The following is a 56010-nucleotide window of genomic DNA, read 5'->3' on the forward strand; positions in this document are numbered from 1 at the left end:
ACTTGTATACTTTACTACTTGTATACCGTTTATTTTTTTCGTTTGCATACCTTAGACGAAAAGTGTAGAATAAGGGTAATAAATAGACGAGGTGAATAATATGGCACAGATAGTAACTTGGGGAAATTTTAAAGGTGGCACAGGAAAAACGACCAATAGCACAATGGTTGCTAATGAATTAGCAAATAGGAGGTATCGTACTTTACTAGTCGATATGGACCCACAAGGTAACGCGACGAACTTATTTTTAAAGACGAAAAACTATTTAGATAATGAAGTGACTGTTTTTGATACTACTTTAATGGCTGCTATTCAAGCTGAAGATTTGAGCAAAGCTGTGATAAATATTAAAAACAATCTAGACTTATTAGCATCTAGCGCTGATTTTAGCTTGTTCCCACGCTTTATGGAAAGTGTAACTAACTATAATGAGAGAGTGATGTACTTCAGCTCTTTACTAGAGCCTTTAAAAGATAAATATGATTTTATATTAATCGACATACCACCAACAATTTCATTGATAACAGATTCAGCTCTGTATGCATCTGATTGGTGCGTTATCGTAATGCAAACTCACGAAAGAAGTTTACAGGGCGCCGAAGCATTTCTAAGATATATACAAAATGAAGTTATAGATACATTTCATGCGCCTACACTTGACGTTCTTGGAATATTACCAGTTTTGTTAAAGAATGGTGCTCCTGTTGATGTGTCTACTTTAGAAGCTGCTAAAGAAATTTTTGGGGAGTCTAATATATTTGAAACAACTATTAGAAATATGGAACGCTTAAAACGTTATGATTTAACTGGTATAACAAACGATGATATGCATGATAAAAAAGTCTTAAAAGTGTATAACAATGTGACCGAAGAATTTATCAATCGTTTGGAGGAATAAGATTATGAAGTTAGTGAAATCTAATAAAAATAAAAAGAAGATAGATAGAGGTCCGACGATTGAACCTGAAAAAAAGTTTACTATGGATCAATTACCTAAAAAAGAAGAAAATAATAACGATACTAAAAATTTAACTCCTACTTTTATTTACGAACCTAAACCAACTACATTAAAAATAGACACTAGATTAAGAGACCAGATAAACGCATTATCATTAATTGGCTATGGCGACACGCAAAAAGAAACAATAGAGTTGTTAATTAATAATATTATAGACTCTATGACCGTAGACGAAAAAAGAAAATTTGATTACCAATATCAAGTATTAGAAGATAAAACTATCAAGACGATTACCCACAAAAAATAATTTAAACGCCTTAGAATCGCTGTGTGTGCAGTGGTTTTAATATTAAAATACACAAAAAATAAGCCTAATCTCGATTAAGAGACTAGGCTTTTAAAATACTTATATTCACTTTCGATGTGTTGAATATTTCCAATCTTAGTAATCAACATATCAATCGCATAAAAATAAGCTTGATTGAATCGTTTCATGTCTACACCATTCATTAACACTAATTTTACTTTAAGTTCAGACATTTCGTTTACTAGATTTTCAATTGTCATAAAAGCACCTCCTATATAGAAGATACGCTTTTATGCTAGAACAACTTCAAAATTCATATCATTTTTACTTAAATATTTTTCTAACTTATATTTATTGTCGCTGTCTTGATTAAAGCTAGAAACAATAATCTTAATGCGTCCATCTTCGCCTTTTTCTTCAGTGTGTTTTAAATCATTATCCTTTAAATACTGTTTAATCAATTTATACTTCGGACTATCTACACCATACCAATATGTCTCTACTGCTTGTCGTGGACGTTTGTTTGCTACGTCAGTATTAGTAGTTGGCGTGTCAACTGTGACATTGTAATCAAAGCATTTAAGCATTGCTTGAATAGCTTTATCCATATTGTTTTTTAATGCTTTCATGTCGTTTGGATTTGAAATGAACCCCCATTCAATCAATAGCACTTTTTTATCCCAATTAGAGTTATTAGCAATATATAGCCATGAACCGTCTTTTGCGCCACGGTTAGCAATTCCTAACGCATCAGCGATTGCTTTAGACACTTTTTCTGCCATCGGTTTATCTGAAATATCGCCATATAACACTTCAACGCCCGTTGCGCTTGCACTACCGAACGAATTTAAGTGGTTAGAAATTTGATACCCACTAGGACTATTGTTGATATTAGCAACTGTATTAGCTAGTATACCGTTAACACTTGTACCTCTATCATCTGTCGTATCTTTGCAACCTACTAACTTAATAATCTTATCATTAATTTCTCGTGCTACTGTTGCCTCTTGTAAACCATTTCCAACAGCCCCTGGGTCTGTCCATCTTCCAGCACCACCATGTCCAGCATGACTTGAACCAATTTTTTCTACCATATCATTTCCTCCTATTGCAACGTTATCCCATTCGTACAATTTATATTGTTCAATTAATTTAATAATTTTATCTTCATAATTTGGATCAGTAGCATAACTATAATCGGCAACTGGTTTTAAAATAGCCTTAACAGCTTTTTTATAGTCAGTTTCACCAATCAATTGTTTATAGTTGTTGCGCCTAAAATCGTTTTCTACAAAGAAATTAGCGTGGTCGATAATGCTTTCGCCAATATCATCATACTTCCTAAAATTAGCTTTAACAGTCGTCCATTCACCATTTAAAAACTCTTTTGTATCGACTGCATAAACATCACCATGCCATTCACTATCTGCTTTAATCCCAAATAGATTATTAGCGTTTTTAGCTAATTCACTTTCACCCCAACCACTTTCCAAAATAGCTTGCGATGCTACTAATGATGGTAAAACGCTATGACTTCCCCAACTTTTTATAGAACCATCTTTAATGATGTTTAAAAACTCGTTTTCGTTCACGTTGCACCTCCTAAAATAAAAAGAGCAGTCGATTGACTACTCTAATTCATTTTTGATATTTTTATTTATTTCTGCGACTGATGATTCAATCAACATGTCTAATTCTGCTTCGCTAATAGAAACTCCTTGCTTGTTTAAAAATTCAACAGCTAGTCTTTTAGCTGCGTTAAATTTATCTGGTATATGTTCGTTCCGTGCAATTTGTTCAATCGCATCTACTGCTATTGCAACACTAGCTTCTTTCGCTTGTAACGTAGATAAAACGCCTTTCTTTTTAAAATATCGTGTGACGTTCGTTGCAACCATTCCTAAAAAACCTGTTAAAACAACTGCTAACAAATTAATTAACGCATCTTGTAAACCACTCATTTGCTTACCTCCTTTTATTTGATTGTATTAAGTATTAAATCAACAACAGTATATATAAAACCACCAGAACCAAAAATAGCTAAACAAATTTTTAAAATAGATTGCCATTTTATTTTATCCATTTCATGATTTCTTTCATCTGATTTATTATTTCTACCGATGATTTCATTTAAAATGTTAGAATTTTGTTCACGTAAGTATTTACTACTTTCATCAACTCGTGCCAATCCCTCGCTTAAAGTCACACTCCACGAACGAATATCGGATTTTATTGATTCGATTTCTTTAGCATTTTGTTCGCGTAATTCAATTAATGCTTTATCATGTTGCTCTAATTTTTTCGTATGCATGTCAACTGTTTCTTGTAAATCCATGTTTCACCTCCGAAAATGTAAAATAAAAAAGAATGACTGTTTGGTCATTCTATATTTTTGTTGTAGTTACTTTATGTAATCCGTTATACGCTTTGTAAAGAATAAAACCAGTATTTAAATCTTGAATCATCGTACCGATTGGTAAGTTTTCAGTTTTTGTCTGATTTTTTACTGTTACAATTTGAGGATTATGAACGTCAACTACCGAATCATCAGATACTGCATTACCAATGCTTGGTTCTGAAAACTTAGCGTTATCAGGGCTTTCATTCCCTAAGTTAAATAATTTGAATGACTTGTTAGGTTGATAAGCTGTTAAAACAACACTATCTTTCACATCAAATTTATTGTTTTTAATTTCTAAAACTGATTCTTTGTCATTATTACAAAAAGTAAAAATACCTTTTGGCAGTTAATGATATCGTTCCCTTTAAAATATGTTTCATAACCGTTTGAATTGAACGCTTGACTTGAAGCGTCAATCATAGTATTTGAGAATGATTTAAATACATCTACAAATTGATGTTGAATTGATATTGAACCACCAACTAACGTATTTCTTGAACACATCACTTTTTTAGTTTTAGTTTTTTCATCCCCGCTAAATTTCATAATCACAGAATTTATTCCGTTAAAAAAAATATCATTCCCATAAACGTTGACTTCTTCGCCTTTTAAAGCTGTAAAAAAGACACTAGAATATGTATTTGTTTTTCCGTTCAAAATTTTTATTGAATTACTCATAAAATTCAAATTTGTTCTTATGTCATAATCAGAAGTCGAATCGCTTAAAATCATAACAGTTCCATTCATTAAATCATTATTCAAAATATTTACAGTTTCACAAGATGAAACATATATGCTTTGATCGCCTTTAAACGTACAGTTGACAATTTCTAAATCACTTCGATTACCCGAAATAGCTGTACTGGTTTTTAACGATGCGTTAATTCCATTGCCCTCAAAATAACAATTTTTAATGACGATATTTTTTAATTGAATATTATTGTCTATTGTTGTACCGACAGTTGTAATTCCTCCGCCGACGTTTCCAATAATTTTACAATTATCAATTGTAATGTTTTCACAAACAGGATTATCTTCTTTATTTCGCCAAGCAGGTTCGATGCAAATACCAAATTTTGGAGAAATTCTATTAGAGTTAGAAAAAATAGAATTTCTTACATAAATATTTTTACCCTCTTCAATGGACATCCCTTGTCTGCCGTTTTTATCGCAAGTAACATCGCTTATGATTCCATTTTCAGGATAATATCCACTAGTTTCAGAACCTAATCTTAAAGATCGTTGTAAATTAATTCCATCTCCCCAACAATTAGAAATTTTACCTGTTCCCGAAATGGAAAATTCATTACCTCCTTGAACAGAAATACCGTATCCCCATTCGCCTTGCGTTCCAGTATGACTGTCATTATCTCCCTCGATTTCTCCATCAACAATAATTTTCCAATATTTTTTTCTATGTGCACGAATGATGTTATACGCTTTTTTATCATTAGTGATTGCTTTTAATTTTGCACCACTTTTAATATGAAGTGTAATATTGTCCAGCATTTCAATACCACCTTCATTTTGAAGATAATTACCAACAGTTTGATTGTCAACATGTGCTTTAATCATACTTACACCATTGTTTACTACAACAGTATTTATACCATTTTTGTTAGCATATTTAATCGCTTTATTTATAGCAAGTGTATCATCAGTTTTTCCATCGCATTTTGCACCAAACCACTCAACATTAACATAATTACTTTCAAACTCATTTTTCATTTTACTGATAATCGTATCATCATGTTCACGAAATTCTTCAAACGAACCAGCTTCTGCTTTTTTTAGAACGTCATTCTGAACAATCAAATCTTTGATTTCGTCTACTTTTGCGTTAGATTCTTTTATATCGTCGTTAAATTCATCTAAACCATTTTTGAATATATCTTGTGCTTTCTCAAACTCATCAACATAAAATTGTAACTGTGGCATTTTATTGTCAATAGGTGATTTTTTCATCCTAAAAGAGAAATTGCCTAAATCATAAGATTTATTGCTAAAATCAATGGTTAAAGACGCTTTAACATCACCAGCATAGCCTAAAACTCGTTCAGGAATGATAAAATGTGCAACGCCTAATTTTTCACTGTCAACAACTAAAGGATAAATTTGTACTTCAGCATTTTTATCGTTTAAAAACTCTAATAAGATTCGTGGCTTACCATCTGTTAAATCAAACGGTTTATCACAAAGGTATTCAGTGAAATCGAAATTAAATTGATAACTGTTTTCGTCGTGCGACCAAACAACGCTACTTGTTTCAATCGTGCTTTTAAAATATGGATTTAAATTTAGTTTCATATTTTTTTCTTTATTCAATATTTATCACTCCTTAAAATATAAAAAATCCTTAACTGGTCTTTCACCACTTCGTTCTGGTGCGTCATTTACCATAAAACCATTGATACAAGTTGATATAGAGCCTCCGCCGTCCATTAGATAGGCAAAGTCAACATTATGTTCGATTAATATGTCGCAACATTCTTCAATCGTTAATCCTCGCTGATTATTACTTCTTCCCTCGACTGTTAAAAAACCAATTTGACCATCAGAATACTGATAAATAATTTGCTGTGGGTTCGGATTACCTTTATGCGGATAATCTTCATCAAATTTATGAATAACGTTTTCTTTGTTTGCAATTATTGGAAAGAATCCAACAAGACTAAAATCAATATTTTTTTCTTTTAATGGATCACTTGTATAACCTAATTTACCTTCTTTATAAATTAAGTAAGTTCTTCCGTAAATATTTGATTGACCTTTAAAAATTTGTTCTCCTTGAACATTTATCCCTCTTAATTCATTAGTGTTAACATCAAAAGTAGATGCGTTGACAGCTAAGAACACGTCATTTCGATTAGCAAATGAGCTTGTTTTTTCGCTAATTCCATTAAAATCATCTTTAGCAAAACCTCTAGCCAAAGACTTGCTTTTAGGCTCTGTCATGTAATACCTTGTATTATTTTTCTTCGACATGCTAAAAGAAACCTTTGGCTCTACACTAAAGGGTAGGAACACTGATTAATAAACACGTTTTTTGCAGCAGACACACCGACAATTTGAATTTCTCCATTCTGCCAAACAGCAATTTGAGCCACTTCTTTAGCATCAGAACTCATCTGTGCGTTTGAAAACGCCATTCTCGCTTCTGGTGCAAAACTTCGTGGTATTTTAGCAAATGTTTTTTCTTCGATTTCTTTTGTTTCATTCAACACACATCCACTGAAATAAACTTGCTTACCTATAACTCTAAATTTTAGCGGGTATAAATCATGTGCTTTAAAGTCCCCAACCAATTCCATGCTCATCCAGCCGCTGTCTTTAACTTCGTGGCGTTTGATTTCTTCTAACATTTTATTTTCTGCATCAGAAATTTGATTGTTAACTGTTTGTTGGAATGTTTCATTTGATTTTTTTTGGTCAGCCGTAAAATCAGAAAAATCTTTTTTTAATGAATCTATTTGCTCATCTGTTTCTTTTTTATAGTCGTTAACATCTACTTTTAATCCATCAAAACTAGCACTTAATTCTCTATTTTTTTCTAAAAGTGGCGATAAATCTTTACTACCAACGATTTCACCAGAAACATTTTTAAGTTCTTCTAAATCGTAAATATAGCTACCGCCTTTAATACCTCTGCATGAACCAGGAATTACATGATAAACAAAGTTGGCAGTGCTATCTCTTTTACCATCTTTTTCAAAAGAAAAGAATGCATCTATTTTTCCTGTTTTTGAGTAAAAAGGTGCAGTTATTGTATATTCAACAGTTGAATTATTATTAGTTATCTTCGCTAAATCTCTTGCGATGACTTGCCCATCACTTACAGCATTAAAAAAAACAACGTAATCAGAAACTTTCATTTCTGAACCGTTGCTTGTAATCTTAGCTATAATTCTTTGTGTTTTGTTGTCATCTTGTCTGATTTTAATAACACCAACAGCATTATCTTCTGTTGTGCTTAATTGTATGTTGTAATCTGTCAAATTTATACCTCCTAAAAATTAATATATTTTCTTGGGTTGATAAAGTCGTCGTTTCCGTTCGGCCAGAAATTTTTCATAAATTGAAAATGTAGATGCGGACCAGTTACTGGACCAGTTGCCCCCTCAACACCTATTTTTTGCCCTTTAGATACTTTCTGACCGTTCGTAACACCGATACTAGATAAATGCGCATACCCAGTGTAAAGTCCGTCAGAGTGCTTAATAACGACGTAATTGCCGTACCAATCATAATATTGTCCACTTGCTTGAACAACTGTTCCATCATTACTAGCAAAAATATCAGCACGACCACCGTTTGAAGCTAAATCAATAGCATTGTGAAACTCACTACCTCCGCCTAACGGGCTTGTACGCCAACCAAATTCACTTGTTACAATGTAATTTGCCATTGGTTTGCCGTATTTTTTTACACCTTGCCAACTTGCTATAGCAGACATTTGATGTTTGAACGGGTCAGAATAATCTTGAACGCCGTTTACACTACCACTCAACGCTGCAGGGTCGAACATTGCCCAAGTAGCAGCGGCAGTCCCTTTTAACATAACTCTCGCAATCATACCTGGACGCGTTTCAGCCATATAAGCATTACCTTTGGCTTGCTTATCGGCAGGAGACGTATAATAAGGGTACATTGCATCGTACCAAGCCAAAGCACCACTAGTTTGAGATTCAGAGTGAACCCACGCAGCAGTTCTACGACATTCTTCTTGTGCACTTGAACCGTTCGTGTAGAAGTGATTTAAGAATGACGTACTAGGGTTATATCCCTCACCGCTTTCATAAGCCCAAAAGAAAACTGGCGAAACGCCTTGCGAACGTATAATCTCATTTAACTGATTAAACGACGCCCGACTATTCAACCCCCACGCTTGAATACGTGGGAAACCAAGATAACTGTTGAACATCTTTTCGTAATCGACATCGAATTCATCAGTGATCATATTTTTAGCATAGTCTTCACGTGTTCCGATGTTACCACTACCACTACCACCGCCAGAGCCGCCACCCTTTCCAGGGAATACTTGTTCGCCGTTTAAAAATAAACCCCCAGTAGCATTTATTTTTATCTGATTAGCGGTTTCTCCACCTTTACCAGATAAGCCAATTGAAGTTCCGGCAGTAGCCAAAATGATACCATCTGTGTCACCTGTTCCATGTGTGATAATTAAATCACTGCCTAATTTTTTAAATTTTTCGGGGTTTGGCACGTAAATACCAGACATTTTACCAGTTTGAATTTTAAAAATTCTCCCTCATCGTTTAAAACGATCGCTAATGCTTTTGATGAAGTATCGCTACCTTGTTCACTGAAGCCAGGGAAACCAACCGCAGAATTACCTATTTTACCTATTGAACTTTTAGTGTTAAAAAACTCTAGTCCATCTTTGGTATTCTGAAGAATTTTACCAGATTCTTTATCGCCTAAGATAAGCATTCCATCGCCAAGCGTTAAAATACCATTTATATCCCAAGCAGTAGCAAATTTATCAGTCGCAAACTTACCTTTAATAAATCCGATACCTTTATTATTAGCGACTAAAAAATTATCTGATTCATCAATGTTAGGACCGTTCATCCATACTGTTTGAACTGGTGCTCTTGACGTTCCTGTGCCTAAATCTGACGGAGACATTAGAAAGACGTTTCCGCCCTCCTCGCCAGCACCTCTAATCACGTCTGATTGCCATTTAGATATTTTAGTTGCATCGTAATAAGATGTTTTCTTTTCCTCAATCTCTTTTTACTATTAATCTGTTTAGCGTTAGCTTTTGAAACGCTCTGTGTGATGTTTCACCTAAACTACATTCAAGCCGTCCAGTTAATCTATCAAGCGTAGTTCTGAATACTCTTGTTTCATAGTGATAACCTTTTTCAAAGTGATGGATGCTTACTGTGTTACCAATCGCGTCACCGTTTAATACGGTTGTTTTAAATTGAATCAGCGGTCTAGACAACACTTGTAACTGTGCATATGTCTTTTTAAGTAACTCTTTCGGGTCTTCTTCGTCTTCAAAAATAACCACAGTTTCACGTTTTCTCATAGTTCCGTCTTTTTGCGGTATACCGTAGATTTGCGTGAGTTCAGGATTTTCTAAATAGATTTGACCTAGCGGTTTATCTAACGGGTCACCTTTTGACTTACTCCATTCAATATCCGCAAACTCAATACGTCGCCCATACGTTGCGTCACCTTGTTCCGTTTCGCCGACTTCTTCACCTTTACCACGACCGATTACGCTAGTATATAAGTTAGTTCTATCAATCGTTTTAACGATTTCTAACACATCATCACCATACGTAAATCGTTTGCCAGTATTTTCACCAATTCGTTTATAAATGTTTATCCATTTTTCATGAATACCGTCAGAATTCAACGAACACCTAAATTCAATTTCGCACCCAAACGTTTGCAATGTTTTAAGCGATTCTCGTATCGAGGTATAATAAAAAGACCCGCTAACAGTGTTTAAACCACTGTCAACGTGTCTTATTTGCCATTCTGTGCCACTCAATAATCGTCTTGCAACTGAAACAATTGATTCTTTCTGTGGGCGTATCTCTTTTACTATGTACCCGTCAAGTTCGTTATATGCGAAGTCTGAACCTACAATAGATAATTTATTGTTATTATCTGCATTTGTTAGTATTCGATATAACGAGAACTCGTTTTCTTTTTCTTCAACAGCCATAAAAGATGATTCTTCAATCACTTTGTCATAAGCAACTGTTACTTTAAGCGTGTTTTTCATCAAATCGTCTTGTCTGTCAGATATTTCTTTTTCTTGAATACACTCGATTAAATTATTCTTAGTGACAATCTTGCTTGATTGCTGATTATCATCGAAAAAATAAACTGTCACAAACTACACCCCTAAACGTTACTTCAACAGTGCCATTATTAGTAGTGATTTTACTTCCTTGTCTTAACTCGAAGTTTTCAAAGTCACTACTCAATTCAAGGATATTCGTTCGTTCTTTGCCGTTTAAAAATATTTGACCCTTTTCAAAGTCAAATAGCAGAACGTCGTCACGTTTAGCAACATCTTGAAACAGTCTAATTTTTTCTACACCGTTTGAAATGATTAAAGGTGTGTTTGTATCTAACTCAACTTTAATCGTGCTAGGATACGTTTTAATCGGTGTTTCAATACCTATGAAATCATTCGTAGTAAATACTTTCGTCGTACGCTTAATCGGGTTTTGACAGTATATTTGAAAGCTACTTACAATACTTGTCGTTTCGCCTGGCACTTCACTACTAGCGTAGTATCTACCTTGATAGATAACGTCTAACTCGTCATTAAACCACAAAGCGACATCTTCAGTAGAAAATAAAAAGTTAATCAATTTCCGATACTCTAATAAAAGAGCTTGCGGATCTCGATTAACTAATTTATATTTCACTGTTATGATGCGTGGAGGAAGTTTGTAGCTATATACGTGCGAACCAATCATTTTACTGTCTGTTTGCAAATCAATATTTAACATCTCACGACCATCAACAGATAGCGTTCTATATCCGTCAATCAACTCTTCTAAAAAAACGCCGTTATAATTCATTGCAGACGTTGGCAATTCTTCATGACGTCTACATCGTTGTATCGTTGTATCTATAAATTTATACATGTCTTCCTCCTTTCTATGTTTGTAAGTTTAAATCAGTTTCAGCTTGCATAACTGCGCCAATATCTTCAACAAATGCACTGAACACGCGACCGCCCATGCTTAATTTAATTTCGGCGGGTTGTGCACTGTTTTTAAGTGTCAATTCATTGTTTGATGATAAGTTCATATCGTTCATTGAATTTATTTTCTTATCTAAATCACTAAAGTTTGCACCAATCTCAAAATCTTGATTAAATGCAGTATTTGCAAAGAATTTTGTCATATCGTTAACATTATCTTGAACTTTACTAAAGCCAGTGTCTAAACCTGCGTTTAAACTATCCATGATTGCTTTACCAGCTGGGATTAACAACTTACGGTCATAACTGATTGGTCCTTTATGCTCACGAATCCAGTCAGCAATACCACCGACAAATTCTTTACCTGCTTCCCAAGTTTGCTGTAATCCATTAATAAAACTATCAATAATAGCTTTACCAGCTGCGAATAAATCGACATCACCAATCGCTTCAATAGCATTTTTTATGCCATCAAAGATATCTTTTGTCCATTGAAGACCTTTATCCCAAGCGTTTTTAAGACCATTCGCTGCGCTATCTGCTAAATTAGATACAGTGTTTTTTATGTTATTCCACACTTCACTAGCTAAATCTTTAATGTAATTCCATACGTTCGAAATAACTTCTTTTTGCAATTCAAATGAAAATTTAACGTATTCCACAATTGCTTTGACCAATCCAGTTATAACGTCTTTAATACCGTTCCAAATGGCACTAGCACCTTGTTTGATGCTATCCCAAATCAATTGCAAGTCATTTCCTAAATTAGTAAAATCACCTGTAATTAAATCAATTACAATTAAAACCGGACCCATAATCACCGCTTTAATCAGTTCCCATGCACCACTAGCAATAGTCTTAATACCATCCCAAACTTGCGACAACGAAATAGATAGTCCGTTCCACAGATTCATAAAGATATCAATAAATGGGCTTATGATGTTCATGATAACTTTTGTAACAGCAGTCCAAACCTCGCTAGCTTTTTCAACAATGCCGTTCCATAGATTACTCATAGTTTCTTTCATCTTGTCCCAAACATTAACAATTGCATCTACTGCATCAGATATAAACGATTTTATAGCATCCCAAATCTTAATAACTGCATTTCTGAAATCTTCGTTTGTTTTCCATAAATAAACAATCGTAGCAACCAAAGTGATAATCGCTGCGACAAGCGCAACATATGGATTAGCAGCCATAACAGCATTGAACACTCTTTGGACTGCGGCGGCTGTTTTAGTCACTTTGCTAACTGTTCCCATCATGACGGAATACGTTACCCACCAACCAACTAATGCGGTAATTAGTGGTAGAAAAGGTTTTATGACACCTAAAAAGTCTACAAACATTTTTATCATCGGCGGAATTACTGCATTGATTGTTCCAAATGCTTGATTCACAACGTTTTTAACCTTATCTAAATTGTCAGCTATCGAACCAAGACCAGCACCTTTTAATCCCTCATCTAGCGCTCTAATAGTTTTCTCGACACCTTTGATGACAGCGGATTTAATATTTTCAAATGATGTTTTAATACCCTGACTATTCTTTTTCGCTAAATCGGCAAAACCACCTACGCCGTCATTCAATTTAATCAAACGATCGTTAAACTCTGTAAAAGTTATTTCTCCGCCTTTTAACGCATCGTATAACTCGTTAACAGAATTAACCCCTCTGTCTTTAAATGACTTCGCTACTTTATCCATAGCAATCGGCATTGTCTCCTGGACTGACTTAAATGACTGCATATCGACTTCGCCACGACCAAGCATTTGTCGGTATTGCTCCATACCACGAGCGGCATCAGCAGTAGAGGCACCACTTGCCAAGAATGCGTTGTTCAATGCTATAGCTGTGTCTGTACCTTTGTCCAAGCTACCTGTAGAAATAGCTAACTGTTGCGTATTTGCTACAATATCGTCTAATCTTGTCGGCAGTCCATCGATACCTTCCGTTAGTTTGTTCATCGACTTATCGACTTCTTGCGTTGAATAGCCTAACGCTTGCATGACTGTGGGGTATTTGTTCAACGTGTCAAAACGATTAATAGCACCACCCAATGAGCCAGTAACCATATTTACCGCACTGTCTACTAACTTGAATACCCCAACGCCTTTTGCGATGTCGCCAATTGACACGCCAGCTTTTCTAGATTTTTCATCCAACCCACCAAGCGAACTATCGGCGTCTTTCATTGCTTTTGTAAAACCTTTATCCGTTGCAGATAGTATGGCTTCTACACTATATGTTTCCATATTTACCTCCTTTCTTTTAGGAGTTTGCTTCTAATAATAATTTTCTTAACGTGGTATCTTCTTCTATTTTTTCAACTGGCTTAATGCCTAATATTTCTTGTTCTCGTCCCTCATAATCGAAGAAGTCTTTAAACGTATTGAACTTAGATTTAACATTCTTGCCACTTCCTGTAGTAGCTTGTACTTCTTGATTCTTAAAGGCTTGTAAACTGATAAAATACTCTTTATCCAATCGCCTTAATTGACTAGCTTTTGCTCTTAAACTAAATTCTTTAAGCGTCATGCGTTCGATTGTTAACATGTCATTAATGCCAAAAAAACGCATAGCATTAATTACTATACGGTCATATGTTTCTTCTGATGTTTCGGTTATTTTAATTTCTTCTTGAACTCTTTCATCGCTAACTTTCCCGCGTTTGATTCAGACAACTCTTTCAGCACTTTATCGAATAATTTTTCGATGTCCTCGCAATCATCAACGTAGTCGTCAATATCAGATTGAGTTAGCTTGTCTTTTTCTGTTCTACTAGCTAAATATAAGACTTTGGATAGCGTACTAATGTTACCACTCTGCAATTCTGGGATAACTCTAGCAGCTAAACCTAAACCAAATTTCATACCCTCGCGTTCCACTGGCATTTCTTTATCCACTTCACGAACGAACTTTACGCCAAATTTAAACTCATAAGTTTTTCCGTTAATTTCTAACTCCACTTAATTACCTCCATTCACAAAAAGAAAGGCTTACTCGCCTTTCTTCACTGTGTCCTCGAATTCATATTGTGTAACTTTTTCTTGTTCTGCTGTTAACGTAGCTAAACCATCTTTTCCGATGCCATTAAACGCAAAGTTCATAGATACTTCTACAGCTCCATCTACTGGTGCTGACGGTTCGAAACTTGTTACATATCCTTGATAATAAGTTGCTGCGAATTTTCCAGATTCGTCTTTCTCAATCTTATCAATTTCCCAAAACTCGAATAACTGACGTTCTAATGTTGCTTTGCGTAATTCTTTAATACGTTTGTCGCCGTCTGCCATCAACGACGTAGCAGATGGATCATACGTCGGTTCTTTTGGCACTTGAATATTACCGTCTTTTGTTTCTACTGTGTCAGTATCTACAGAAATTGGAATACTATGTTCTGTTTGAAAAGCTAGTTTCCAAGCGGCTTCTTCGCCTTGTTTTGCTAATTCTCTAAAAAGTAAGACGACATTTTTACCTTGTTTAACTGTTAAATTTGCCAATTAATTCACTCCTTATAATAAAGAAAACTCCAATTCAACAATCGCTCGTTTTAGCGTTGTGTTTGTGGAGTTATCTGTTAGCATTCTGCGTTGGCTTGCCATTGGTCTAAATGCCACTGGTACGCCATACGCTGCATTTATTTCATTTGCTTGATTAAATATCTGTTCAGCAATGTAAGAGACTTCTGCACGCTTCTTAGCAAGTCCCCACACATTTATTGTGATGTTTACATTGCCTTTTATGTTACTTTTATTAGGTATTGGATTGACTTCAGTATCTTCAAAATCAATAAAAGGATAGCCAACTTCTTTCATCGGTCTATCCTCATATACCTTATATCCTAATTTTTGACATCGTTTAAATAACTCGTCGTAAATTGCTTGGTCTACTGATTTCATTAGTTCACCAACTTCTTCATGTCATCAAGGAAAATACGTTTCTGTGAATCGTACGATGGTTTTACAAAAGGTTGAGCAGACATAAAACGCGTGCCGTATTCTAGATAAGCAGCGTATTCTGTTTTAGGTGATACGACACCAGTTAAACCATTTCTACTGATTTTTTCTTCTATTGAACTTCTGGTTTCGCCAGTAGGCTCAATTTTTTTCAACTTGCCACCTTTAACTTTTATATAATGACCTTTAAAATTAGCATTACGCTTCATTTTACGTTTCATTTCTATCGTGTTTTCTTCTACAACTTTTTTAACCAAATCCATCGTTACATTTTCTTTAAGTTTATCAGATAACGTATTAACACCAGTTATCATAACCGCTCTATGTTTCGCCATGATATTCCTCCACAATTAAACTGTTTCTATACTGTGGTTTCGTATCTTTCACAAGCTGCCAATTCTTACTATCAAACTCAACATAATCAAATTTAGGTATTTCATAATGTGGCATAACTCGAATGACTTTACGACCCTCTTTAACACTGCCAAATAGCACGACAGAACGTTCTGCACCTAAGTCCGTTACATTTACATTAGCAACTGTTTTAACATCGTCAGAACGCACATATTCGCTTGTGTCAGTGTCATAAAACTCTTTGCCTAATTCCACAAACGTTACTTCATTCATGAATCTCATATAAATCGAAACACCCCTTTTAGTGGGTCGTCCTCTAACGCTTTCTTACGTTTGAATTCTGTTATTTCGTCCTTAAACTCGTCGAAATCAGAATCAGGAAACGAGAAACTAAGACCTTCTTCTGAATACGACTTCATTCCCTCGTTAGAAAGCCTATTGAACCGTTTAACAGACACATCAGCGATAATATAGTTAAATTTACTAGGTATATCGTCTGCGGTGTCTACGGTCAATAAAACAGCTAATCGTTGAGTGGTTAGTTTTTCAATGACTTTTAACTTTTCTTCGAGTGAACCATTGATAAGCGTTTGAATATCATCAAACATCTAATCACCGCCTATTATTTTTCGGTTTCGGTAACAGTAGGAGCCTTAACAGTTAATTTAACCACTTTTGTTTCATCGTATAAGTAAGCAGCGTAATGATTATCAGACGTGATTACTGTTGTTTTTGCGTACAATATCGCGGTCTGTTTCAACTTGAACGCCACGTTTAGTAACAAGTTTTAATGCTGGTTGATTAGCTACTACTTTAAATAGTAACGCTTCGCCTTTTTTAAGTTTTTTAGAGCGAATAACTTCAGCGCCTAATAAAACTCCATAAGTGCCAGATACGATTCTGTTAGCTCCTAATTCAGTACCGTTTAACCATTCTTTGCCAGCTGATAAACGTAATTTACTTGCATCTAATGGGTTCATCACTAAAACGTAACCTTGCGCATCTTCATCGTTGAATACGTCTAACGCATTAGATAAACCATCTACAGTTGTTTCAATAGTAGCTGTTTGGCTAGTTCCTTTTGCAGCCGCTAATAAATCATCATCAACTTTGTTAGCTAAAGCTAATCCTAATTGTTTATTTGATTCCCCAACTGGATCACCATATCCACTTAATACTGCTTCATCTGTAATTTCTGTACCTTTCGCAGCTTTTTTCACTTCAACTTCTTTAGTAGATGTTCCGATTTTATCTAAAGGAATTGATTCACCCTCTGCAACGTCTTTCGCATCGCCGATGTAAGTGAACGCTGGGAATGTTAATTTACTTCCTGGTCGTCCTGTCAAAGTAGTATCTACTTGTGCTAACGGTGTAAAACGTAAAGCATTTTTTAATTCATAAGATACGATAGGTGCTAACACCTCTGGATTTACTAAATCTGCAATTTTTGTCGTCATATTCTAATGACCTCCTGTAATTTTATTGAATTCTTCTGGATTATTTCTTGCTAACTCTGCTTTTTCTGAATAAGTCATAGCGTTAAATTGTTCTACTGTAACTGTTTGTGTATTGCCTGCAACTTTCTTCGGAGTTTTACCAGTGTTGCGTGCTATTTCCCACTGTTCTTGTAAGTTATTTACATAAGCGGTTAATGCTTCAACACCTTTTTTAGTGCTTTCTGCGTCCTCTGAAACAAAATAAGACACAATATCATCAGTAATCGGAATCTTCTGTTCAGATAGCATTTTTCTTGCTTCTTTTTCCATTTCTCTGATATTTTCTTTTTTCTCGTATTCAGCAATACGTTTTTCTAATTGTTTTTTTCATGTAATGCTTTTTGTTCAGCGTTCATTTTGGCAAGTTTTTCTGCTTCTTGTTTCTTAGCTTCTAAATCTTTCTGCCATTTAGCGAACTTTTTATCTACAATTGCGTTAACGTCTTCATCTGTGTATTTAGCTTGTTGAGTTGTTTCTTTTGAAGGGCTAGCTTCCTTCTTTTCTTCAACTTCCTCAACTGCTACTTCTTGTACTTCTGTTTCTTCCATTATTGATAGCTCCTTCCATATCTTTTATCGTGGTTAAATGCTTGCACGTTATCCATTTGCTTTTAACGTCTTCAATGCTTGGACAAAATAAAAAAGCAGTCGCTAGACTACTTTAAAGTTCGTTATCTTTAATTTATAAATATATTCGTCCATCTTTTGTTTCTACATAATCATTCTCAAAATCATTGTCCTTAATCACTTGATGTAATACTTTGCCGACACGGTTAATCATGTCCTCGTCTTGTTCCTCAAACCCTGCTTCATAAAATATAGCGTGAGTTAACTCGTGAAAAAACGTATCTTCTTTACGTTCATCGCTCATGTCCTCCACAAGTTCAATTTGAGTGTTTAGATAGTCGCATGAACCTTGATAATTACGTTCGCCGTCAATGTCGATAAAAGGCTTAGTCACGACATCATATGTTATCGCTCCGACTTGGACAGTGTCGGGGATGGTAGAATTATTTTTATAATCAAGCGTTTCTTCTGAATCGTCACAACCGAATAAAGTTACTTTACTCATACTTCCCCTCCTAAAATCTCTTTTATACTATTCAACTTTTCTTCTGCTTCTTTTAGTCGTTCGTATTCTGCGACAGGTATTGAAATCATGTCATCTTTTTCTTCGTCTATACCCATTAAATAATCAACTGTTACGTTACCGAGGTCTGCAATAGTCTTTAATCTATCTGGAGTAGGAACGGCTTTATTTTTCTCCCATCTTGAAACATTACTTTTATCAGCTACAGGTGTAAAAAGCATTCCAAACCCTTCTAAACTTAATCCATTTAATAACCTAATACTTTTTATCTTATCTCCTAAAGTATCTTTCACTAGTATCCCCTCCTCAATACTGCAAATCTTTAATCTCTCTATCACTTATCGGTGCAGTCGTACATCGGCAATTCGGATGCATTGGTGAAGCATTCTTTCCAGCCTCTAATTTAGATACGTCGTGAATACTTCCGTCCAATGATTTACAAATCGAACAAGCAGTAGGCTCTGATATAAACTCGTATTTTTTAACGCCGTATTCTTTAAATGATTGCTCTTGCAGTTCAGTTTGGATTCGTGCAGATTCTGTTTTGATTAGTCGATACGCTTGTGATTGAGTAACATCGAATGTTTTCCTTAACTCTCTAGCAACTACACGTGGGTTATGTCCACCGACCAACTGCTTAGTAATCAACTTCTCTAACTCTAGTTTTAACTCTGTCTGATAGCTCCATATACGCTCACTGAAAGATGTGTTTTTAAACGTTCCGTTCACGACAGCTTCTACGATCTTCTTGTAATCACCGAATATTGTTTCGCCTAAAATACCAGCTTGAAATTCTAACTCTTTGTAACCCTCGATTGACAATTCTTTACGTAGGAATTTATCTAACTCATCAAACGTTGAAATCATTTCTAAACCAATGTTAGCTTTTAATAATTCAAGTCGTGACATCCTCATTTTTAAGTTGTATAACTTCAGTTCATAGTTTGCTCTATCTGAAAAGTCTCTACGTTGAACATAATCTTTCGCCTTACGTTGAAACGCTTCTACGTCCATCTTGTCGGCTCTCATACGTGCTTCAACTGTTGAGATATTCTCACGCTTAGCATATCGTTCTAATTCTGCGTTGATTTGTTTCTGTATATCGTCACGTAGCAACTGCATGCGTTTATTTACTTCTCTAACGAGTTCTTTATCTTTCAGTATGTTCTGATTCATCTTACGTTCGGACCAGTAACGTGTGTTTTAGTCATTTACACCGACACCTCGTTTATCTCCATTTACCCAAATTGTTTATCGCAATTACATTCGCTGTATTAAACGTTATTTGAGTTCTCCACTCCAATTCTTTAAACGTCATGAAGTAGCCTTTTTGTGCGAGTTCGATATTTCTCTTTAGTTCTTCTTCTGTTGCAATTACTTTTATTGACTTGTTATCAATCGTGATTATTTCTATCACTTTTTCCATTGCTAAACCTCCTCGACTACTTCTTTTGCTGGTGTAATGTCAAACGATTCATTATCCATTTTTTCTTTATTCTCTGTTTCTATCCTGTCAATCTCTGCTCGAACGTCTGGCACGATTGACAATGCAGATAATGCCGTTTCTTCACTTGTCACGTTTAGTAACATTGTGGCTGTTTCTGCTTCTTCTTTAAGATTTTTAGGTTGGTTACGTGCAAAGTGAAATTCTAGCTCTTTCCATTTGTCACTTTCAGATTCTGGAAAATTAGTTTGGACACTAAAAAACAAGCTATAACGAGTTCTAAGCGCACTCTCGAACTTTCGTTGGAAAGATAACGCTAGATTACTCATAGCTTGTAATTTATAGGCTAATGCAGTACCAGAAGTTGACGCCCCGAATTTCTCGTCTGAAATATCTGCTACCATTGATGTTTTAAAAATTAATCGTTCGATACGATCCAAATAGTTTTCTGTCATTTGGTCACTATCGGGTTTATCTAAGAATTTAACGACGGCTTTCTCTGAACCCTCACCACTTGCGTTAATCGTTCTTGTATCTCTCATAGTCGTCATTGTTTGTTCGTCAATAGGTAATCCAAGCATTAACATATAACTATCACTAAAATATTCCACGTCATTCGCTTTCTCTGACAATGCTTTATTGTAGTTATTAATCAACGAACGTGTGCCCTCGAATATTCCAATACGTTCTTCATTAAAGTAAAACTCGTACACTGGTAAATCATCATATATGTTTTCTGTTTCTTCGATGTAACCAATCTTATCCGTTCCATCTTGCGTTTTAAACGTATACTCACATTCTTTCGTGTAAACAGCACCAGATAATACGCCATCATCATCTACGCTATAACTCACCGCAAACAATCGTTCTTGCGCTACTGTGTCGTCATAAACAATGAACATATTTTCTGGACTAACATAAGTAACTCGTGTCTGCGTTTCTTCATCTTGATACATCAATTCATAAGCACGACCATAAACGCATGCTAGTTTAGCTAACTCATGTTCAGTGTCCTCAATGTCATTTGTGCTTTCGAACAACTCAACCTTTTCTGCTATTGGTTTATCGGGATGTGATTTTTTTACTGGTATACCGTTAAAATATCCCGTAAACGTGTCTACGATATATTTAGGAAACCCAACAGCCAATCTAACATCTGGCTTGTACTGTGCTTTTGCTTGTTGCTTGTAAATTTGCATGTAACCTTTATACATATTCATTAATTCTTGGTAACGCGGTAACTCTGCTTGGTGTTTTTGTATAAATTCTTTTACAACGTCTGAAGTGATTTCTTTATCCTTATCGAACGTCATAATTTTCGGTGGTTTAAAATATTCCAATTACAATCCTCCTTTGAAAAATTGTACTTTAATCTGTCCTTTGCCGTTTATTGCTTCTACGGCGTATCTAGTTGCATCTATAACGTGGTTATATGAATCAATCGGTCTATTAGTATATTCGTTTGTCTTGCTGTCTTTAAGCCAGGTATAGTTTTCTAACTCCTCAATCAACTTCACACAACGTTCATCAACCACAAAATCATATTGCTGCAGGAAGTTAATCCCTTGAATGATTGAATCGGGACCCTTTTTAGCTGGTTTAATTCGTTCAATACCATTTCTACGCATTTCCTCAATAGATTTCTTTTCAGCAGAATCAGCAGTGATAACTTCTTTTGAATAGCCTAAAGTTTTAATCGTTTCTGCTAACTCGTTGTTCAACATCCCTTTTTTAACGTATTCCTCAATGAAATAAATCGTTTTGTTGTCTTCATCTATTTTTAAGTGAATAAAAGCAGACGGGTCATTAACGAAACCAAAATCGACGCCAAAATATGACGGTAGATGAGATAGTTCATCTTATTCAATAATCTACGTTCATACTTAGGGAAAATAAGCTTATCTAACGTAGCAAACTCGCCAAGTGCATATATTTTGTAGTAAGCCTCATTACGTTGTGCTAAAAGTTCTATATTTTGCTTTGTACGTTCATCTAAGAAACGATTGTGTTTATATGTCGTTTGATAAACTTTTGCGTCTGGTTGCTTATTAATGAAGAAATACGAATAAACCCAATTCACTTTAGAAACTGGGTTAAACATCATGTATATTTGTTTGTCTTTATGCTTTTTCTCACGAGTTCTAAGTGTTAACTGTGTGTAATCATCAAGTGTGAATTCTGTCGCTTCTTCCATCACAACGTCCGAAACACCTTTAATAGACTTAATCTTTTCAGGGTTGTCCATCCCTTTAAAAATAAACTGTGCTTTATTAGGTAGTTCAATACGTCTGTCAGTCATGTTAACTTTGCAATGCTCTAATATCTGGAACGACGACAAACATTCTAAAACATCTTGAAAAATAGATTCTTTAATCGTTGACGCTACTTTTCTAAGCCACAGAACACGTCTAGGATGCTCCCAATTCTGCAATGACTTAAGCACGACCTTTTGTACTACGCCGTGCGATTTACCACTACTAGCACCGCCATAATGAACTTCAGTAGGGTAGGAGTAATCAAACAAGCAATCGTATATATAATCATTAAATACTGTTTCGGGTTTTGGTATAGATATATTAATCGTCATCTTTATCACCAATCACAATATTAATGTCAGTGTTTTTAAGTCCACATCACGTTTTTCGGTGAACACGCCATTTATCTTATAAAAATGTTCTAGCGCTTGATTACGTTCTTTAGAACTAGCTGAATGTTGATGCAATTCTTCAGATAACACTTCTTGTGTTTCTGGATCAAGTTCTCTAGATACATAAATTTGCGGTTCACCTCTTGCAATTGACGATGTAATAGCCAACGCTTCTTCCATTGTTAAATGTTTTTCTGTTTGGATTTGTTTTAACTTTTCTTTGATATATTCCGATACACTTCCACCTTTATCCACCAGTTTTTCTTTTGCATTCTTAGCATAGTTTTCTGTATAGCCTGCCCTTATCGCTGATTGATATGCGTTGCCTGTGATGATGTACTCATCAGCAAACGCTTGTTGTCGTTGATTTAACTCACTCACTTTCCATCACCACCTTTCTACCAGCTAACTTTAATCGCATTCGGAAACTTATCACTATCTTCTACTGTGTAACCTGCTTTGTTTAATTCTTCTGCGATTTGTTCTTTCAATTCACCTGAATCAATTACCACAAATTTATCGCCTTTGCCTAGAACATTTTCTTTGTACTGATTTTTAATCGTTTCGTTAATCTGTTTTAACTTCTCGTCTAACACTTCTTTTTTAAAATCGCTGTTCAATTCTTCTAACGTTGTTAAACCCATTGCTATTCCTCCTTGTTATAATGTGACACGCACCAGTCTAAAAGCTCATCTGCTTTTGTTTTTGTGTAATTTTCGCCATACGCTAATAAAGTAATTTGTTCTTCATCAAAATCTTCTACAATATCAATTAAAAATACTGGTTCTTTAATATCGTTGTAATCTCGTTCAATAGTTCTTTTTACTAAATTTAAATAATCTTTATCTTCATGAATTACTACTTTACGTTTATACATGTGTTACCTCCTACGCATAATAAAAACGCATTAACTAATAATAATTAATGCATCAAACGAACATCTTACTTAACAACCCTTTTTTTAATTGTTTTATATTTTCTACTTCGCTTTCTTTTTCTTTATACCTATTATCCATTTGCCGCACTATTTTAGCTATAGTGACTTGCTCCACATACCCGTGAAGCTGTATAGGAAAATTTGCTATTTCTTTTTCTTGTATATTTATACCAGTAGAATATTTATTAATAAACTCATTTATGTTCCTTTGTAGAATTATATTGAAATAATATCTATCAATACCAGCTTGCGGAATTATAACGACGTCTTTGCTTTTTATTGTTCCTGGCTCGTATAAAAAACCTATTTGCCCTCTTGTTGCAGAAATTTGAATGTAAGAACTGCCAGCTGGATAGACTTTACCTTTTTTAGCTCTTTCGAAATCTGCCACATCTTCTAACTTAACTTCTAAATATGTATTGATATCTATCATAATAAGCTCAACTGCTCCCCTTTATATGTTTTCTTTCTTGGGAAATGGTTATTTCTTTGATAAAAATAATTAGACAGACCGTCTATTTCTTCTTGTACGCTTGAATTTACATCTGAACTCACTAACTCTGACAACATAGACGCTAATTCAATTTCGCTCTCCCTAATTTTCTTATCTATTTCTTGCAACTCATTTAAGTTTTTTGTTAAATCTATTGGTTCTTCTTCTTCAAATGTATCAACATAACGCGGTATATTTAAGTTAAAGTCATTTTCTAGGATTTCATCAAACGTTATTACATTGCTAAATTTATCAACTATTTCCCTTTCATGGTAAATGCTTAGTATTTTGTTCACATTGTCTTGCTCTATTACGTTGTAGCTTCCACTTTTTACGCACTCTTTAGAAGCGTCAATGAACAACACATCTTTATTACATCTATTTTTTTTCAATACAAGTATTACTGTAGGTATATCAGTTGCTATAAATGCTTTTGGTGGTAAACCTATAACAGCATCTATGTAATTAAGTTCCAATAATTTTTGTCTTATTTTCCCTTCTGCTGCCCCTCTAAAGAGAACACCGTGCGGTAAAATTATGGACATAACTCCGTTTTCTTTTAACATGTGTAACCCTTGTAGTAAAAACGCATAATCTGCTTTTGCTTTCGGAGCTAACACTTCATAATCTTTGAACCTATCTTCTTGCAGCCTCTCTTTTTTAGCATCCCACGGTATTGAATAAGGCGGGTTCATGATAGTTGTTTCAGCATTAATTTCAGGTATTTCGCTTATTTTTTCTATATCGGAATAGATATCACTCTTAGACAGCTTATAAATACTTTTAGCTTCTCTTGTCAAAGAGTCACCATGAAAAACTGTAGCGTCAACATTCCTTATCGCAAGATTGAATAATAAAAATGGCATCGCTCTATCAGAAAACTCCTCACAATAGAATGACGCATCTTTATTTTCTGAATATCGCTTAATCGTTAAGCCACCAGTTCCCGCGCATATATCAGCATTTGAGTCAACTGGACCTAAAACGCCGCTTGCTATTTTTATTATTCCATCAGGCGTAAAATCTTGTTTTTTCCCTTTCCGGTCAGAATGCTCTGCTTGAAAATATTCCGTAAACCAATCGTATGACAAGTCGCTTTCTTTTTTTAAAAAACGATTAAATAAATCTTCTCTAACTTCTTTTTGTTCTAATATTTCTGATAATTTATACGAAGCGTGAAAACTCTCATCTACGCCTATTAAATTGTTTATATCGCTTATTGATAGCATAATCACACCTCTTTACATACATAATAAAAACGCATAACCCTTTGACAGATTATGCGTTATAAAAATAAAAAAATAGCAAGAAAAAAGTTTCCTCTTAGTCTTGGCGGACGAGAAAATTAGCATATCGCTAAACAGATAGAACCTAAAAGGAGAAAATATAAAATGAATTAACTGTAATAAAATTTTTCGTAGGTTCTATCAGTTTAACAAGCGACTGTAAAACGTTGGAGGCGAAAACAGTCGCATTGCTAAATTTTCTATACTATAAATATAATTCATTTGACATCGGACATGTTGCTGAATTAGTCCGATTTAAACTAATTTTCCTGTTTCATACGCATATGTCTCTAAAATTTTATATCGCCATTCGTAAATAGTTGACTTAGAGACATACTCACGTTCTGCTACTTCCGACCATTTTAAATATGAGTATTCACCCCACATGTATTTTTCAACGATATGTTTCAGCTCATTCGATAACTTGCTAAATGCGTTCTCTATCGCTTGATTTTTTAAATAATTTATTTGGTACGGTATGCTTTCGTCTTTAAATATTAGATCGTTCAACGCTTTCTCATTACGTCCTCCGCTACCTTTTACCCAAAAGTTTGCATCATCTTCTTTCCACGCACGTCCTAACATAATCGTTGCCATGTTAACTTGAAACTGTCTATGTTTACGGAACTCTAATTCTAATGACTTTAATTCAGCGTCGTCTAATAATTTAACTGCCAATAGCTATCCCTCCTGTTTCATCAGCCACATAGCTTGCATAATACAATAAGTAGCCATATCAAATAGTGTGTCGATTTTACTTTCGTCTACCACATTCGCTTTATTTTTAGATAAGTTTTTAGCACGATTAAACTTATCGCCTATTCTAACTACTCCAGCAACTTCCCCGAACTCATCTAATGATTGCTCGAATGAATTGCCGTAATCTGCGTTTTTAGCTAGATACGTTTGTTCTAATTCCTGGATAATTTTGTGGAAAAGTTCTTCGTTGTTTTCACTAATAGATTCTATTATGTCTTTTACATTGTCATGTGGTTCCATGTTAATACCCCTCTCTCAACCTCTTATAATTAATCTCGTTTTTCTCGTAGTACGCTTGTTCAAGTTCTTCTGTAGTGACGCCTAAATTTTTAGTGTAACTTAGAAAAATATCAATCAATGAAGTTACGTTTGCTTCTTTAAAAAAGATATCGTCATTAACAGTTGTTCGCAGGTGTTGTATTTGAGCATTCAAGTCTAAAAACAATTCATCATTTGTTGTTTCAAATTCAAAATCGCTATGAATTTCAACCTCTAACTGATTCGCTAAACTTAATATAAAATGCAATGCGTCTGAACATTCTTCGACTAGCGTTAATTTGTGTGCTTGTTGACGAGTGAGTTTCTCGTTATTACTCCCTAATCTGTCAAAATAATAAATTTCTTTAAAATATGGACTTTTACATTCGTAAAATCTCTTTTCGTCAACTTTCCCCTTGTTATCCTTCCAGAACTTAAAATGTTCTGAACAATTCGCTATCTCTGCTATTTCAACATCTAAAGAAACTAATGTTTGGTTAAATCGCTCCTCTGCTGTCATTTCTGGTTTCTCTGATAAAATAGCGTTATCTAGTTCTTCCTGCATTGTTTGTAGTTTTTTGAAGTTCATTTGTCGGTCTCCTTTAAAATTCTGCCACAAATAGGACAGTAGTTAATAGTAAAACTAACGTAATGTAAATCTGATTTTTTCCTATAGCTTGTCATTTGATAATCTTCGTTAGCTTTTTCAATAAATGTATGATCTCCGTTTTCAAAAACTTGAATTGGTTCATCTGCCACATTGTCATTATTCATAGTGCAATACTTACACATATTATTAACCTCCTACTTTTTATCACTGAAATGGCTAATATCACTCTTAGCTTGTAAATACCCTATTTTTTCACTAATTCCGTATGGATTGTCTGGAAAATCATGTGTTTTCATTTTATCGTCTAAGTATTCAAGCATTTTCAGCGTGTAATTTGTATCATTTCCAATTTTTGAAGCAAAATATCCTAATAAATAAAATAAAACACTTGTTATAATCAATGTAACTTCTTCCATGTTAATCACACTCCACTTTCACTAATCGTCTAGCATTATCTGACGTTCTATTTATCCATGTTGGAGTAGCGTAGAATTTAACGCTATCGACTTTTATTTTTAACTTACTTGCAATTTCTTCTAACGTTCCAAACGCTATTTCTTTATCACCTTTATACACTGAATACATTTAATCACTTCACTTTCAAACACTTATTTTTAAATACATATCCCTCATTTTCCAACTTAGCTCGTAATCCCGCTTCTGTCCGATTTATCTTTTGCGCTGCTGCGGATAAGCTAACACCTTTTTCTAACAACGTAATAGCAATTTTTATATCCGTTTCGCTATACTTATTACTCTTATGTGTAGTTATCGGTGTATTATCCAACCCCAAATCATAAATTTTTCTTTTGATCGCTGCATGATTTCGATTGATTCGTTTCGATATATCTGAATAAGTATATTTATCAGCTTTTAGCATTCGTTTAAGTTCTGCTATTTCCCACGATGCCCATCGTCTTCTTTTATCAGTTCTTGCGACATTATTCTTTCGTGCTATCTCAACCCATTTAGGCTCTTTCCCCATCGAGAAATAAGGGAAGTCATTCCAGTCTATTCTCCCCTTATTTTGTTCTGCCCATTTCCAAAAACCGTCTAAACTAACCGTTCTATATTTCTCTTTCTTTCTTGCAGGAAATTGACAATGCTTTATCCAGTATTCGACAGACGACCTGTTTATGTTCGTGTAATAACAAAAATCTGCCACTGTAACACTAGAAGCAACATCATTTTTTCTAAGTCCCATTTTTTGCGCCTTATTAGTTACTGAACCGACATTTCTACCAAGTTTTCTTGCTATTGCTTCATCTTTTGAAATACCGTATTTATCTTTTAAATAATCAGTTTCTTCAGTCGTCCACTGACGTCGCATTTTTATACCTCCAATTTATTCATCACTAAACTCTTAACTGAACACCCGTAAAAATCACACAATAGTTCATCAAAATATTGAATCGTCTTAACCGTTATAATTCGTTTCCCATTTCGAAGTTCTCTAACAGTGCTTCGTTCTGTTTTAAGTTCTCTACTTAACTTACTGTTATCTGTTTTTGTTTTTAGCATGAATTGGTTTAAGTTATGACTGAAGTTATCAATCACATCATTTCGATTATCCAATTCACTAATAAATTCATACGCTTCTCTGTAATCTTTATTTTTATCAGCTAGTTCTTTAATCGCCTCTAATTCATTCTGTAAGCTAACAACTCGCTCTTTGTAATTCTTTAAATCATGATTTATTGTTTTACAGCTTACTTTGCTTTTATATTCTTCATATCTGTTTCTAACCCTAACAACTTCCGATTCACTTGCTCTCAATTCACTCTTAAACCGGTCTAAATCTTCCGTAGCACGTTCATATTTACGCGTCGTATCTCTTGCACTCAATTTAGCTGCATCACGCTCACGTGTTAATATATCGACTTGTCCTTTAAACTCTTGAATTGTCTTTTCGTAGTTCGTAATATTTAACGCTAGCTCATTCGCTAGTTCGTTACGTTTCTTTTTAGTTAGTAAAATCATTAGTTTTCCTCCTTCACTTCACAGTCACTCTAACTGCTTGAAATTCATAATAACCACGCTTCGTTCTAATTAATTGACCTGTTTCAACTAATCTTGATAGTTGACCAACTGCTTCATTACCAACTTTTTCTCCAATTTCTTTAGTCGTAGCACCATTATTTTCTCTAACAAAAGTTACTACTTTATCTCTTATCGCTATTCCCCATGCCGTTTGTGAGTTCATTATTATTCCTCCAACTCTTTTAAATATCTAGTAACTTCATAACCTCTTGATTTTTTATCGTTTCGAACCATAAAAGTCACATAAGAAGCATTAATTCCGATTATCTCTGCTACTTTATACGTTGACCCAACACGTGCAACTTCTTTTCCGCCTTTACTCACGATGTAAATATATTTACCTTTACAACCACCCGACGGTTCACGTTGAGCTAAACCTTTTTTAGGCTTAATCACTTTGGCGTTTTTGCGTTTATCTCTTCCAATCTCATTACGCAATTTTTTAATCTCTTTGCACGTTTTACAACTCTTCACATTGCATTTATTCGGTTCGCCATGCTTATCAACTAAATAAATTATTTTGTTTGCTTTTATGATTAAGTCAGACATTGTTGTCACCTAACACGATTTTTAACGCTTGTTCTGGACTTCTCGCAACTCCTGCAATCAATCCATATTTTTTCATGCGATCAATAAATATTTTCTGTGCGTCCCTAACCGTTCCTTTCGCATTTTTCACTTCAATAAAAAATATTTTTCCGTCAGATAAACGACAACCCATTAAATCTGTAAAACCTTTCGGCAGTCCTGTATCAAACCATCGACCGTCTTTCATCTGAACTTTTCCCACATTTGTTCTAAATACCAAACAATTATTTTTACCTAGTGCCAATCTAATCTCATTTTGAATCTCGTGTTCCGATTTCAATAAACACACCTCGTTTTTAAAAATTAGGGAGGGTACCCCCTGTCGTTCGTCCTTACTCTCCCAACGGATTAAGACATTTTAATTAATGATTAGGGAGGGTTTGAACGAAATTCCTATACTTTTATATATTTTTACTAATATTATTTTTATTATTAAAGTTATATTTAACTATCCCTACTATCCCTAAAAAGAATAAATAAATATATAAATATAGATATAATAAGGGTTTTCGACAGGGAGGGTTGAAATCAAAACTATCCCTAAACCCTCCCCGAACTATCCCTAAAGTATCTGACGGATATTATCGAATGCTCTTGCAGTCAATTTAATCCCCTCATATACCATGACACCGTTCGACTTTTTCTTGTTATACCTTTTACTTACTTCTTTACCGAATTTCGTATTACTAAAATCATGCTCATTATTTTCTTTCGCCCATTCACGATAAGCATTAAACAGCTCGCTAGCCTTAATTTTGTAATCTGGACCAGTTTCGCACTGTTCGTCAATAAATCGAGATATAACATCCATTTCTTGTCTATATTCTTTACTCGCTTCATAAACTGCTTTCGGTTGCTTTAATCCCTCTCTCTGCCACATTAAACAACCAGTAATGCACCAATTTAGTATGCCGACCATTTCACTTCTTAATTTATGTGGTAGATTTTTATCAACTTTATGATCTGGAATTTGTACTGTGAAAGGAATTAAATTTAAACGTCGCCAAATTCCATCGTCTGTTCCTCGTATAATAGGTTTGTGGTTAGTCGCTAGCCATAATTTAAACTCTGGTTCGAACTCGAATTCTTTACCGTATAAATGTCTAGCTGTTACTTTATCGCCACCAGTCAACTGTTTAACAAGACCTTCATCAAGCCTTACTCCTTCGTTAGGTTCTGAACTGGTAACTAACCTAGCACCTTTTAAGCGTGCGATATCTGAATTGGCGTTACTAGAATTTTGTTTAACCATGATTGTTTGCGCCTGCATCGTCATGGCATAACTACCCATGATTTCAGATATAATATCTAAAAATACAGACTTACCGTTTCGACCGTTACCGAAAAGAATAAACATTGATTGTTCTCTCGTGGACCCAGTTAGCGAGTAACCGACTGCTTTTTGTATGTAATGAATTAATTCTTCATCGTGTGCGAATATCTCACTAATAAATTCTTCCCATTGTGGGCAATCAATCGTGTCTGTGTATTCAACTGTTGAAATTCGTGTAAATAATTTATCTATTTCGTGGTCGAATAACTTGCCATCAGTTAAAGACAAGTAACCATTTTGCGTATTAAATAATGTTTTATCTTTATCAAATTCTTCTGGAAGAACTGCCAAGCGATGTTTTACTTCGTCCATCATAGCGTTCTTACCTGCGTTACCTCGTGAACGTTTAACGTGTTTATCCCACGCTTTTAAAATATTGTTTTTAGTATCTTCATCCATATCTTCCGATAATTCGATTGGCTCATTCTTCATGATTTCAACAGTCGTATCAATCATTTTTCTAACTTCACCAGTTAGATCCTCCTGCCACACTTTACCGTTGTAGTAATACCAAACTTTATTAATGTATGAGTATTTAACTAAGCTACCGTATATATCACAAAACCTATCCGCATTACCTGTATCATCGTAGGAATAAAACTTTCGTTCTTTCGGTTTATCTTCCTGGTCTTTAATATAAATCTTAAAATCAGTTTTTTGTTTCGGATTGTAGATTGAACTTGTTTCGTGAATTGCTTTATCTAACAATGCTTGACCGTATGTTTTCGGTCCTCGTTTTTCATCGTATTTATCACGGTACATTGCTGAATTTCTAAAAATTTCATCCATTTTAGAAAAATCTCTACCGCACCAAAACGCTAAATCGTTCGCAAATGCTAAATCCGCTTCTGACTGCGAATCATAAAACGATTCCCAACCACCGTCTAAAAACACTTGGAATCTGTTACCTTGTTTTGATTGCTTTGCTTTTTCGATGATTTCATCTACAGATAAATCAATTGTGGGCATATCTTTATCACGATTAAACTCGATAACTTTAGATTCACCTATGTAACGCTTGTATAAGCGTTCTACGGTCGTTTTCTTTGGTTCTGATATAGTTTTATACTCGCTTGCTATATTGCCTGTCATGACGAAGAAACGACCGTTATTGTATATCTCGACATCGCCTTTACGTCTGCGTCCTTCTGGCAATTCTCCTTTAGCGATAATATGAATACCTGTACCAGATTGTGAGTATTCCGAATATGATTTCATTGATTCGATAAACTCATAAATCATGTTGCTTTCAATGTCGCCTGTTAAATATCGTTGTATTTCTCCCTCTGCATTATCAATGTCAATTCCGAAGTACGGAGGTTTAAAGAAGAAACCTAAACCTGTACCGCCATATAAATGAATGGCAGAGAGTGCAGTCTGATAATCAGACCACGTACTCTCATCATTCGATTTAGCATGTTGACCAGTGTATGCATTGAAAGGAACTTTAGTATTTTTTTGACGTTTCTCATCCCAAACGAGTTTATAAATACACCAATGTTTGAGATTTTTTAATTCGTCTGGAATATGTTCGTACATGTTAATTGCCCCTTAAATTTATTTAGAATGGAAGATCATCTTCTTGAAGTTCAACTGTAGCTGATGCTGATCTTCCAAAACTTGGTTCATCACCTTTTTTGAATTGATGATTTAACACGCCTTGAACGCTTGATTTTTCCCAACGTTTCACATTCACGTTTTCGTAAGTTTTACCGTTATATTCTGATGTTTCATTTTTAATTGTTACTTTTACTGGTTTAAGCACAAAGTCTGCTAGTAGTTCATCTAAACCGTTGTATTGTTTACCATCTTGAAGTTGTAATGATTGAGCAATTGCCATAATCATTCCCTCGTTATACTTACCGTCTTTTTTAGATTTCCAAACTTTAGGAAATACGTGAGCATTTTTATAAGGTTGATCCACATCGTTTCTTACAACTAAATCAATATTGATATATTCTGAACCACTTGGTGTAGCGTCCTCGAATGCTTTGTTTACAAATACCTCGTAAGTACCGTCTTTAATTCCACCTGTTTGAGTTGCTTTTGAAAAATCTAAGTTAAATGTTGTCATGTTTGATAATCTCCTTTTTATAAGTTAATTTGTTTTTCTGTGATTGTTGCGTTACATTCTGCGTATTTTCTTGAATACTCGATAACTGCTTTTTCAGCCTCTTCTTTAGTTAGATGAACACTGACACAAGTTGACCAAGAAATATCTCCGTCTGTGATTATGTAGATTGTTGTCATTATTTAGTCTCCTTTTTATTGTTTATTTAATATTCCTAATAATTTTGCTTGATGATAAACCCAACCTGGTTTATAACCTTTGCTCTTTGCTAATTCATGAAGCTCAGCCATATTTTTACAGTCGCTTGGCTGCTTAAAATTAAGCACTATTTTTGTTTCCCCTACCTTTACTAATTCAGCATCTTCATCTATATCTAAATGAGATTCTTTAAGTTCGATAGGTTGCTCCCAACCACAATGTGGGCATACTCTGCTTTCATTTTTTTCAAATACCATAAAGCAGTTCTTACATTCAACAACAGCTATGTCACTTTCTGTATTTGTTTTTTTCTTACTTTTTAAATTCCATTCTCTATCCATATCAGGTAGTCCAAACGTACCGACATTTCCAACGTGGTCTATAATCACTGACCGTTTGCCTGGTTGGTATCTCATACCACGCATTGACTGTTGAATGTATAAACTAAGTGACTTAGTTGGTCGTAGCATGATTACCGTTGTGCAATCTGGAACATCGAAACCCTCACCGATTAAATCGACATTGCATAATATTTTTATTTCTTTTTGTCTGAATTTTTCGATAATTTTTTCGCGTTCTATTTTAGGCGTCTTAGCGTCGATATGAGCCGCTTTATATCCATTGCGATTAAATACATCCGCTGTGTGTTTACTTGCTTCTATCGAGTGACAATACGCTATTGCTTGCTCGTTATCAGCTAACTGTTTATAATGCTTAACTACATCGCCATAAATCCGTTTTTCGATTGCGTTATCCATTGATTTTTTTGTAAAATCTCCAGTGCTTGCTTTCTTTAATACGTCTGTATTGATTAATTTAGGTGCGTAGTATTCATATGGTGCCAGGCGTTCGTTTTCGATTAACCATTTAACTGATGGTCCTTCGATTAACACATCATTCACATCGCCTAACCCACTACCATTCAAACGTATTGGTGTGGCAGTGAAACCGAGCTTTCTAACATCTTTAAAATAGTCGTATATCTTTCTGTAACTACTTGCTAAACCATGATGGTTTTCATCTGTGATGATTAAATCTGGTTTAGGTATTTTGTCTAGCTTATTAACAATCGTCATAACCATACCGAATGTGACATGATTTAGGTCTACACCAATCATTTCGAACGTTCCTTTGATTTGGTCCAATAATTCTTTTCTGTGGACCAGGAACAACACGTTTTTCTTATTACTTGCAGCCATTCGTGCAATCTCTGCAATCATGACCGATTTTCCACTACCACAGCCCGACACGATACAAGGTGAGTTATAACCTTTTATATATGCTTGACGTGTGCGATTGACTAAGTCTTGTTGGTAATCATATAGTTTCATGAATAATCAACTCGTTTTGTTTACATCCTGGTCTATCATCTAGTTGGTTTTTCGCATAAGTTGAGTTGCTAGCTGTTAAGATATACCCACGTTCACCATCTTCTTTAACGATTAGCCGACCAACGACATCACATAAACCGAGAATATTATTTCTAATCCGTCTGTTAATTTGTGGAAGAACAATTGAATATTGACTTCCGTCGTAATCTTGAAATAAATCAAGTTCTTCCCAAGCTAGGAAAAATATATTTGAATTTAACGATTTTAAATATCGCAAACTGTTAACTAATTTAAATTGCATATATTGATAATCACCTTGTGATGGGACACCGTTATTTTTTCCTACTGCTCCTAGACTAGAAAGTATGCAACGTTCTAATTCTGTAATATTATCCACGACTATATTATCGTATTTACCTTTGTAGTTTTTAACTAATTCCGTTAATGTTGCTCCCCAGTCATTCCATGTATCGATATTATCGATATATATAATGTCGATGTCTGACGAACCTTTTAAAACGTGTGATGTTCTATCGACATCAAGCACTAATGTTTTACCTGGTAAAAATTTAATAGTGGTCGTTTTCCCTTTTCCTGGTGCACCATATAATAAATAAGTTCCTTTTTTATCTGCTATGTTTTCAGAACTGACTATATTTAATGCCATTCATACCAACTCCTTATCTAATTCTTATTGATCGTGTCTGTTGCAATTCTGCTCCAAATATTTCTTCACCACGTTTCATATCTTCTAATAATTCTTTTTTATTTAACTTCGGCTCCTGCTCAACGAAGTAACCTTTAGGAATCATTTTTTCATCTACTATTTTCACTGAAACTGGATTGTTTTGAACGCTAACTTTAAACGTCTTACCTTCAATTTTATCGAGTTCATTATTCTCTAAGTCGTACTGTAGACGTTCCTTAATACGTTTGATGTTGTTTTCAATTGCCTGTCTACGTTGCTTAATTCGTGTCTCTCTTCTTTGAATGCTTTGACATCGTTTTCCATCGCTTTGATTAATCTAGCTGTGTTATCAACCTTTTCCTCTAGCGGTTCTTTAATAGAATCTAACGTGTCTTTTAACGTTTGTTCGTCTAGTTCGTCAGCCAAATCAAGAACGTATTTGTAATTGCTTGTTAGCTCATATAGATTCGCCATTTTTATATTCCTCCAATTCGTGAGCTATTTTTAATAAACTTTCAATTGTATCGTCTAGTGTTAGTTGTGTGTACTCGTCTAATGCTTCGAATTTATCTCTAACAACTGGTATATCTGAATCTTGATAAATCAGCACATTGTTATCACTACATAGTTCAAACTTAATTAGTCCACGCGAACGTTTAAATTCATCGTCAAGGACTAGCGTGTCTTTGTCCCAATAAATTGCCATTTTAATTCCTCCACTTTTCTGATATACTTAAGTCAAATTTATATATTTATGTTCTCTAGTTAGTTTTTCAGCACTAGCTAGATTTTTTTACACCCTCCTCTGCACTATCAGTGGTTCTGGATAAGTATTTTTGCATTTTACATTTGCGCTACTTTTATATTTACCTTGCAATCTTAAAAACAATGCTGATTTTGTGTTAGACATCATATAAATGCTTTTCGTTTTAATTCCTACCGCTATCCACACGCTTCTCACTCCTTTCATGGCTTCTTATGTCATAAGTAAACAACCACATTAGAAATACTGGCACGGCTACGATTAATACTTTTTCACCGAATAGATAGTTGGCTAGCATGCCGATAAAAAACGTTACTAACGCATAACCATTGATACGTGATAAATAAAATTTCATGTTATCTCCTCCTAAAGTTTTAAAACACTGTGGAATTCATTAGTTATCTCGTTTAACGCCTCTCTGTAATCTTTTATAGTTTGTACATCGGTGCCTTTCCCATAAACGTAATTCTTTTGAATCCCTTTCAATGCATGTTCTAAACTTGGGAAATATCCCACAAGAGTAGTAGACGGTTCGTTGTTCTTATTAACTTTTACTTCCATATTTTCATCACGTAACATTTTTTCAACTGTCACGTTGTTTTCATCACTTTTTATTAAATAATCTTTAACTCGCATATTTATCATTCCTATTTCCTCCTATCAAGTAACATTAAACTTGCTACTAAAATGACGATTAATATTATTGTGATCCAGTCGTGCATTTTAAACCTCCTGTTTTTTCTTGTTACCAAATTGGTGCGTTCTTTTCGAAAAAATTTTACCTATTGGCATATCTAATTTTTCAGATATATCAAACATCTCATCGCTAGTAAACGGATAATCGCCACGTTCTTTTTTAGAATATGTATCAAACGACATTCCAAGCATTTCAGCGAACTCTTTTTGAGTCATGCGATATTTCTGTTTTCTAATATAAATTAAATTTATTTGCATTTCGCAACTCCTTTCTATTAATTAACTTGTCTATATCATAGCACCGATTCGGTAACATGTAAACACTTTTTTTGTTATTTTAACTTTTTTGTTCCATTTTGGTGCTTTTTATGTTAACATAATTTCAAGACATATAAAGGAAGGTAAATAAAATGGAAATAAAAAAGTTTATAGGAGAAAAAATAAAATATTATAGAGAAAAAAGAGGTCTTACTCAAGAAGAGTTAGCAAAAAAATTAAAAACTTCAAGACAAAGTATCAGCAGATATGAATCTGGCGATAGAGCGACTAATCAAGATTTTTTATTCGAATTAGCTGATATTTTTGAAGTAAACATAGATGATTTCTTCCCACCTAGAGAAAACTTTGTAACAAAAGTCCAAGAAATTATAAATATACCCGTACTTGGAACTATAACTTGTGGTGAACCTATTCTAGCAGAAGAAAATATCGAGTCTTATCGAGAAGAAGTGGCAGACTTAACGCCAAGCGGGACAGTATTCTTTTTGGAAACAAAAGGCGATAGCATGGTGCCTACGATACCAGAGGGATCATTCGTCCTTATCAGACAACAAGAAGAAGTAGAAAACAATGAGATAGCTGCGGTTTTAGTAAATGGAGATACTGAAGCAACTTTAAAACGTGTTAAATATCAAGGTGATACCATGATATTAATGCCAGATAATAAGAACTATGAACCTATCATTGTTAACGAAGACTACCCAGCAAGGATAATTGGGAAAGCTGTGAAAGTAAGTATTGACCTTTAAACTGATAAGTAATGACAACCTATAAAAAGTAACGCTTGACAATAGGCACTGTAAAAGCGGTGCCTTTTTTGGTATTCTAGATGAAAAGGAGTGGTTAACTGTGGGATTATTTAAAAAGAAAAAAGATAAACATCCAGAATTTACAGAAACTTATAAAGTTGGAAGTAAAGCGTTGTTTGATGACAATCATAAATTATTTAAAGGATGCTTTACTACTTTTGGATTAAACGCTAATGAATATATAGAGTATAAAGATATTGCTGATATAAGTGTAGTTGAAGACGGAAATACTACTTCAAAAAGCGGTGTAGGTGGCGCTATTGGCGGTGGGATATTATTTGGTCCTGCAGGAGCAGTGATAGGCGGTTTGGCTAGTCGTGGTAAAAAGAAAAAAGATTATGTGGAAAAATTACATATAAACATCATTTTAACAAACGGCGTCGTCAAAACGATATACTTAATTAATTCCAAAACAAATAAAAATTCCTTTTTATATAAAGAGCTATACAAAGATTTTTTAGCAATTGGCAGTAAATTAGAATCAATCGTTAATGTTAATAATAATATACCTACACAAGTATCAACAAAAGATAAACTGTTCGAATTAAAAGAATTGTTAGACGCAGGGATCATTACACAAGATGAATTTAATAACGAAAAAACTAAAATTTTGAGTAGGTCATAACTATGAAAAAACAAACAATATTAAATGCTGTCCTTTCTCTTTCTTTGCTAGGTGTAGGTGGTTTTAGCGTTTATAAAATAGATGACAATCAAAAAGAAATTGCGAAAGCAGATATTAAGATAAATGAGTTAAAAAAGACTGCAGACAGCAAAACGAAAGAAATAGATAAATTAAAAAAAGAAGTCGACGATAAACGTAAAGCGTTAGATAGTAAAGAAAAAGAATTAGAAAAAACTGTCGAAACAAGTGTAGAAGAACCTACACAACAAGGAACACCAGTCCAAACTGAAACTAAACAAAACAATCAAACAACTCAATCTGTTCCCGCTACTGAATATAAAGTTCCAAGTGATCAAGATAATAAAAAGATGGCTGAACAATATGCCGAAGAGCAGGAGAAACAAAACGAGCCTGTTTATGCCGTTTATAGCGATAACTATAGAAGTTTATTTTTATTTGCTGAAGATAACGGAATATCACTCGGTCAACTCTACGATTTAAATCCTCAATATAAAGACGTAAAAGACTTTATCAAAGGTCAATCATATCGTGTTAAATAACCACTCAAACGAGTGGTTTTTCTTTATATATCAGTTCACTATTATAAAAACACACGTTAATATTAATGAACTCACACCCCATTCTCTTTATAAATATTAGTTTACCAGTATTACCAGTTCATTATTATCATCATATTAGTGAACTCTCTATTATCTTACCGACTGGGGTATCAGGAGGTTTTGGGCAAACTCTGCCCTAGAAAAAAGTAAAAATTTTATATTTTGGTATAAACATCGCTTCACTTTACGTTCTCATCTTACCCTTGAACAACTCATATAAGTCCTACGTTGAGATTAACATCGGGTCAACGCTCGAAAAACACCCCTGGAATTTAACTTATATTGAGACGTATAAAAACTCTATACTAGTGAAGTCCGCAAAAGACTTCCTCCCCTACCGTTTTTATTAATGGCTAAATGGTCGTAGTCACCGTTTCCTTACGTTAAATACCGCCTGTGCTCGCCTTGTACAGCCGACTTCTAGTCTTTGACACATAGGGCATCTAGATTTCCCCTTCTGGCATACATAGGTATGTGCGTGAGTGCCTATGCTTTGCTGGTATTTATTTGAGATTATCATTTTACGATGACGTTTTATATAGTTTTAGTTAAACGGTATTTTAGTATTATTGTATGAAAAAATACTCGAATACTTGCATACCTTTTTACATTTGCATACTTGCATACTTTTATACTTGCATACTGTTGTAAATGCTAATACAACAAGTTTATCCTTTTGCATACTTGAATACTTGAATACTTTACTACTTTACTACTTTACTACTTGTATACTTTACTACTTGTATACCGTTTATTTTTTTCGTTTGCATACCTTAGACGAAAAGTGTAGAATAAGGGTAATAAATAGACGAGGTGAATAATATGGCACAGATAGTAACTTGGGGAAATTTTAAAGGTGGCACAGGAAAAACGACCAATAGCACAATGGTTGCTAATGAATTAGCAAATAGGAGGTATCGTACTTTACTAGTCGATATGGACCCACAAGGTAACGCGACGAACTTATTTTTAAAGACGAAAAACTATTTAGATAATGAAGTGACTGTTTTTGATACTACTTTAATGGCTGCTATTCAAGCTGAAGATTTGAGCAAAGCTGTGATAAATATTAAAAACAATCTAGACTTATTAGCATCTAGCGCTGATTTTAGCTTGTTCCCACGCTTTATGGAAAGTGTAACTAACTATAATGAGAGAGTGATGTACTTCAGCTCTTTACTAGAGCCTTTAAAAGATAAATATGATTTTATATTAATCGACATACCACCAACAATTTCATTGATAACAGATTCAGCTCTGTATGCATCTGATTGGTGCGTTATCGTAATGCAAACTCACGAAAGAAGTTTACAGGGCGCCGAAGCATTTCTAAGATATATACAAAATGAAGTTATAGATACATTTCATGCGCCTACACTTGACGTTCTTGGAATATTACCAGTTTTGTTAAAGAATGGTGCTCCTGTTGATGTGTCTACTTTAGAAGCTGCTAAAGAAATTTTTGGGGAGTCTAATATATTTGAAACAACTATTAGAAATATGGAACGCTTAAAACGTTATGATTTAACTGGTATAACAAACGATGATATGCATGATAAAAAAGTCTTAAAAGTGTATAACAATGTGACCGAAGAATTTATCAATCGTTTGGAGGAATAAGATTATGAAGTTAGTGAAATCTAATAAAAATAAAAAGAAGATAGATAGAGGTCCGACGATTGAACCTGAAAAAAAGTTTACTATGGATCAATTACCTAAAAAAGAAGAAAATAATAACGATACTAAAAATTTAACTCCTACTTTTATTTACGAACCTAAACCAACTACATTAAAAATAGACACTAGATTAAGAGACCAGATAAACGCATTATCATTAATTGGCTATGGCGACACGCAAAAAGAAACAATAGAGTTGTTAATTAATAATATTATAGACTCTATGACCGTAGACGAAAAAAGAAAATTTGATTACCAATATCAAGTATTAGAAGATAAAACTATCAAGACGATTACCCACAAAAATAATTTAAACGCCTTAGAATCGCTGTGTGTGCAGTGGTTTTAATATTAAAATACACAAAAAATAAGCCTAATCTCGATTAAGAGACTAGGCTTTTAAAATACTTATATTCACTTTCGATGTGTTGAATATTTCCAATCTTAGTAATCAACATATCAATCGCATAAAAATAAGCTTGATTGAATCGTTTCATGTCTACACCATTCATTAACACTAATTTTACTTTAAGTTCAGACATTTCGTTTACTAGATTTTCAATTGTCATAAAAGCACCTCCTATATAGAAGATACGCTTTTATGCTAGAACAACTTCAAAATTCATATCATTTTTACTTAAATATTTTTCTAACTTATATTTATTGTCGCTGTCTTGATTAAAGCTAGAAACAATAATCTTAATGCGTCCATCTTCGCCTTTTTCTTCAGTGTGTTTTAAATCATTATCCTTTAAATACTGTTTAATCAATTTATACTTCGGACTATCTACACCATACCAATATGTCTCTACTGCTTGTCGTGGACGTTTGTTTGCTACGTCAGTATTAGTAGTTGGCGTGTCAACTGTGACATTGTAATCAAAGCATTTAAGCATTGCTTGAATAGCTTTATCCATATTGTTTTTTAATGCTTTCATGTCGTTTGGATTTGAAATGAACCCCCATTCAATCAATAGCACTTTTTTATCCCAATTAGAGTTATTAGCAATATATAGCCATGAACCGTCTTTTGCGCCACGGTTAGCAATTCCTAACGCATCAGCGATTGCTTTAGACACTTTTTCTGCCATCGGTTTATCTGAAATATCGCCATATAACACTTCAACGCCCGTTGCGCTTGCACTACCGAACGAATTTAAGTGGTTAGAAATTTGATACCCACTAGGACTATTGTTGATATTAGCAACTGTATTAGCTAGTATACCGTTAACACTTGTACCTCTATCATCTGTCGTATCTTTGCAACCTACTAACTTAATAATCTTATCATTAATTTCTCGTGCTACTGTTGCCTCTTGTAAACCATTTCCAACAGCCCCTGGGTCTGTCCATCTTCCAGCACCACCATGTCCAGCATGACTTGAACCAATTTTTTCTACCATATCATTTCCTCCTATTGCAACGTTATCCCATTCGTACAATTTATATTGTTCAATTAATTTAATAATTTTATCTTCATAATTTGGATCAGTAGCATAACTATAATCGGCAACTGGTTTTAAAATAGCCTTAACAGCTTTTTTATAGTCAGTTTCACCAATCAATTGTTTATAGTTGTTGCGCCTAAAATCGTTTTCTACAAAGAAATTAGCGTGGTCGATAATGCTTTCGCCAATATCATCATACTTCCTAAAATTAGCTTTAACAGTCGTCCATTCACCATTTAAAAACTCTTTTGTATCGACTGCATAAACATCACCATGCCATTCACTATCTGCTTTAATCCCAAATAGATTATTAGCGTTTTTAGCTAATTCACTTTCACCCCAACCACTTTCCAAAATAGCTTGCGATGCTACTAATGATGGTAAAACGCTATGACTTCCCCAACTTTTTATAGAACCATCTTTAATGATGTTTAAAAACTCGTTTTCGTTCACGTTGCACCTCCTAAAATAAAAAGAGCAGTCGATTGACTACTCTAATTCATTTTTGATATTTTTATTTATTTCTGCGACTGATGATTCAATCAACATGTCTAATTCTGCTTCGCTAATAGAAACTCCTTGCTTGTTTAAAAATTCAACAGCTAGTCTTTTAGCTGCGTTAAATTTATCTGGTATATGTTCGTTCCGTGCAATTTGTTCAATCGCATCTACTGCTATTGCAACACTAGCTTCTTTCGCTTGTAACGTAGATAAAACGCCTTTCTTTTTAAAATATCGTGTGACGTTCGTTGCAACCATTCCTAAAAAACCTGTTAAAACAACTGCTAACAAATTAATTAACGCATCTTGTAAACCACTCATTTGCTTACCTCCTTTTATTTGATTGTATTAAGTATTAAATCAACAACAGTATATATAAAACCACCAGAACCAAAAATAGCTAAACAAATTTTTAAAATAGATTGCCATTTTATTTTATCCATTTCATGATTTCTTTCATCTGATTTATTATTTCTACCGATGATTTCATTTAAAATGTTAGAATTTTGTTCACGTAAGTATTTACTACTTTCATCAACTCGTGCCAATCCCTCGCTTAAAGTCACACTCCACGAACGAATATCGGATTTTATTGATTCGATTTCTTTAGCATTTTGTTCGCGTAATTCAATTAATGCTTTATCATGTTGCTCTAATTTTTTCGTATGCATGTCAACTGTTTCTTGTAAATCCATGTTTCACCTCCGAAAATGTAAAATAAAAAAGAATGACTGTTTGGTCATTCTATATTTTTGTTGTAGTTACTTTATGTAATCCGTTATACGCTTTGTAAAGAATAAAACCAGTATTTAAATCTTGAATCATCGTACCGATTGGTAAGTTTTCAGTTTTTGTCTGATTTTTTACTGTTACAATTTGAGGATTATGAACGTCAACTACCGAATCATCAGATACTGCATTACCAATGCTTGGTTCTGAAAACTTAGCGTTATCAGGGCTTTCATTCCCTAAGTTAAATAATTTGAATGACTTGTTAGGTTGATAAGCTGTTAAAACAACACTATCTTTCACATCAAATTTATTGTTTTTAATTTCTAAAACTGATTCTTTGTCATTATTACAAAAAGTAAAAATACCTTTTTGGCAGTTAATGATATCGTTCCCTTTAAAATATGTTTCATAACCGTTTGAATTGAACGCTTGACTTGAAGCGTCAATCATAGTATTTGAGAATGATTTAAATACATCTACAAATTGATGTTGAATTGATATTGAACCACCAACTAACGTATTTCTTGAACACATCACTTTTTTAGTTTTAGTTTTTTCATCCCCGCTAAATTTCATAATCACAGAATTTATTCCGTTAAAAAAAATATCATTCCCATAAACGTTGACTTCTTCGCCTTTTAAAGCTGTAAAAAAGACACTAGAATATGTATTTGTTTTTCCGTTCAAAATTTTTATTGAATTACTCATAAAATTCAAATTTGTTCTTATGTCATAATCAGAAGTCGAATCGCTTAAAATCATAACAGTTCCATTCATTAAATCATTATTCAAAATATTTACAGTTTCACAAGATGAAACATATATGCTTTGATCGCCTTTAAACGTACAGTTGACAATTTCTAAATCACTTCGATTACCCGAAATAGCTGTACTGGTTTTTAACGATGCGTTAATTCCATTGCCCTCAAAATAACAATTTTTAATGACGATATTTTTTAATTGAATATTATTGTCTATTGTTGTACCGACAGTTGTAATTCCTCCGCCGACGTTTCCAATAATTTTACAATTATCAATTGTAATGTTTTCACAAACAGGATTATCTTCTTTATTTCGCCAAGCAGGTTCGATGCAAATACCAAATTTTGGAGAAATTCTATTAGAGTTAGAAAAAATAGAATTTCTTACATAAATATTTTTACCCTCTTCAATGGACATCCCTTGTCTGCCGTTTTTATCGCAAGTAACATCGCTTATGATTCCATTTTCAGGATAATATCCACTAGTTTCAGAACCTAATCTTAAAGATCGTTGTAAATTAATTCCATCTCCCCAACAATTAGAAATTTTACCTGTTCCCGAAATGGAAAATTCATTACCTCCTTGAACAGAAATACCGTATCCCCATTCGCCTTGCGTTCCAGTATGACTGTCATTATCTCCCTCGATTTCTCCATCAACAATAATTTTCCAATATTTTTTTCTATGTGCACGAATGATGTTATACGCTTTTTTATCATTAGTGATTGCTTTTAATTTTGCACCACTTTTAATATGAAGTGTAATATTGTCCAGCATTTCAATACCACCTTCATTTTGAAGATAATTACCAACAGTTTGATTGTCAACATGTGCTTTAATCATACTTACACCATTGTTTACTACAACAGTATTTATACCATTTTTGTTAGCATATTTAATCGCTTTATTTATAGCAAGTGTATCATCAGTTTTTCCATCGCATTTTGCACCAAACCACTCAACATTAACATAATTACTTTCAAACTCATTTTTCATTTTACTGATAATCGTATCATCATGTTCACGAAATTCTTCAAACGAACCAGCTTCTGCTTTTTTTAGAACGTCATTCTGAACAATCAAATCTTTGATTTCGTCTACTTTTGCGTTAGATTCTTTTATATCGTCGTTAAATTCATCTAAACCATTTTTGAATATATCTTGTGCTTTCTCAAACTCATCAACATAAAATTGTAATTCGGCATTTTATTGTCAATAGGTGATTTTTTCATCCTAAAAGAGAAATTGCCTAAATCATAAGATTTATTGCTAAAATCAATGGTTAAAGACGCTTTAACATCACCAGCATAGCCTAAAACTCGTTCAGGAATGATAAAATGTGCAACGCCTAATTTTTCACTGTCAACAACTAAAGGATAAATTTGTACTTCAGCATTTTTATCGTTTAAAAACTCTAATAAGATTCGTGGCTTACCATCTGTTAAATCAAACGGTTTATCACAAAGGTATTCAGTGAAATCGAAATTAAATTGATAACTGTTTTCGTCGTGCGACCCAAACAACGCTACTTGTTTCAATCGTGCTTTTAAAATAGGATTTAAATTTAGTTTCATTTTTTTCTTTATTCAATATTTATCACTCCTTAAAATATAAAAAATCCTTAACTGGTCTTTCACCACTTCTTCTGGTGCGTCATTTACCATAAAACCATTGATACAAGTTGATATAGAGCCTCCGCCGTCCATTAGATAGGCAAAGTCAACATTATGTTCGATTAATATGTCGCAACATTCTTCAATCGTTAATCCTCGCTGATTATTACTTCTTCCCTCGACTGTTAAAAAACCAATTTGACCATCAGAATACTGATAAATAATTTGCTGTGGGTTCGGATTACCTTATGCGGATAACTTCATCAAATTTATGAATAACGTTTTCTTTGTTTGCAATTATTGGAAAGAATCCAACAAGACTAAAATCAATATTTTTTTCTTTTAATGGATCACTTGTATAACCTAATTTACCTTCTTTATAAATTAAGTAAGTTCTTCCGTAAATATTTGATTGACCTTAAAAATTTGTTCTCCTTGAACATTTATCCCTCTTAATTCATTAGTGTTAACATCAAAAGTAGATGCGTTGACAGCTAAGAACACGTCATTTCGATTAGCAAATGAGCTTGTTTTTTCGCTAATTCCATTAAAATCATCTTTAGCAAAACCTCTAGCCAAAGACTTGCTTTTAGGCTCTGTCATGTAATACCTTGTATTATTTTTCTTCGACATGCTAAAAGAAACCTTTGGCTCTACACTAAAGGGTAGGAACACTGATTAATAAACACGTTTTTGCAGCAGACACACCGACAATTTGAATTTCTCCATTCTGCCAAACAGCAATTTGAGCCACTTCTTTAGCATCAGAACTCATCTGTGCGTTTGAAAACGCCATTCTCGCTTCTGGTGCAAAACTTCGTGGTATTTTAGCAAATGTTTTTTCTTCGATTTCTTTTGTTTCATTCAACACACATCCACTGAAATAAACTTGCTTACCTATAACTCTAAATTTTAGCGGGTATAAATCATGTGCTTTAAAGTCCCCAACCAATTCCATGCTCATCCAGCCGCTGTTTTAACTTCGTGGCGTTTTGATTTCTTCTAACATTTTATTTTCTGCATCAGAAATTTGATTGTTAACTGTTTGTTGGAATGTTTCATTTGATTTTTTTTGGTCAGCCGTAAAATCAGAAAAATCTTTTTTTAATGAATCTATTTGCTCATCTGTTTCTTTTTTATAGTCGTTAACATCTACTTTTAATCCATCAAAAACTAGCACACTTAATTCTCTATTTTTTTCTAAAAGTGGCGATAAATCTTTACTACCAACGATTTCACCAGAAACATTTTTAAGTTCTTCTAAATCGTAAATATAGCTACCGCCTTTAATACCTCTGCATGAACCAGGAATTACATGATAAACAAAGTTGGCAGTGCTATCTCTTTTACCATCTTTTTCAAAAGAAAAGAATGCATCTATTTTTCCTGTTTTTGAGTAAAAAGGTGCAGTTATTGTATATTCAACAGTTGAATTATTATTAGTTATCTTCGCTAAATCTCTTGCGATGACTTGCCCATCACTTACAGCATTAAAAAAAACAACGTAATCAGAAACTTTCATTTCTGAACCGTTGCTTGTAATCTTAGCTATAATTCTTTGTGTTTTGTTGTCATCTTGTCTGATTTTAATAACACCAACAGCATTATCTTCTGTTGTGCTTAATTGTATGTTGTAATCTGTCAAATTTATACCTCCTAAAAATTAATATATTTTCTTGGGTTGATAAAGTCGTCGTTTCCGTTCGGCCAGAAATTTTTCATAAATTGAAAATGTAGATGCGGACCAGTTACTGGACCAGTTGCCCCCTCAACACCTATTTTTTGCCCTTTAGATACTTTCTGACCGTTCGTAACACCGATACTAGATAAATGCGCATACCCAGTGTAAAGTCCGTCAGAGTGCTTAATAACGACGTAATTGCCGTACCAATCATAATATTGTCCACTTGCTTGAACAACTGTTCCATCATTACTAGCAAAAATATCAGCACGACCACCGTTTGAAGCTAAATCAATAGCATTGTGAAACTCACTACCTCCGCCTAACGGGCTTGTACGCCAACCAAATTCACTTGTTACAATGTAATTTGCCATTGGTTTGCCGTATTTTTTTACACCTTGCCAACTTGCTATAGCAGACATTTGATGTTTGAACGGGTCAGAATAATCTTGAACGCCGTTTACACTACCACTCAACGCTGCAGGGTCGAACATTGCCCAAGTAGCAGCGGCAGTCCCTTTTAACATAACTCTCGCAATCATACCTGGACGCGTTTCAGCCATATAAGCATTACCTTTGGCTTGCTTATCGGCAGGAGACGTATAATAAGGGTACATTGCATCGTACCAAGCCAAAGCACCACTAGTTTGAGATTCAGAGTGAACCCACGCAGCAGTTCTACGACATTCTTCTTGTGCACTTGAACCGTTCGTGTAGAAGTGATTTAAGAATGACGTACTAGGGTTATATCCCTCACCGCTTTCATAAGCCCAAAAGAAAACTGGCGAAACGCCTTGCGAACGTATAATCTCATTTAACTGATTAAACGACGCCCGACTATTCAACCCCCACGCTTGAATACGTGGGAAACCAAGATAACTGTTGAACATCTTTTCGTAATCGACATCGAATTCATCAGTGATCATATTTTTAGCATAGTCTTCACGTGTTCCGATGTTACCACTACCACTACCACCGCCAGAGCCGCCACCCTTTCCAGGGAATACTTGTTCGCCGTTTAAAAATAAACCCCCAGTAGCATTTATTTTTATCTGATTAGCGGTTTCTCCACCTTTACCAGATAAGCCAATTGAAGTTCCGGCAGTAGCCAAAATGATACCATCTGTGTCACCTGTTCCATGTGTGATAATTAAATCACTGCCTAATTTTTTAAATTTTTCGGGGTTTGGCACGTAAATACCAGACATTTTACCAGTTTGAATTTTAAAAAATTCTCCCTCATCGTTTAAAACGATCGCTAATGCTTTTGATGAAGTATCGCTACCTTGTTCACTGAAGCCAGGGAAACCAACCGCAGAATTACCTATTTTACCTATTGAACTTTTAGTGTTAAAAAACTCTAGTCCATCTTTGGTATTCTGAAGAATTTTACCAGATTCTTTATCGCCTAAGATAAGCATTCCATCGCCAAGCGTTAAAATACCATTTATATCCCAAGCAGTAGCAAATTTATCAGTCGCAAACTTACCTTTAATAAATCCGATACCTTTATTATTAGCGACTAAAAAATTATCTGATTCATCAATGTTAGGACCGTTCATCCATACTGTTTGAACTGGTGCTCTTGACGTTCCTGTGCCTAAATCTGACGGAGACATTAGAAAGACGTTTCCGCCCTCCTCGCCAGCACCTCTAATCACGTCTGATTGCCATTTAGATATTTTAGTTGCATCGTAATAAGATGTTTTCTTTTCCTCAATCTCTTTTATACTATTAATCTGTTTAGCGTTAGCTTTTGAAACGCTCTGTGTGATGTTATCACCTAAACTACATTCAAGCCGTCCAGTTAATCTATCAAGCGTAGTTCTGAATACTCTTGTTTCATAGTGATAACCTTTTTCAAAGTGATGGATGCTTACTGTGTTACCAATCGCGTCACCGTTTAATACGGTTGTTTTAAATTGAATCAGCGGTCTAGACAACACTTGTAACTGTGCATATGTCTTTTTAAGTAACTCTTTCGGGTCTTCTTCGTCTTCAAAAATAACCACAGTTTCACGTTTTCTCATAGTTCCGTCTTTTTGCGGTATACCGTAGATTTGCGTGAGTTCAGGATTTTCTAAATAGATTTGACCTAGCGGTTTATCTAACGGGTCACCTTTTGACTTACTCCATTCAATATCCGCAAACTCAATACGTCGCCCATACGTTGCGTCACCTTGTTCCGTTTCGCCGACTTCTTCACCTTTACCACGACCGATTACGCTAGTATATAAGTTAGTTCTATCAATCGTTTTAACGATTTCTAACACATCATCACCATACGTAAATCGTTTGCCAGTATTTTCACCAATTCGTTTATAAATGTTTATCCATTTTTCATGAATACCGTCAGAATTCAACGAACACCTAAATTCAATTTCGCACCCAAACGTTTGCAATGTTTTAAGCGATTCTCGTATCGAGGTATAATAAAAAGACCCGCTAACAGTGTTTAAACCACTGTCAACGTGTCTTATTTGCCATTCTGTGCCACTCAATAATCGTCTTGCAACTGAAACAATTGATTCTTTCTGTGGGCGTATCTCTTTTACTATGTACCCGTCAAGTTCGTTATATGCGAAGTCTGAACCTACAATAGATAATTTATTGTTATTATCTGCATTTGTTAGTATTCGATATAACGAGAACTCGTTTTCTTTTTCTTCAACAGCCATAAAAGATGATTCTTCAATCACTTTGTCATAAGCAACTGTTACTTTAAGCGTGTTTTTCATCAAATCGTCTTGTCTGTCAGATATTTCTTTTTCTTGAATACACTCGATTAAATTATTCTTAGTGACAATCTTGCTTGATTGCTGATTATCATCGAAAAAATAAACTGTCACAAACTACACCCCCTAAACGTTACTTCAACAGTGCCATTATTAGTAGTGATTTTACTTCCTTGTCTTAACTCGAAGTTTTCAAAGTCACTACTCAATTCAAGGATATTCGTTCGTTCTTTGCCGTTTAAAAATATTTGACCCTTTTCAAAGTCAAATAGCAGAACGTCGTCACGTTTAGCAACATCTTGAAACAGTCTAATTTTTTCTACACCGTTTGAAATGATTAAAGGTGTGTTTGTATCTAACTCAACTTTAATCGTGCTAGGATACGTTTTAATCGGTGTTTCAATACCTATGAAATCATTCGTAGTAAATACTTTCGTCGTACGCTTAATCGGGTTTTGACAGTATATTTGAAAGCTACTTACAATACTTGTCGTTTCGCCTGGCACTTCACTACTAGCGTAGTATCTACCTTGATAGATAACGTCTAACTCGTCATTAAACCACAAAGCGACATCTTCAGTAGAAAATAAAAAGTTAATCAATTTCCGATACTCTAATAAAAGAGCTTGCGGATCTCGATTAACTAATTTATATTTCACTGTTATGATGCGTGGAGGAAGTTTGTAGCTATATACGTGCGAACCAATCATTTTACTGTCTGTTTGCAAATCAATATTTAACATCTCACGACCATCAACAGATAGCGTTCTATATCCGTCAATCAACTCTTCTAAAAAAACGCCGTTATAATTCATTGCAGACGTTGGCAATTCTTCATGACGTCTACATCGTTGTATCGTTGTATCTATAAATTTATACATGTCTTCCTCCTTTCTATGTTTGTAAGTTTAAATCAGTTTCAGCTTGCATAACTGCGCCAATATCTTCAACAAATGCACTGAACACGCGACCGCCCATGCTTAATTTAATTTCGGCGGGTTGTGCACTGTTTTAAGTGTCAATTCATTGTTTGATGATAAGTTCATATCGTTCATTGAATTTATTTTCTTATCTAAATCACTAAAGTTTGCACCAATCTCAAAATCTTGATTAAATGCAGTATTTGCAAAGAATTTTGTCATATCGTTAACATTATCTTGAACTTTACTAAAGCCAGTGTCTAAACCTGCGTTTAAACTATCCATGATTGCTTTACCAGCTGGGATTAACAACTTACGGTCATAACTGATTGGTCCTTTATGCTCACGAATCCAGTCAGCAATACCACCGACAAATTCTTTACCTGCTTCCCAAGTTTGCTGTAATCCATTAATAAAACTATCAATAATAGCTTTACCAGCTGCGAATAAATCGACATCACCAATCGCTTCAATAGCATTTTTTATGCCATCAAAGATATCTTTTGTCCATTGAAGACCTTTATCCCAAGCGTTTTTAAGACCATTCGCTGCGCTATCTGCTAAATTAGATACAGTGTTTTTTATGTTATTCCACACTTCACTAGCTAAATCTTTAATGTAATTCCATACGTTCGAAATAACTTCTTTTTGCAATTCAAATGAAAATTTAACGTATTCCACAATTGCTTTGACCAATCCAGTTATAACGTCTTTAATACCGTTCCAAATGGCACTAGCACCTTGTTTGATGCTATCCCAAATCAATTGCAAGTCATTTCCTAAATTAGTAAAATCACCTGTAATTAAATCAATTACAATTAAAACCGGACCCATAATCACCGCTTTAATCAGTTCCCATGCACCACTAGCAATAGTCTTAATACCATCCCAAACTTGCGACAACGAAATAGATAGTCCGTTCCACAGATTCATAAAGATATCAATAAATGGGCTTATGATGTTCATGATAACTTTTGTAACAGCAGTCCAAACCTCGCTAGCTTTTTCAACAATGCCGTTCCATAGATTACTCATAGTTTCTTTCATCTTGTCCCAAACATTAACAATTGCATCTACTGCATCAGATATAAACGATTTTATAGCATCCCAAATCTTAATAACTGCATTTCTGAAATCTTCGTTTGTTTTCCATAAATAAACAATCGTAGCAACCAAAGTGATAATCGCTGCGACAAGCGCAACATATGGATTAGCAGCCATAACAGCATTGAACACTCTTTGGACTGCGGCGGCTGTTTTAGTCACTTTGCTAACTGTTCCCATCATGACGGAATACGTTACCCACCAACCAACTAATGCGGTAATTAGTGGTAGAAAAGGTTTTATGACACCTAAAAAGTCTACAAACATTTTTATCATCGGCGGAATTACTGCATTGATTGTTCCAAATGCTTGATTCACAACGTTTTTAACCTTATCTAAATTGTCAGCTATCGAACCAAGACCAGCACCTTTTAATCCCTCATCTAGCGCTCTAATAGTTTTCTCGACACCTTTGATGACAGCGGATTTAATATTTTCAAATGATGTTTTAATACCCTGACTATTCTTTTTCGCTAAATCGGCAAAACCACCTACGCCGTCATTCAATTTAATCAAACGATCGTTAAACTCTGTAAAAGTTATTTCTCCGCCTTTTAACGCATCGTATAACTCGTTAACAGAATTAACCCTCTGTCTTTAAATGACTTCGCTACTTTATCCATAGCAATCGGCATTGTCTCCTGGACTGACTTAAATGACTGCATATCGACTTCGCCACGACCAAGCATTTGTCGGTATTGCTCCATACCACGAGCGGCATCAGCAGTAGAGGCACCACTTGCCAAGAATGCGTTGTTCAATGCTATAGCTGTGTCTGTACCTTTGTCCAAGCTACCTGTAGAAATAGCTAACTGTTGCGTATTTGCTACAATATCGTCTAATCTTGTCGGCAGTCCATCGATACCTTCCGTTAGTTTGTTCATCGACTTATCGACTTCTTGCGTTGAATAGCCTAACGCTTGCATGACTGTGGGGTATTTGTTCAACGTGTCAAAACGATTAATAGCACCACCCAATGAGCCAGTAACCATATTTACCGCACTGTCTACTAACTTGAATACCCCAACGCCTTTTGCGATGTCGCCAATTGACACGCCAGCTTTTCTAGATTTTTCATCCAACCCACCAAGCGAACTATCGGCGTCTTTCATTGCTTTTGTAAAACCTTTATCCGTTGCAGATAGTATGGCTTCTACACTATATGTTTCCATATTTACCTCCTTTCTTTTAGGAGTTTGCTTCTAATAATAATTTTCTTAACGTGGTATCTTCTTCTATTTTTTCAACTGGCTTAATGCCTAATATTTCTTGTTCTCGTCCCTCATAATCGAAGAAGTCTTTAAACGTATTGAACTTAGATTTAACATTCTTGCCACTTCCTGTAGTAGCTTGTACTTCTTGATTCTTAAAGGCTTGTAAACTGATAAAATACTCTTTATCCAATCGCCTTAATTGACTAGCTTTTGCTCTTAAACTAAATTCTTTAAGCGTCATGCGTTCGATTGTTAACATGTCATTAATGCCAAAAAAACGCATAGCATTAATTACTATACGGTCATATGTTTCTTCTGATGTTTCGGTTATTTTAATTTCTTCTTGAACTCTTTCATCGCTAACTTTCCCGCGTTTGATTCAGACAACTCTTTCAGCACTTTATCGAATAATTTTTCGATGTCCTCGCAATCATCAACGTAGTCGTCAATATCAGATTGAGTTAGCTTGTCTTTTTCTGTTCTACTAGCTAAATATAAGACTTTGGATAGCGTACTAATGTTACCACTCTGCAATTCTGGGATAACTCTAGCAGCTAAACCTAAACCAAATTTCATACCCTCGCGTTCCACTGGCATTTCTTTATCCACTTCACGAACGAACTTTACGCCAAATTTAAACTCATAAGTTTTTCCGTTAATTTCTAACTCCACTTAATTACCTCCATTCACAAAAAGAAAGGCTTACTCGCCTTTCTTCACTGTGTCCTCGAATTCATATTGTGTAACTTTTTCTTGTTCTGCTGTTAACGTAGCTAAACCATCTTTTCCGATGCCATTAAACGCAAAGTTCATAGATACTTCTACAGCTCCATCTACTGGTGCTGACGGTTCGAAACTTGTTACATATCCTTGATAATAAGTTGCTGCGAATTTTCCAGATTCGTCTTTCTCAATCTTATCAATTTCCCAAAACTCGAATAACTGACGTTCTAATGTTGCTTTGCGTAATTCTTTAATACGTTTGTCGCCGTCTGCCATCAACGACGTAGCAGATGGATCATACGTCGGTTCTTTTGGCACTTGAATATTACCGTCTTTTGTTTCTACTGTGTCAGTATCTACAGAAATTGGAATACTATGTTCTGTTTGAAAAGCTAGTTTCCAAGCGGCTTCTTCGCCTTGTTTTGCTAATTCTCTAAAAAGTAAGACGACATTTTTACCTTGTTTAACTGTTAAATTTGCCAATTAATTCACTCCTTATAATAAAGAAAACTCCAATTCAACAATCGCTCGTTTTAGCGTTGTGTTTGTGGAGTTATCTGTTAGCATTCTGCGTTGGCTTGCCATTGGTCTAAATGCCACTGGTACGCCATACGCTGCATTTATTTCATTTGCTTGATTAAATATCTGTTCAGCAATGTAAGAGACTTCTGCACGCTTCTTAGCAAGTCCCCACACATTTATTGTGATGTTTACATTGCCTTTTATGTTACTTTTATTAGGTATTGGATTGACTTCAGTATCTTCAAAATCAATAAAAGGATAGCCAACTTCTTTCATCGGTCTATCCTCATATACCTTATATCCTAATTTTTGACATCGTTTAAATAACTCGTCGTAAATTGCTTGGTCTACTGATTTCATTAGTTCACCAACTTCTTCATGTCATCAAGGAAAATACGTTTCTGTGAATCGTACGATGGTTTTACAAAAGGTTGAGCAGACATAAAACGCGTGCCGTATTCTAGATAAGCAGCGTATTCTGTTTTAGGTGATACGACACCAGTTAAACCATTTCTACTGATTTTTTCTTCTATTGAACTTCTGGTTTCGCCAGTAGGCTCAATTTTTTTCAACTTGCCACCTTTAACTTTTATATAATGACCTTTAAAATTAGCATTACGCTTCATTTTACGTTTCATTTCTATCGTGTTTTCTTCTACAACTTTTTTAACCAAATCCATCGTTACATTTTCTTTAAGTTTATCAGATAACGTATTAACACCAGTTATCATAACCGCTCTATGTTTCGCCATGATATTCCTCCACAATTAAACTGTTTCTATACTGTGGTTTCGTATCTTTCACAAGCTGCCAATTCTTACTATCAAACTCAACATAATCAAATTTAGGTATTTCATAATGTGGCATAACTCGAATGACTTTACGACCCTCTTTAACACTGCCAAATAGCACGACAGAACGTTCTGCACCTAAGTCCGTTACATTTACATTAGCAACTGTTTTAACATCGTCAGAACGCACATATTCGCTTGTGTCAGTGTCATAAAACTCTTTGCCTAATTCCACAAACGTTACTTCATTCATGAATCTCATATAAATCGAAACACCCCTTTTAGTGGGTCGTCCTCTAACGCTTTCTTACGTTTGAATTCTGTTATTTCGTCCTTAAACTCGTCGAAATCAGAATCAGGAAACGAGAAACTAAGACCTTCTTCTGAATACGACTTCATTCCCTCGTTAGAAAGCCTATTGAACCGTTTAACAGACACATCAGCGATAATATAGTTAAATTTACTAGGTATATCGTCTGCGGTGTCTACGGTCAATAAAACAGCTAATCGTTGAGTGGTTAGTTTTTCAATGACTTTTAACTTTTCTTCGAGTGAACCATTGATAAGCGTTTGAATATCATCAAACATCTAATCACCGCCTATTATTTTTCGGTTTCGGTAACAGTAGGAGCCTTAACAGTTAATTTAACCACTTTTGTTTCATCGTATAAGTAAGCAGCGTAATGATTATCAGACGTGATTACTGTTGTTTTGCGTACAATATCGCGGTCTGTTTCAACTTGAACGCCACGTTTAGTAACAAGTTTTAATGCTGGTTGATTAGCTACTACTTTAAATAGTAACGCTTCGCCTTTTTTAAGTTTTTTAGAGCGAATAACTTCA

At 34.5% G+C, this 56010-nt stretch carries 78 protein-coding genes and 6 pseudogenes (1 of these 84 only partly in view); 7 read left to right on the top strand and 77 right to left on the bottom strand.

Annotated elements, in window-relative coordinates; all coding sequences use genetic code 11:
* Positions 1-100 precede the first annotated feature (100 nt).
* Complete coding sequence (locus tag MN187_RS09920) at positions 101-898, top strand: ParA family protein (protein ID WP_242094632.1); 798 nt, start codon at positions 101-103, stop codon at positions 896-898.
* 4 nt (positions 899-902) lie between these two features.
* Entirely contained in the window at positions 903-1265 is a 363-nt protein-coding gene (locus MN187_RS09925; RefSeq protein WP_242094754.1) for a DUF5388 domain-containing protein, read from the top strand.
* 74 nt (positions 1266-1339) lie between these two features.
* On the opposite strand, the gene MN187_RS09930 is transcribed toward MN187_RS09925, so the two are convergent.
* The 56 genes and pseudogenes from MN187_RS09930 to MN187_RS10200 all read right to left on the bottom strand — a co-directional run bounded on the left by MN187_RS09930 (position 1340) and on the right by MN187_RS10200 (position 36669).
* Positions 1340-1525, bottom strand: a complete 186-nt coding sequence (locus tag MN187_RS09930) for a hypothetical protein (protein ID WP_242094636.1) — start codon at positions 1523-1525, stop codon at positions 1340-1342.
* Between the two features lie 30 nt (positions 1526-1555).
* Positions 1556-2857 (bottom strand): glucosaminidase domain-containing protein, encoded by a 1302-nt coding sequence (locus MN187_RS09935; protein WP_242094638.1) that lies wholly within the window; start codon positions 2855-2857, stop codon positions 1556-1558.
* A 36-nt stretch (positions 2858-2893) separates the two neighbouring features.
* On the bottom strand, positions 2894-3226 hold the full coding sequence (locus MN187_RS09940; RefSeq protein ID WP_242094641.1) for a phage holin, LLH family: 333 nt from the start codon (positions 3224-3226) through the stop codon (positions 2894-2896).
* A 14-nt stretch (positions 3227-3240) separates the two neighbouring features.
* Positions 3241-3600: a hypothetical protein gene (locus tag MN187_RS09945; RefSeq protein WP_242094643.1), complete on the bottom strand. Its 360-nt coding sequence runs from the start codon at positions 3598-3600 to the stop codon at positions 3241-3243.
* A 49-nt stretch (positions 3601-3649) separates the two neighbouring features.
* Positions 3650-3937 carry a hypothetical protein gene (locus tag MN187_RS09950; protein ID WP_242094756.1) on the bottom strand — a complete coding sequence of 96 codons (288 nt, stop codon included), beginning with the start codon at positions 3935-3937 and terminating at the stop codon, positions 3650-3652.
* A gap of 23 nt (positions 3938-3960) precedes the next feature.
* Positions 3961-5991 carry a glycosyl hydrolase family 28-related protein gene (locus tag MN187_RS09955; RefSeq protein WP_242094757.1) on the bottom strand — a complete coding sequence of 677 codons (2031 nt, stop codon included), beginning with the start codon at positions 5989-5991 and terminating at the stop codon, positions 3961-3963.
* A gap of 6 nt (positions 5992-5997) precedes the next feature.
* The gene (locus tag MN187_RS09960) at positions 5998-6621 is read right to left on the bottom strand and encodes a phosphodiester glycosidase family protein (RefSeq protein ID WP_242094759.1); all 624 of its coding nucleotides are present in this window, start codon (positions 6619-6621) and stop codon (positions 5998-6000) included.
* A gap of 50 nt (positions 6622-6671) precedes the next feature.
* Positions 6672-7661 carry a BppU family phage baseplate upper protein gene (locus tag MN187_RS09965; RefSeq protein WP_242094761.1) on the bottom strand — a complete coding sequence of 330 codons (990 nt, stop codon included), beginning with the start codon at positions 7659-7661 and terminating at the stop codon, positions 6672-6674.
* Positions 7662-7672: 11 nt separating this feature from the next.
* Positions 7673-8083: pseudogene (locus MN187_RS10705) on the bottom strand (M23 family metallopeptidase); the annotation flags it as partial.
* A 123-nt stretch (positions 8084-8206) separates the two neighbouring features.
* Positions 8207-8905: pseudogene (locus MN187_RS10710) on the bottom strand (hypothetical protein); the annotation flags it as partial.
* Positions 8860-9315: a hypothetical protein gene (locus tag MN187_RS09975; RefSeq protein ID WP_242094762.1), complete on the bottom strand. Its 456-nt coding sequence runs from the start codon at positions 9313-9315 to the stop codon at positions 8860-8862. The gene MN187_RS09975 and the pseudogene MN187_RS10710, both read right to left, overlap by 46 nt.
* A 97-nt stretch (positions 9316-9412) precedes the next feature.
* Complete coding sequence (locus tag MN187_RS09980; protein WP_242094764.1) at positions 9413-10543, bottom strand: phage tail spike protein; 1131 nt, start codon at positions 10541-10543, stop codon at positions 9413-9415.
* Positions 10521-11309, bottom strand: a complete 789-nt coding sequence (locus MN187_RS09985; protein WP_242094767.1) for a distal tail protein Dit — start codon at positions 11307-11309, stop codon at positions 10521-10523. Before MN187_RS09985 ends, MN187_RS09980 begins: the two co-directional genes overlap by 23 nt.
* A 13-nt stretch (positions 11310-11322) precedes the next feature.
* On the bottom strand, positions 11323-13626 hold the full coding sequence (locus tag MN187_RS09990; RefSeq protein WP_242094769.1) for a tape measure protein: 2304 nt from the start codon (positions 13624-13626) through the stop codon (positions 11323-11325).
* Positions 13627-13642: 16 nt separating this feature from the next.
* Entirely contained in the window at positions 13643-13951 is a 309-nt protein-coding gene (locus MN187_RS09995) for a hypothetical protein (protein WP_242094661.1), read from the bottom strand.
* 44 nt (positions 13952-13995) lie between these two features.
* On the bottom strand, positions 13996-14340 hold the full coding sequence (locus MN187_RS10000; RefSeq protein ID WP_242094663.1) for a tail assembly chaperone: 345 nt from the start codon (positions 14338-14340) through the stop codon (positions 13996-13998).
* Between the two features lie 30 nt (positions 14341-14370).
* Positions 14371-14874: a phage major tail protein, TP901-1 family gene (locus MN187_RS10005; protein ID WP_242094665.1), complete on the bottom strand. Its 504-nt coding sequence runs from the start codon at positions 14872-14874 to the stop codon at positions 14371-14373.
* 12 nt (positions 14875-14886) lie between these two features.
* On the bottom strand, positions 14887-15273 hold the full coding sequence (locus tag MN187_RS10010) for a phage capsid protein (protein ID WP_242094667.1): 387 nt from the start codon (positions 15271-15273) through the stop codon (positions 14887-14889).
* Positions 15273-15665 carry an HK97-gp10 family putative phage morphogenesis protein gene (locus tag MN187_RS10015; RefSeq protein WP_242094669.1) on the bottom strand — a complete coding sequence of 131 codons (393 nt, stop codon included), beginning with the start codon at positions 15663-15665 and terminating at the stop codon, positions 15273-15275. The genes MN187_RS10010 and MN187_RS10015 overlap by 1 nt, the downstream gene beginning before the upstream one ends.
* Positions 15652-15966: a hypothetical protein gene (locus tag MN187_RS10020; protein ID WP_242094671.1), complete on the bottom strand. Its 315-nt coding sequence runs from the start codon at positions 15964-15966 to the stop codon at positions 15652-15654. The genes MN187_RS10015 and MN187_RS10020 overlap by 14 nt, the downstream gene beginning before the upstream one ends.
* The gene (locus MN187_RS10025) at positions 15963-16292 is read right to left on the bottom strand and encodes a phage head-tail connector protein (RefSeq protein ID WP_242094672.1); all 330 of its coding nucleotides are present in this window, start codon (positions 16290-16292) and stop codon (positions 15963-15965) included. The genes MN187_RS10020 and MN187_RS10025 overlap by 4 nt, the downstream gene beginning before the upstream one ends.
* A 14-nt stretch (positions 16293-16306) precedes the next feature.
* Positions 16307-17141, bottom strand: a pseudogene (locus MN187_RS10030) (N4-gp56 family major capsid protein).
* A 3-nt stretch (positions 17142-17144) separates the two neighbouring features.
* A complete protein-coding gene (locus tag MN187_RS10555; protein ID WP_256463847.1) occupies positions 17145-17450 on the bottom strand; it encodes a capsid assembly scaffolding protein Gp46 family protein in 306 nt (101 codons plus the stop codon).
* Positions 17451-17494: 44 nt separating this feature from the next.
* A complete protein-coding gene (locus MN187_RS10560) occupies positions 17495-17728 on the bottom strand; it encodes a capsid assembly scaffolding protein Gp46 family protein (protein WP_256463848.1) in 234 nt (77 codons plus the stop codon).
* A gap of 133 nt (positions 17729-17861) precedes the next feature.
* Positions 17862-18251, bottom strand: a complete 390-nt coding sequence (locus MN187_RS10040) for a hypothetical protein (protein ID WP_242094682.1) — start codon at positions 18249-18251, stop codon at positions 17862-17864.
* Positions 18248-18562, bottom strand: coding sequence for a helix-turn-helix domain-containing protein (locus MN187_RS10045; RefSeq protein ID WP_242094684.1), 315 nt, complete (start codon positions 18560-18562; stop codon positions 18248-18250). Before MN187_RS10045 ends, MN187_RS10040 begins: the two co-directional genes overlap by 4 nt.
* A 13-nt stretch (positions 18563-18575) precedes the next feature.
* Positions 18576-19445, bottom strand: a complete 870-nt coding sequence (locus tag MN187_RS10050; RefSeq protein ID WP_242094771.1) for a minor capsid protein — start codon at positions 19443-19445, stop codon at positions 18576-18578.
* Between the two features lie 52 nt (positions 19446-19497).
* Entirely contained in the window at positions 19498-19695 is a 198-nt protein-coding gene (locus MN187_RS10055) for a hypothetical protein (protein ID WP_242094689.1), read from the bottom strand.
* Positions 19696-19697: 2 nt separating this feature from the next.
* Entirely contained in the window at positions 19698-21026 is a 1329-nt protein-coding gene (locus MN187_RS10060; protein WP_242094782.1) for a phage portal protein, read from the bottom strand.
* Between the two features lie 27 nt (positions 21027-21053).
* Positions 21054-22300: pseudogene (locus MN187_RS10065) on the bottom strand (PBSX family phage terminase large subunit).
* Between the two features lie 12 nt (positions 22301-22312).
* Entirely contained in the window at positions 22313-22741 is a 429-nt protein-coding gene (locus MN187_RS10070) for a terminase small subunit (RefSeq protein WP_242094773.1), read from the bottom strand.
* 17 nt (positions 22742-22758) lie between these two features.
* Complete coding sequence (locus MN187_RS10075; RefSeq protein ID WP_242094696.1) at positions 22759-23004, bottom strand: hypothetical protein; 246 nt, start codon at positions 23002-23004, stop codon at positions 22759-22761.
* A 2-nt stretch (positions 23005-23006) separates the two neighbouring features.
* Positions 23007-23237, bottom strand: a complete 231-nt coding sequence (locus MN187_RS10080) for a hypothetical protein (protein ID WP_242094698.1) — start codon at positions 23235-23237, stop codon at positions 23007-23009.
* A 52-nt stretch (positions 23238-23289) separates the two neighbouring features.
* The gene (locus MN187_RS10085) at positions 23290-23730 is read right to left on the bottom strand and encodes a restriction endonuclease subunit S domain-containing protein (protein WP_242094700.1); all 441 of its coding nucleotides are present in this window, start codon (positions 23728-23730) and stop codon (positions 23290-23292) included.
* A complete protein-coding gene (locus MN187_RS10090; RefSeq protein WP_242094702.1) occupies positions 23727-25019 on the bottom strand; it encodes an N-6 DNA methylase in 1293 nt (430 codons plus the stop codon). Before MN187_RS10090 ends, MN187_RS10085 begins: the two co-directional genes overlap by 4 nt.
* A gap of 312 nt (positions 25020-25331) precedes the next feature.
* The gene (locus tag MN187_RS10095) at positions 25332-25754 is read right to left on the bottom strand and encodes a transcriptional regulator (RefSeq protein WP_242094705.1); all 423 of its coding nucleotides are present in this window, start codon (positions 25752-25754) and stop codon (positions 25332-25334) included.
* A 3-nt stretch (positions 25755-25757) separates the two neighbouring features.
* On the bottom strand, positions 25758-26075 hold the full coding sequence (locus MN187_RS10100; RefSeq protein ID WP_242094707.1) for a nucleotide modification associated domain-containing protein: 318 nt from the start codon (positions 26073-26075) through the stop codon (positions 25758-25760).
* A gap of 1 nt (position 26076) precedes the next feature.
* A complete protein-coding gene (locus tag MN187_RS10105; RefSeq protein ID WP_242094709.1) occupies positions 26077-26682 on the bottom strand; it encodes a dUTP diphosphatase in 606 nt (201 codons plus the stop codon).
* Entirely contained in the window at positions 26679-26885 is a 207-nt protein-coding gene (locus MN187_RS10110; RefSeq protein ID WP_242094711.1) for a hypothetical protein, read from the bottom strand. The genes MN187_RS10105 and MN187_RS10110 overlap by 4 nt, the downstream gene beginning before the upstream one ends.
* A gap of 12 nt (positions 26886-26897) precedes the next feature.
* Positions 26898-27119, bottom strand: a complete 222-nt coding sequence (locus MN187_RS10115; RefSeq protein ID WP_242094713.1) for a hypothetical protein — start codon at positions 27117-27119, stop codon at positions 26898-26900.
* A 1-nt stretch (position 27120) separates the two neighbouring features.
* A complete protein-coding gene (locus MN187_RS10120; protein WP_242094715.1) occupies positions 27121-27288 on the bottom strand; it encodes a hypothetical protein in 168 nt (55 codons plus the stop codon).
* A gap of 4 nt (positions 27289-27292) precedes the next feature.
* Positions 27293-28033: a hypothetical protein gene (locus tag MN187_RS10125; RefSeq protein WP_242094717.1), complete on the bottom strand. Its 741-nt coding sequence runs from the start codon at positions 28031-28033 to the stop codon at positions 27293-27295.
* A 2-nt stretch (positions 28034-28035) separates the two neighbouring features.
* Positions 28036-28683, bottom strand: coding sequence for a coiled-coil domain-containing protein (locus MN187_RS10130; protein WP_242094719.1), 648 nt, complete (start codon positions 28681-28683; stop codon positions 28036-28038).
* 13 nt (positions 28684-28696) lie between these two features.
* Positions 28697-28906 (bottom strand): type IV toxin-antitoxin system AbiEi family antitoxin domain-containing protein, encoded by a 210-nt coding sequence (locus MN187_RS10135; protein WP_242094721.1) that lies wholly within the window; start codon positions 28904-28906, stop codon positions 28697-28699.
* Between the two features lie 2 nt (positions 28907-28908).
* On the bottom strand, positions 28909-29292 hold the full coding sequence (locus MN187_RS10140; protein ID WP_242094723.1) for a hypothetical protein: 384 nt from the start codon (positions 29290-29292) through the stop codon (positions 28909-28911).
* Positions 29285-29611 carry a VRR-NUC domain-containing protein gene (locus MN187_RS10145; RefSeq protein WP_242094726.1) on the bottom strand — a complete coding sequence of 109 codons (327 nt, stop codon included), beginning with the start codon at positions 29609-29611 and terminating at the stop codon, positions 29285-29287. The genes MN187_RS10140 and MN187_RS10145 overlap by 8 nt, the downstream gene beginning before the upstream one ends.
* A gap of 282 nt (positions 29612-29893) precedes the next feature.
* Complete coding sequence (locus tag MN187_RS10150; RefSeq protein ID WP_242094728.1) at positions 29894-32203, bottom strand: phage/plasmid primase, P4 family; 2310 nt, start codon at positions 32201-32203, stop codon at positions 29894-29896.
* 22 nt (positions 32204-32225) lie between these two features.
* The gene (locus MN187_RS10155) at positions 32226-32738 is read right to left on the bottom strand and encodes a DUF669 domain-containing protein (RefSeq protein WP_242094776.1); all 513 of its coding nucleotides are present in this window, start codon (positions 32736-32738) and stop codon (positions 32226-32228) included.
* 17 nt (positions 32739-32755) lie between these two features.
* Complete coding sequence (locus tag MN187_RS10160) at positions 32756-32914, bottom strand: hypothetical protein (protein ID WP_242094730.1); 159 nt, start codon at positions 32912-32914, stop codon at positions 32756-32758.
* 15 nt (positions 32915-32929) lie between these two features.
* Entirely contained in the window at positions 32930-34264 is a 1335-nt protein-coding gene (locus MN187_RS10165; protein WP_242094778.1) for a DEAD/DEAH box helicase, read from the bottom strand.
* On the bottom strand, positions 34251-34931 hold the full coding sequence (locus MN187_RS10170; protein ID WP_242094732.1) for an AAA family ATPase: 681 nt from the start codon (positions 34929-34931) through the stop codon (positions 34251-34253). Before MN187_RS10170 ends, MN187_RS10165 begins: the two co-directional genes overlap by 14 nt.
* A gap of 13 nt (positions 34932-34944) precedes the next feature.
* Positions 34945-35426, bottom strand: a pseudogene (locus MN187_RS10675) (siphovirus Gp157 family protein).
* The gene (locus MN187_RS10185) at positions 35410-35658 is read right to left on the bottom strand and encodes a hypothetical protein (protein ID WP_242094737.1); all 249 of its coding nucleotides are present in this window, start codon (positions 35656-35658) and stop codon (positions 35410-35412) included. The pseudogene MN187_RS10675 and the gene MN187_RS10185 overlap by 17 nt, the downstream one beginning before the upstream one ends.
* 223 nt (positions 35659-35881) lie before the next feature.
* On the bottom strand, positions 35882-36070 hold the full coding sequence (locus MN187_RS10190; protein ID WP_242094738.1) for a hypothetical protein: 189 nt from the start codon (positions 36068-36070) through the stop codon (positions 35882-35884).
* An 11-nt stretch (positions 36071-36081) separates the two neighbouring features.
* Positions 36082-36360: a hypothetical protein gene (locus MN187_RS10195; protein ID WP_242094740.1), complete on the bottom strand. Its 279-nt coding sequence runs from the start codon at positions 36358-36360 to the stop codon at positions 36082-36084.
* Between the two features lie 78 nt (positions 36361-36438).
* Positions 36439-36669, bottom strand: a complete 231-nt coding sequence (locus MN187_RS10200; protein ID WP_242094745.1) for a helix-turn-helix transcriptional regulator — start codon at positions 36667-36669, stop codon at positions 36439-36441.
* A gap of 152 nt (positions 36670-36821) precedes the next feature.
* On the opposite strand from MN187_RS10200, the gene MN187_RS10205 reads away from it, so the two are divergent.
* From MN187_RS10205 to MN187_RS10225, 5 genes are all read left to right on the top strand, one after another.
* Positions 36822-37439, top strand: a complete 618-nt coding sequence (locus MN187_RS10205) for a LexA family protein (RefSeq protein WP_242094747.1) — start codon at positions 36822-36824, stop codon at positions 37437-37439.
* A 100-nt stretch (positions 37440-37539) separates the two neighbouring features.
* Entirely contained in the window at positions 37540-38124 is a 585-nt protein-coding gene (locus MN187_RS10210) for an SHOCT domain-containing protein (protein WP_242094749.1), read from the top strand.
* Between the two features lie 2 nt (positions 38125-38126).
* The gene (locus tag MN187_RS10215) at positions 38127-38684 is read left to right on the top strand and encodes a hypothetical protein (RefSeq protein WP_242094751.1); all 558 of its coding nucleotides are present in this window, start codon (positions 38127-38129) and stop codon (positions 38682-38684) included.
* 882 nt (positions 38685-39566) lie between these two features.
* Entirely contained in the window at positions 39567-40364 is a 798-nt protein-coding gene (locus MN187_RS10220) for a ParA family protein (protein ID WP_242094632.1), read from the top strand.
* A 4-nt stretch (positions 40365-40368) separates the two neighbouring features.
* A complete protein-coding gene (locus MN187_RS10225; RefSeq protein ID WP_242094634.1) occupies positions 40369-40770 on the top strand; it encodes a DUF5388 domain-containing protein in 402 nt (133 codons plus the stop codon).
* A 34-nt stretch (positions 40771-40804) separates the two neighbouring features.
* On the opposite strand, the gene MN187_RS10230 is transcribed toward MN187_RS10225, so the two are convergent.
* The 21 genes and pseudogenes from MN187_RS10230 to MN187_RS10335 form a co-directional block, all read right to left on the bottom strand.
* The gene (locus tag MN187_RS10230; RefSeq protein ID WP_242094636.1) at positions 40805-40990 is read right to left on the bottom strand and encodes a hypothetical protein; all 186 of its coding nucleotides are present in this window, start codon (positions 40988-40990) and stop codon (positions 40805-40807) included.
* A 30-nt stretch (positions 40991-41020) separates the two neighbouring features.
* Positions 41021-42322: a glucosaminidase domain-containing protein gene (locus MN187_RS10235; RefSeq protein ID WP_242094638.1), complete on the bottom strand. Its 1302-nt coding sequence runs from the start codon at positions 42320-42322 to the stop codon at positions 41021-41023.
* A 36-nt stretch (positions 42323-42358) separates the two neighbouring features.
* On the bottom strand, positions 42359-42691 hold the full coding sequence (locus tag MN187_RS10240) for a phage holin, LLH family (RefSeq protein ID WP_242094641.1): 333 nt from the start codon (positions 42689-42691) through the stop codon (positions 42359-42361).
* 14 nt (positions 42692-42705) lie between these two features.
* On the bottom strand, positions 42706-43065 hold the full coding sequence (locus tag MN187_RS10245) for a hypothetical protein (RefSeq protein ID WP_242094643.1): 360 nt from the start codon (positions 43063-43065) through the stop codon (positions 42706-42708).
* A 49-nt stretch (positions 43066-43114) separates the two neighbouring features.
* Complete coding sequence (locus tag MN187_RS10250; protein ID WP_242094645.1) at positions 43115-44947, bottom strand: glycosyl hydrolase family 28-related protein; 1833 nt, start codon at positions 44945-44947, stop codon at positions 43115-43117.
* 56 nt (positions 44948-45003) lie between these two features.
* A complete protein-coding gene (locus MN187_RS10255) occupies positions 45004-45438 on the bottom strand; it encodes a BppU family phage baseplate upper protein (RefSeq protein WP_242094648.1) in 435 nt (144 codons plus the stop codon).
* Between the two features lie 12 nt (positions 45439-45450).
* Positions 45451-45702, bottom strand: a complete 252-nt coding sequence (locus tag MN187_RS10680) for a phosphodiester glycosidase family protein (RefSeq protein ID WP_371821068.1) — start codon at positions 45700-45702, stop codon at positions 45451-45453.
* A gap of 159 nt (positions 45703-45861) precedes the next feature.
* Positions 45862-46080: a hypothetical protein gene (locus MN187_RS10260; RefSeq protein WP_242094650.1), complete on the bottom strand. Its 219-nt coding sequence runs from the start codon at positions 46078-46080 to the stop codon at positions 45862-45864.
* A 55-nt stretch (positions 46081-46135) separates the two neighbouring features.
* Complete coding sequence (locus tag MN187_RS10265; RefSeq protein WP_242094651.1) at positions 46136-46435, bottom strand: hypothetical protein; 300 nt, start codon at positions 46433-46435, stop codon at positions 46136-46138.
* A gap of 18 nt (positions 46436-46453) precedes the next feature.
* Positions 46454-47122, bottom strand: a complete 669-nt coding sequence (locus tag MN187_RS10270; RefSeq protein ID WP_242094653.1) for a BppU family phage baseplate upper protein — start codon at positions 47120-47122, stop codon at positions 46454-46456.
* Positions 47123-47133: 11 nt separating this feature from the next.
* On the bottom strand, positions 47134-50007 hold the full coding sequence (locus tag MN187_RS10575; protein ID WP_305853374.1) for a phage tail spike protein: 2874 nt from the start codon (positions 50005-50007) through the stop codon (positions 47134-47136).
* Positions 50004-50774: a distal tail protein Dit gene (locus MN187_RS10285; protein ID WP_242094655.1), complete on the bottom strand. Its 771-nt coding sequence runs from the start codon at positions 50772-50774 to the stop codon at positions 50004-50006. The genes MN187_RS10575 and MN187_RS10285 overlap by 4 nt, the downstream gene beginning before the upstream one ends.
* Before the next feature lie 1356 nt (positions 50775-52130).
* Positions 52131-53089 (bottom strand): annotated as a pseudogene (locus MN187_RS10715) (tape measure protein); the annotation flags it as partial.
* Positions 53090-53105: 16 nt separating this feature from the next.
* A complete protein-coding gene (locus tag MN187_RS10300) occupies positions 53106-53414 on the bottom strand; it encodes a hypothetical protein (RefSeq protein WP_242094661.1) in 309 nt (102 codons plus the stop codon).
* Between the two features lie 44 nt (positions 53415-53458).
* Positions 53459-53803, bottom strand: a complete 345-nt coding sequence (locus tag MN187_RS10305; protein ID WP_242094663.1) for a tail assembly chaperone — start codon at positions 53801-53803, stop codon at positions 53459-53461.
* A 30-nt stretch (positions 53804-53833) separates the two neighbouring features.
* Positions 53834-54337, bottom strand: coding sequence for a phage major tail protein, TP901-1 family (locus MN187_RS10310; protein WP_242094665.1), 504 nt, complete (start codon positions 54335-54337; stop codon positions 53834-53836).
* A 12-nt stretch (positions 54338-54349) separates the two neighbouring features.
* A complete protein-coding gene (locus MN187_RS10315; RefSeq protein ID WP_242094667.1) occupies positions 54350-54736 on the bottom strand; it encodes a phage capsid protein in 387 nt (128 codons plus the stop codon).
* Positions 54736-55128: an HK97-gp10 family putative phage morphogenesis protein gene (locus MN187_RS10320; protein ID WP_242094669.1), complete on the bottom strand. Its 393-nt coding sequence runs from the start codon at positions 55126-55128 to the stop codon at positions 54736-54738. Before MN187_RS10320 ends, MN187_RS10315 begins: the two co-directional genes overlap by 1 nt.
* Positions 55115-55429, bottom strand: coding sequence for a hypothetical protein (locus MN187_RS10325; protein WP_242094671.1), 315 nt, complete (start codon positions 55427-55429; stop codon positions 55115-55117). Before MN187_RS10325 ends, MN187_RS10320 begins: the two co-directional genes overlap by 14 nt.
* Positions 55426-55755, bottom strand: coding sequence for a phage head-tail connector protein (locus MN187_RS10330; protein WP_242094672.1), 330 nt, complete (start codon positions 55753-55755; stop codon positions 55426-55428). Before MN187_RS10330 ends, MN187_RS10325 begins: the two co-directional genes overlap by 4 nt.
* Positions 55756-55769: 14 nt before the next feature.
* Positions 55770-56010: the 3' portion of a N4-gp56 family major capsid protein gene (locus MN187_RS10335; RefSeq protein WP_242094674.1), read on the bottom strand. Its footprint extends 593 nt past the window's final position; the window shows 241 of its 834 coding nt (coding positions 594-834); the start codon falls outside the window, past its right edge — the gene reads right to left on this strand; it ends in the stop codon at positions 55770-55772.

It is taken from the genome of Vagococcus sp. CY52-2 (genome assembly GCF_022655055.1).
In the GTDB taxonomy this organism is placed as follows: Bacteria; Bacillota; Bacilli; order Lactobacillales; family Vagococcaceae; genus Vagococcus.

Coding starts and splice junctions, on each gene's coding strand:
- MN187_RS10285 (WP_242094655.1), bottom strand. CDS start 50,774: ATGTATAAATTTATAGATACAACGATACAACGATGTAGACGTCATGAA.
- MN187_RS10025 (WP_242094672.1), bottom strand. CDS start 16,292: ATGTTTGATGATATTCAAACGCTTATCAATGGTTCACTCGAAGAAAAG.
- MN187_RS10110 (WP_242094711.1), bottom strand. CDS start 26,885: ATGTGTAAGTATTGCACTATGAATAATGACAATGTGGCAGATGAACCA.
- MN187_RS10100 (WP_242094707.1), bottom strand. CDS start 26,075: ATGGAACCACATGACAATGTAAAAGACATAATAGAATCTATTAGTGAA.
- MN187_RS10010 (WP_242094667.1), bottom strand. CDS start 15,273: ATGAAATCAGTAGACCAAGCAATTTACGACGAGTTATTTAAACGATGT.
- MN187_RS10130 (WP_242094719.1), bottom strand. CDS start 28,683: ATGATTTTACTAACTAAAAAGAAACGTAACGAACTAGCGAATGAGCTA.
- MN187_RS10085 (WP_242094700.1), bottom strand. CDS start 23,730: ATGATAGATATCAATACATATTTAGAAGTTAAGTTAGAAGATGTGGCA.
- MN187_RS10245 (WP_242094643.1), bottom strand. CDS start 43,065: ATGGATTTACAAGAAACAGTTGACATGCATACGAAAAAATTAGAGCAA.
- MN187_RS10555 (WP_256463847.1), bottom strand. CDS start 17,450: ATGGAAAAAGAAGCAAGAAAAATGCTATCTGAACAGAAGATTCCGATT.
- MN187_RS10135 (WP_242094721.1), bottom strand. CDS start 28,906: ATGAACTCACAAACGGCATGGGGAATAGCGATAAGAGATAAAGTAGTA.
- MN187_RS10080 (WP_242094698.1), bottom strand. CDS start 23,237: ATGTATAAACGTAAAGTAGTAATTCATGAAGATAAAGATTATTTAAAT.
- MN187_RS10120 (WP_242094715.1), bottom strand. CDS start 27,288: ATGTATTCAGTGTATAAAGGTGATAAAGAAATAGCGTTTGGAACGTTA.
- MN187_RS10185 (WP_242094737.1), bottom strand. CDS start 35,658: ATGGCAATTTATTGGGACAAAGACACGCTAGTCCTTGACGATGAATTT.
- MN187_RS10165 (WP_242094778.1), bottom strand. CDS start 34,264: ATGAAACTATATGATTACCAACAAGACTTAGTCAATCGCACACGTCAA.
- MN187_RS10315 (WP_242094667.1), bottom strand. CDS start 54,736: ATGAAATCAGTAGACCAAGCAATTTACGACGAGTTATTTAAACGATGT.
- MN187_RS10015 (WP_242094669.1), bottom strand. CDS start 15,665: ATGGCGAAACATAGAGCGGTTATGATAACTGGTGTTAATACGTTATCT.
- MN187_RS10255 (WP_242094648.1), bottom strand. CDS start 45,438: ATGAAACTAAATTTAAATCCTATTTTAAAAGCACGATTGAAACAAGTA.
- MN187_RS10150 (WP_242094728.1), bottom strand. CDS start 32,203: ATGTACGAACATATTCCAGACGAATTAAAAAATCTCAAACATTGGTGT.
- MN187_RS09990 (WP_242094769.1), bottom strand. CDS start 13,626: ATGGAAACATATAGTGTAGAAGCCATACTATCTGCAACGGATAAAGGT.
- MN187_RS10140 (WP_242094723.1), bottom strand. CDS start 29,292: ATGTCTGACTTAATCATAAAAGCAAACAAAATAATTTATTTAGTTGAT.
- MN187_RS09975 (WP_242094762.1), bottom strand. CDS start 9,315: ATGTCTCCGTCAGATTTAGGCACAGGAACGTCAAGAGCACCAGTTCAA.
- MN187_RS10225 (WP_242094634.1), top strand. CDS start 40,369: ATGAAGTTAGTGAAATCTAATAAAAATAAAAAGAAGATAGATAGAGGT.
- MN187_RS10020 (WP_242094671.1), bottom strand. CDS start 15,966: ATGAGATTCATGAATGAAGTAACGTTTGTGGAATTAGGCAAAGAGTTT.
- MN187_RS10240 (WP_242094641.1), bottom strand. CDS start 42,691: ATGAGTGGTTTACAAGATGCGTTAATTAATTTGTTAGCAGTTGTTTTA.
- MN187_RS09925 (WP_242094754.1), top strand. CDS start 903: ATGAAGTTAGTGAAATCTAATAAAAATAAAAAGAAGATAGATAGAGGT.
- MN187_RS10060 (WP_242094782.1), bottom strand. CDS start 21,026: ATGACGTTCGATAAGGATAAAGAAATCACTTCAGACGTTGTAAAAGAA.
- MN187_RS10215 (WP_242094751.1), top strand. CDS start 38,127: ATGAAAAAACAAACAATATTAAATGCTGTCCTTTCTCTTTCTTTGCTA.
- MN187_RS10055 (WP_242094689.1), bottom strand. CDS start 19,695: ATGGAAAAAGTGATAGAAATAATCACGATTGATAACAAGTCAATAAAA.
- MN187_RS10115 (WP_242094713.1), bottom strand. CDS start 27,119: ATGGAAGAAGTTACATTGATTATAACAAGTGTTTTATTTTATTTATTA.
- MN187_RS09945 (WP_242094643.1), bottom strand. CDS start 3,600: ATGGATTTACAAGAAACAGTTGACATGCATACGAAAAAATTAGAGCAA.
- MN187_RS09995 (WP_242094661.1), bottom strand. CDS start 13,951: ATGCGTTTTTTTGGCATTAATGACATGTTAACAATCGAACGCATGACG.
- MN187_RS10230 (WP_242094636.1), bottom strand. CDS start 40,990: ATGACAATTGAAAATCTAGTAAACGAAATGTCTGAACTTAAAGTAAAA.
- MN187_RS10160 (WP_242094730.1), bottom strand. CDS start 32,914: ATGACAACAATCTACATAATCACAGACGGAGATATTTCTTGGTCAACT.
- MN187_RS10330 (WP_242094672.1), bottom strand. CDS start 55,755: ATGTTTGATGATATTCAAACGCTTATCAATGGTTCACTCGAAGAAAAG.
- MN187_RS10105 (WP_242094709.1), bottom strand. CDS start 26,682: ATGAACTTCAAAAAACTACAAACAATGCAGGAAGAACTAGATAACGCT.
- MN187_RS10040 (WP_242094682.1), bottom strand. CDS start 18,251: ATGAGTAAAGTAACTTTATTCGGTTGTGACGATTCAGAAGAAACGCTT.
- MN187_RS10195 (WP_242094740.1), bottom strand. CDS start 36,360: ATGATAAATATGCGAGTTAAAGATTATTTAATAAAAAGTGATGAAAAC.
- MN187_RS10265 (WP_242094651.1), bottom strand. CDS start 46,435: ATGGAATTGGTTGGGGACTTTAAAGCACATGATTTATACCCGCTAAAA.
- MN187_RS10125 (WP_242094717.1), bottom strand. CDS start 28,033: ATGCGACGTCAGTGGACGACTGAAGAAACTGATTATTTAAAAGATAAA.
- MN187_RS10300 (WP_242094661.1), bottom strand. CDS start 53,414: ATGCGTTTTTTTGGCATTAATGACATGTTAACAATCGAACGCATGACG.
- MN187_RS10320 (WP_242094669.1), bottom strand. CDS start 55,128: ATGGCGAAACATAGAGCGGTTATGATAACTGGTGTTAATACGTTATCT.
- MN187_RS10075 (WP_242094696.1), bottom strand. CDS start 23,004: ATGGGTTTAACAACGTTAGAAGAATTGAACAGCGATTTTAAAAAAGAA.
- MN187_RS10170 (WP_242094732.1), bottom strand. CDS start 34,931: ATGGCATTAAATATAGTCAGTTCTGAAAACATAGCAGATAAAAAAGGA.
- MN187_RS09960 (WP_242094759.1), bottom strand. CDS start 6,621: ATGACAGAGCCTAAAAGCAAGTCTTTGGCTAGAGGTTTTGCTAAAGAT.
- MN187_RS10205 (WP_242094747.1), top strand. CDS start 36,822: ATGGAAATAAAAAAGTTTATAGGAGAAAAAATAAAATATTATAGAGAA.
- MN187_RS10200 (WP_242094745.1), bottom strand. CDS start 36,669: ATGCAAATAAATTTAATTTATATTAGAAAACAGAAATATCGCATGACT.
- MN187_RS10155 (WP_242094776.1), bottom strand. CDS start 32,738: ATGACAACATTTAACTTAGATTTTTCAAAAGCAACTCAAACAGGTGGA.
- MN187_RS10260 (WP_242094650.1), bottom strand. CDS start 46,080: ATGACAGAGCCTAAAAGCAAGTCTTTGGCTAGAGGTTTTGCTAAAGAT.
- MN187_RS09920 (WP_242094632.1), top strand. CDS start 101: ATGGCACAGATAGTAACTTGGGGAAATTTTAAAGGTGGCACAGGAAAA.
- MN187_RS09940 (WP_242094641.1), bottom strand. CDS start 3,226: ATGAGTGGTTTACAAGATGCGTTAATTAATTTGTTAGCAGTTGTTTTA.
- MN187_RS09930 (WP_242094636.1), bottom strand. CDS start 1,525: ATGACAATTGAAAATCTAGTAAACGAAATGTCTGAACTTAAAGTAAAA.
- MN187_RS10090 (WP_242094702.1), bottom strand. CDS start 25,019: ATGCTATCAATAAGCGATATAAACAATTTAATAGGCGTAGATGAGAGT.
- MN187_RS10560 (WP_256463848.1), bottom strand. CDS start 17,728: ATGGAAGAAACAGAAGTACAAGAAGTAGCAGTTGAGGAAGTTGAAGAA.
- MN187_RS10325 (WP_242094671.1), bottom strand. CDS start 55,429: ATGAGATTCATGAATGAAGTAACGTTTGTGGAATTAGGCAAAGAGTTT.
- MN187_RS10190 (WP_242094738.1), bottom strand. CDS start 36,070: ATGAAATTTTATTTATCACGTATCAATGGTTATGCGTTAGTAACGTTT.
- MN187_RS10220 (WP_242094632.1), top strand. CDS start 39,567: ATGGCACAGATAGTAACTTGGGGAAATTTTAAAGGTGGCACAGGAAAA.
- MN187_RS10050 (WP_242094771.1), bottom strand. CDS start 19,445: ATGAATCAGAACATACTGAAAGATAAAGAACTCGTTAGAGAAGTAAAT.
- MN187_RS09985 (WP_242094767.1), bottom strand. CDS start 11,309: ATGTATAAATTTATAGATACAACGATACAACGATGTAGACGTCATGAA.